Here is a 55,038-nt window from a genome sequence, read left to right as displayed (position 1 = left end):
AAAAAACCACCAGCGCCATCAGCCCCAGCCAGAAGATGGGCACCGAATAGCCCACCAGGCCGATCACGCGCACCACCTGGTCCACCAGCTTGCCGCGCCGCACTGCGGCCCATACCCCCAGCGGCACGCCCAGGCCTGCGCCTATCAGGATGCCCAGGCTGGCCAGCTCCAGCGTGGCCGGAAAGGCGCGCTTGATGTCCGTCATCACCGGGTTGGCCGTCAGCACCGAGACGCCGAAGTCGCCCTTGAGCACCTTGCCGATGTAGATGTAGAACTGCTCATACAGCGGCTTGTCCAGCCCCAGCTCCTGGCGCACCCGCTCGATCACATGCGCCGGCGCGCGATCACCCACGATGGCCAGCACCGGGTCAATGGGGATCACGCGGCCGATGAAAAACGTGACCGCGAGCAGGCCCAGGTAGGTGAGCAGAATCACCACCAGGAAGTTGCCGAAGCTCCTGGCGTGCGGCGTGAAGCGCTGGCCCGCCGTGCGCGTGGCTACCGCACTGAGCGGCGCCACACCGGCGGCTGTGGGGTCGGGAATGGCCAAAGTTGGTGGGCTATCAGCGCTTGGAGGCGTTGAACATGTAGTTGCTGTCGAAGGTGGGGCCCAGCTTCAGGCCGTCCACGTTGCTCCGGAAAGCCGCCACCTCAGTCTGCTGGTACAGCATGATGAAGGGGCTGGTTTTGCGGAACTCGGCCTGCAGGTCCTCGTACATCTTCTTGCGCTTGCCGGCGTCGCGCTCCAGCACCGCCGCGTCCGACTGCTTGGTCAACTCGGGAATCGCCCAGGCATTGCGCCAGGCCAGCGGCTTGGCCTTGGCATCGTCGGCGTTGTCAGGGTTGCGCGTGAAGGTGTCGGCGTTCGAATGCGGGTCCCAGTAGTCGGCGCCCCACTGGCCGATGTACATGTCGTGGGTGCGGGCGCGGTACTTGGTCAGTGTCTGCTTGCCGTCGCCGGGAATGATCTCGATGTCGACGCCGGCCTGCTTGGCCGTCTGCTGGAAGGCCTCGGTGATGCCCTGCACCGGCTGGATGGTGCGCATGTCGATGGTGACCTTGAAGCCGTTGGCAAGGCCCGCCTTGGCCAGGAGTGCCTTGGCCTTGGTCACGTCGAGCTTGTACGGCTTGACGGTGCTGGCGCCCAGCAGGCCCTGCGGCAAGAAGTTCTGGTTGATCACGCCGATGTTCTTGACCAGTGTGTCGCCGATGGCATCGTAGTCGACCAGGTATTTCAGGGCCTCGCGCACCTCGGGCTTGGCCAGGTTGGCGTTCTTCTGGTTCAGGCTGATGTAGTAGACCGTGCCTTTGGGCGTGGAGGTCATCTTCACGTCCTTGTTGGCCGAGAGCGCGGCGATGTCCTGCGGGCTCAGGTTGCGGGCGATGTCGATGTCGCCTTTTTCGAGCAGCAGGCGCTGCGTGGCCGATTCCTTGACGTGGCGGTAGATCACGCGGGCCAGCTTGGGCTTGGCGCCGTAGTAGTTGTCGTTGCGTTCCAGCGCCACGATTTCATTGGCACGCCATTCGCGCAGCTTGAGCGGGCCGGAGCCGGCGTAATTGGTTTTTAGCCAGGCGTAACCCCAGTCACCGTTGACCTCTTTCGATTGCACCAGCTTCATGTCGACAATGCCGGCCACGTTGGCCGTCAGGCAGTTGAAGACAAAGGTGGGGGCATAGGCCTTGTCGGTTTCCAGGGTCACCACGGTCGGGCTGGTGGCCTTGATCTTGTCCTTGACGTTGGTCTTGGAGAAACCGAACTGGGTCAGGATGAAGGCCGGGGATTTGTCCAGCATCACGGCGCGCTGCAGCGAATACGCCACTTCTTCGGCCGTGAGTGGATTGCCCGAGGCGAACTTGATCCCGGGCTTGAGCTCGAAGGTATAGGTCTTGCCGTCGGCAGAGACGGTCCAGGATTTGGCCACGTCGCCCACCAGTTTGGACGGGTCGTTCACATCCAGGCGCAGCAGGCGGTCGTAGGTGTTGCCCATGATCTCGCCGGCGGACAGCTCAAAGGCCTCGGCCGGGTCCATGGTGATGATGTCATCGAAACCGAAGGCCAGCACCAGGGTGTCCTTGGGCGTGGCGGCCAGCACGGCGCCGGCGCTGCAGGCCAGCATGGCGGCTGCGGCAGTGGCGCAAAGAACGCGGCGGCTGAGGTGGGGAAGCATGTGGTTCAAGATGATTTCCTTCGGTTGGACAGTCAAACAAACATTGCGCCTGACCGCTTGTGGCGGCCACGCCCGGGGGGTCTCAGGGGTGAGCAGGAATCGTGCCCATACCGCTGGTGGTTGCCGCCGGTAACTTGTACATACAAGTCAGGAACCTGTTCACGGTCCAGGGCGACTGATGCATTCTGCGCCGCCGACCGCGCGCGTCAAGACCCGGGTTTTCCGCGATTGCCGATTTCATGAAAACCGGCGGTCCGGCGGCGGCCCGCCTGGCCGCCGCCCATGTACGCCAACACCGTTGCCCCAAAAATGTGTCCAGAAGCCGCCTTCCAGGGTGGCGCGGTACTTTTTGAGAGGTGGAAGTGGCTAGAGGCCAATTAAATCGGGCGCGACAAGCTATGAAATCGATAGCGATCATTCAGTGCGTCCGGACCCGGCAGAGGACACCCGCCCTCAAATCACGGTCTTTACCCCGCTCCGTGACATTTCTTGTATTTCTTCCCGCTACCGCAATAACACAGGTCGTTGCGCCCGGGCGTGGCCTCCACCCGCACCGTCTCGACCTTGGGTCCCATGGTCTTCCACAGCTCACGCAAGTCATACACTGCCCAGATGGCCTCGCCAAACGCATTGAGCCTGGCAATGCTGGTGCTGGGCGTGCCGTCTTCGCTGAGGGGGGACACCTCGGGCGGGGCGCTGTCGTCTTCGGTCATGGCGACCACGGCCTGCAGGGCACCATCGAGCCACCTGGCGGCGTCTTTGTCACGCGGCGCCATCCACTCGTCGGGCCAGCTTTCCACCGCAAACATGAAGCCCAGCGCCCAGACCTGCGCGAATGCGGGCAGGTCTTCGCCCTTGAAAGCGGCACGTTCGTCGGGCGGCATGTCGGCCACGGCGCCGCGTATGTCCATGACCTCGGGGTGGTAGCAGCTGTCGTCTTCGAGCGAGTCCACTTCGGCGTCCAGCGCCGTTTCGACTTCCTGCCAGCGCTGGCTCCAGAGCATGAGGAAGCGCTCACGCTGCGCCTCGCTGGCGAACGAACCGCCTTCCGGATCCGGTGCCTCGCCCTCAGCGGGCACGGCGAGCAGCACGGGCAGGTATTCGGCTGCCTCGATGGGCCGGCGCGAGCAGATCACGGCGGCCATGAAGCCTTCGCAGAATTCCCACTGCGGTGTTTCGTCGTAACGGGTGCGCAGGTCGTCGAGGATGGCATCGAGCTCGTCGAATGCCTCGACTTCCAGGAAAACCGGCTCCGGCGAGGGCTTTGAGGGGATGACGGATTTGGGGGTGGGCTTCATGAAAAAACAGTTCTGAGCGTCACGTGAGGCTCTTATGATGCAAAGTGTATCTGGCGCATCGCGGCGGCATGCCTGTGTTTTGTGCCCTTTTGTGATCCCCTCCCACGGAAGCCCTGTCATGTTTCTTCAGCGCCTTGATGCCTGGTTCCCCGTCCGTTACACCTTTATGGCACTGTGCGGGCTTGCTGCGCTGCTGGGGCTGCTCGGCCTGATGATTTTTGGCGTCGGGAAGCTGGCTCTGGTGTCCCTGGTGGCCGGTGTGGTGCTGGTGTGTGTCGGTGTGCGCGACTTGCGGCAAACGCGCCATGCCGTGCTGCGCAACTACCCGGTCATCGGCCACCTGCGTTTCCTGTTTGAGTACATCCGGCCCGAAATGCGCCAGTACTTCATCGAAAGCGACAGCGAGGCCACGCCGTTTTCACGCGCCCAACGCTCGCTGGTGTACCAGCGCGCCAAGGGCGAACCCGACAACCGGCCTTTCGGCACGCAGCTTGACGTCGGCGCGCAGGGGTATGAGTGGGTCAACCATTCGATGTCGCCGACCAAACTGCCAACCCACGATTTTCGCGTCTGGATAGGCGGCACGCCCGATCATCCGTCGCCCTCGGTGGAGCCCTGCACACAGCCTTACCACGCCAGCGTGTTCAACATCTCGGCGCTGAGCTTCGGATCGCTTTCGGCCAATGCCATCATGGCGCTGAACAAGGGCGCCAAACTCGGCGGCTTCGCGCACGACACGGGCGAGGGCTCGATCTCGCAGCACCACCGGCTGCATGGCGGTGACCTGATCTGGGAAATCGGCTCAGGTTACTTTGGTTGCCGCAACGAGGACGGCACGTTCAGCGAGGAACGTTTCGCCGCCAACGCATGCGACCCGCAGGTCAAGCTGATCGAGCTCAAGATGAGCCAGGGCGCCAAGCCCGGCCACGGCGGCATCCTGCCCGGCCCCAAGGTGACGGAGGAAATCTCGGCGGCGCGCGGTGTACCGCAGGGCAAGGACTGCATTTCGCCCTCCAGCCACAGTGCGTTTTCCACGCCGGTCGAGATGATGCATTTCATCGCCAAACTGCGAAAGCTGTCGGGCGGCAAGCCGACCGGCTTCAAGTTCTGCATCGGCCACCCCTGGGAGTGGTTTGCGATTGTGAAAGCCATGCTGGAGACCGGCATCACGCCGGACTTCATCGTGGTGGACGGCGCCGAGGGCGGCACGGGCGCTGCGCCCGTCGAGTTCACCGACCACGTGGGCGCACCGCTGCAGGAGGGCCTGCTGCTGGTGCACAACACGCTGATCGGCGTGAACCTGCGCAGCCGCGTTTCCATCGGTGCCGCCGGCAAGGTGGTGAGCGCGTTTGACATGGTGCGGCTGATGGCGCTGGGCGCCGACTGGTGCAATGCCGGGCGCGGTTTCATGATGGCGCTGGGCTGCATCCAGGCGCAAAGCTGCCACACCGGTAAATGCCCGACGGGCGTCACCACACAAGACCCGGTTCGCCAGCAGGCACTGGTGGTGCCCGACAAGGCCGAGCGCGTGCGCAACTTTCACCGCAGCACGCTGCATGCGCTGCAGGAGCTGGTGCAAGCCGCGGGCCTGTGCCACCCGCGCGAAGTCAACGCCCACCACATCGTGCGGCGCCTGACGGACACCGAAGTGCGGCTGCTGAGCAACCTCATCATGCAGGTCGAGCCCGGCGCGCTGCTGGGCTCGCTGGAAAAACAGAACACGGTGTTCAGCTACTACTGGCCGCTGGCCAGCGCGCACAGTTTTCGCGCCAACGGCGTAGGGCCCGGGGGGCACATGCCTGCGCAGGCCAATGGCATCCGTGTGCCGGTGACGGGTGATGCCTCGGCGGTATCGGGGGCAGTTCCCTCCGGCGCCTCCGCAGAGCGCGCTGCGGGTTAAACGCCTCTCACGGCGTTCCGGGGCCATGAACGGTTTGCTATCAATTAAATAGCTGGTTGCGCTCGTACACCCTGGGCCAGGAGCCTTTTTTTCATTGAAAGCACGTGCTGGTCCTTGCTGAGCAGCAAGGCCTTGCCGGCCACCGCCAGGTCGATGAACTTCTGGTCGTCGGCATCGCTGCAGGTGACACCTGCCTTGGCGGCCACCTCTGTCAGGCGAGCATGCCGGTCAAAGGCGGCGAGCACGTCACCGGCGCTTAATCCGTAAAACGCCAGGCGGGGAATGATTTGCGGATAGGCCAGCACGCGCTCAAGTTCGTCGCGCATGGCCTGCGTGGCCAGCCAGTCGAGCTCGCCGGCCTCCAGCGCATTTTTCAGTGGCTGCGCTGCCACGTCATTGAAGACAAACACGTCGAGGACGATGTTGGTGTCCAGCACGACAGGCTGGCGCACTGAGGCCGTCACGCCGCCGGCTCGTTCGGTGGGGTGGGGGTGGCTGCGCCGGGCTTGCCGCGCGCGGAGCCCGCCACCATGTCAAAGCGGAACAGGCGGCATTCGATGGGGCCGTTCCACATCGGCACGCGCCGCGATTCTTTCAGGCGCATCTTGCCCGGCAGTTTGAGGTCGGGCGTGAGCACATGGGCCGTCCAGCCGGCGTAGTTTTTCTTCCAGTGCGCGGCCAGTTGCGGGAAAAAATCGGTCGCTTCTTCGCCCCAGGCGTTTTGCGCCTGCTCGCGGCCGGGGTTGGCCGAGCGGTCGCGCGATGTCTCGAAGGCGGGTTCTTCACGCGTGTCGCCCTGATCACCGCTGTCCCGGTTCAGCGGCTGGCCAAATTCATCGATGGGCTGGTTGCGGTGGTCTTGCCGGCCACGTCCTTCGGCATGTCCTTGCTGGCGGCGCTGGTCGCGCCCCTGCAGGCCGGTGATGCCGGCCACACCTGCCACATCGATCCGTTCGCCGTAAGGCGGGTTCACCAGCATCACGCCCGAAGGCGCAGGCGGCATGCGCTGCAAGGCATCGCCGCCGCGAAATTCCACCGCATTGGCCACGCCCGCGCGCTCGGCATTGCGTTCGGCAAAGTCGACCATGCGGAAAGACACGTCGCTGCCGAACACCTTGGCCGTGGGTTCGGTGATGGCGGCCTCGGCCTGGTCGAGCAGACCGTCCCACACATGGCCCTGGAAAGGCAAGTACTTCTGGAAGGCAAAGCGGCGATTGATGCCGGGCGCGATATTGCAGGCGATCTGCGCCGCTTCAATCGCAATGGTGCCGGAGCCGCAGCAGGGGTCATAAAGCGGCACGCCTTCTTTACAGAGCTGGTCCCAGCCGCTGGCGGCAATCATGGCCGCGGCCAGGGTTTCTTTCAGCGGCGCATCACCCTTGTCTTCACGCCAGCCGCGCTTGAAGAGCGGCTCGCCCGAGGTGTCGATATAAACCGTGACGGTGTCGGTCGTCAGGTGCACGTAGATGCGCACGTCGGGCCAGCGCGTGTCGACGCTGGGCCGCACGTCATCGAACTTGGCGCGAAAACGGTCGGCAATCGCGTCCTTGATCTTCAGCGCCGCGAAGTTCAGGCTTTGCAGCGGGCTGTGCTGGGCGGTGATCTCGACCTTGAAGGTCTGCTTGGGCGTGAACCAGATTTCCCAGGCCACGTTGGCAGCAGCGTTGTAGAGGTCTTGCTCACTGCGGTACTGGTTGTGCTGCAGCTCGATCAGCACGCGCTGCGCCAGCCGGCTGTGCAGGTTGAGCTGCAACGCGTCGCGCCAGGAAGCCTGAAGCTGCACGCCGGCACGCCAGGCTTTGCCGTCAATACCAGTGACACGCTTGACCTCGGTGGCCAGCAGGGTTTCGACGCCTGCGGCGCACGGTAAAAAGAGTTGGAGTTGATTCATGACTGACTTTGAAGGGCGGGGCTGCGCGGCCTGATCGGGCGGCTAGAGTGATTTGCGCAAATTGGCTGGGGCGATGCGCAAGGCTTCGCGGTATTTGGCCACGGTGCGGCGCGCGCATTCAATGCCCTGTTCCTTCAGCATCTCGGAAATCTGGTTGTCGCTGAGCGGCTTCTTGAGGCTTTCGGACGAGACGAATTGTTTGATGAGCGCGCGCACCGCCGTGCTGGAGGCATTGCCGCCGGTTTCGGTGCCGAGCGCGGAGCCAAAGAAATACTTGAGCTCGAAGGTGCCGAAGGGCGTACCCATGTACTTGGCCGTGGTCACGCGCGAGATGGTGGACTCATGCAGCCCCAGCTCGTCGGCGATTTCGCGCAGCACCAGCGGGCGCATGGCGAGCTCGCCGTGCGTGAAGAAGTTTTTCTGCCGCTCCACAATCGCGCTGCTCACGCGCAGGATGGTGTCAAAGCGCTGCTGGATGTTCTTGATGAACCAGCGGGCCTCTTGCAGGCGCTGCTGCAGCGCCTGGCCGCCCTGGCCCTTGTGCTGCTTGAGGGCATTGGCGTAAATGTCGTGCACGCGCAGGCGCGGCATCACGTCGCCATTGAGCGAAACCTTGAAGCCGCGGCCCGATTTGATGACGATGACGTCGGGCACGATCAGGTTGCGCTCCACGTTCACAAAGCGGCGCCCGGGCTTGGGGTCGAGCCGGCCAATCACCGTGATGGCGCCCTTGATGGCGGCTTCGGTGAACCCACACAGGTGCGACAGGCGCTTGACGTCGCGCTTGGCCAGCAGCTCCATCGGTTGCTTGCACATGGCAATGGCTGCGCGGGTTTCTTCGCAGTCCTTGCAGTCCAGCAGCTGCAGGCTCAGGCATTCCGCCAGGTTGCGCGCACCGACTCCGGCAGGCTCCATGTGGTGCAGCAGCTTGAGCGCCATCGCAAAACGCTGCTCCAGCTCTTCCGCCTGCGCCATGTCATCTTTTGCTAGACCGGCCGCGAGCGACGCCAGGCTGTCTTCAAGGTAGCCGTCGTCGTTGAGCGATTCAATGAGGAAGTGCAGCGCGGCACGGTCCTCCTCCGACAGGCGCAAGCTCAGCGATTGCCGGTGCAGGTGGTCCTGCAGCGACTCATGGCTGCCCGTGAGGTCGGAGGCCTCGGCTTCGCTCTCTTCATTGTTGTTCTTGCGCGGCGGTGCGTCGCTTCCCCACTCGCTGTCGTCAGGTGTGGTTTCTACCGAGCCATCGCCTTCCCAGCTTTCCTCGAGCTTGGGCTCCGCGCTGACTTCTGCGTCGTTGGGGGTTGCGGCGCTTGTCTCGTCTGCGCCGCCAGCTATCGAATCCGTAGCAGATTCAAACTCGCGGCTGTCCTGGCTGACCGGCGTGTTGATGTGCTCCAGTCCAAATTCTTCGCGCACCGCCGTCTCTTCCGACACTTCCAGAAACGGGTTTTCGTCGAGCATCTGCTCGACCTCCTGGCTCAGCTCGAGCGTCGACAGCTGCAACAGCCGGATCGACTGCTGCAGCTGGGGCGTCAGCGCAAGATGCTGCGAGACGCGGAGTGACAGACCTTGTTTCACTGGAGGTTTAACTTGGCTCGTTGATAAAAGAGCGGAAAGAATTTTTCAAGCCGGGGCCGCGGATCTGGCTTTGCCAGGCCGCAGGCGTCGCCCCCTCGAGGGGGGCGGGAGCTACACGAAGTGAGCGACAACAGGGGGGAACCATGTTCTACATCTTGAAGTGCTCGCCCAGGTAGACGCGGCGCACATCGGCGTTGTTCACGATCTCGGACGGTGTGCCTTGCGCCAGCACATGGCCGTCGCTGATGATGTAGGCGTGGTCGCAAATACCCAGTGTTTCACGCACGTTGTGGTCCGTGATCAGCACGCCGATGCCACGCGATTTGAGGAAGCCGATGATGCGCTGGATTTCGATCACGGCAATCGGGTCGATACCGGCAAAGGGCTCATCCAGCAGGATGAAGCGCGGCTGGGTTGCCAGCGCCCGCGCGATTTCGACCCGGCGGCGTTCACCGCCCGAGAGCGCCGGTGCCGGTGAGTTGCGCAAATGATCTACCCGCAAATCCTGCAGCAGGGCGTCGAGCCGCGACTCGATGTCTGCGCGCCCCAGCGGTTTTCCGGTTTTGCCGAGTTGCAACTCCAGTACGGCACGCACGTTTTCTTCCACCGTGAGCTTGCGGAAAATCGACGCTTCCTGCGGCAGGTAGCTCAGGCCCAGGCGGGCACGCAGGTGAATCGGCATGTGCTCGACCGATTCGCCGTCGATGGAAATTTCGCCTGCATCGGCGCGCACCAGGCCCACGATCATGTAGAACGAGGTCGTTTTGCCCGCGCCGTTGGGGCCCAGCAGGCCCACGACTTCGCCTTTTTGCACGGACAGCGAAACGTCCTGCACCACCTTGCGGCTGCCGTACGATTTTTGCAGACCTTGCGCAACAAGGCGGCTGGGGGTCAGGGCAGGAGCGGCGGGGGCCGCTGAAGTGTCAGTCACCACATCCATCTGTGCAGTTCTTTCTAGTTCTTTTCATTGCCCAGCGTCGTGCTGGGGCGCAGAACCGGGGCGGGGCCTGCGGGCGGCGCCGCGACGGGTGCCGAGGCTGTCGCGCGGGGTGACAGCATGGCGCGAACCCGCCCCGTGGGGTTGCTGGCCGTACGGTTTTGCGCGCCCCCATCCACGGTGAAGACATCGGTGTTGTTGTCGTAAACAATCAGGCTGCCAGTGGTTTCGTCCACCAGGGTGGCGCCGTTGTAGCGGCGCACCACCGCCCGCTTGATGAACTTCACCAGGTCGGCACGGCTGTCATATTCAATGCGTTCGCCTTCGCCTTCGATGTATTCGTCTACGCCGTCACGCTTTTTCCGGTAAAACGCCAGTTTGCCGGGCGCCGCGATGGACACCGCCTGCTGGTAGCCTTCGGGATCCTGCATGACGTCAACGCGCTCGCCGCGCACGATGGTCGTGCCCTTGGTGATCACCACATTGCCGGTAAAAACGCTGGTTTGCTTCAGGTCGTCATAACGCAGGGCATCTGCTTCCGCGTTCATGGGCTTGTCCCGATCAGCTTTTTCGGCAGCGGCCGGGAAAGCCGACCCCAGCGCCAGGATGACCGGCAGGATGAGGGAAAAAATGGGGTGTTTCATAAGGCACGAATCTTGCTGCTTGGTGTTGGGTCATTGTAGCCATGCCAGCTGCGGGAATGGCTTACTCCGAAAAAGTAGGGGCATAAAAGCCATAAAAAAACCCGCCGTGCAAAGGGCGGGTTTTCGAAAGGCAGGCGCCGGCCTGGCTTTGCCGGGCCTTACTTTTTGGCGTTACGGGTCTGTCCAACCAGGTAATCGGTGACCTGCAGCGCCCGTGCCATGGTCTGGGTCAGGGAGCCTGTGGTGTAGTAACGCCCTGCGATACCCAGTGCGGGAACGCCGTCAACCTTGTACAGGTCCTGAAGTTGCGTCGCTTTGCGTGCTTTGGTCGTCACCGAAAAGGAGTTGTACATCTCCGCAAACTTGGCCTTGTTGAGGCCCTGTTTTTCAGCCCAGGCAATCACCGCATCGGCGGTATTGAGCGGCTGTTTTTCTACGTGAATGGCGTTAAACACCTTTTTATGCAGTTCTTCGACCTTGCCCATGGCTTCGAGCACGTAATAAAGGCGCTGCTGGGGTTCAAAGTCCGGACGGAAGGACACGGGTACGCGCCTGAGCGTGACGTCTTTCGGCAACTGCTTGGCCCAGGCTTCGAGCTGGGGCTCAAAGGCGTGGCAGTGCGGGCAGCTGTACCAGAAGAACTCCACGACTTCAATCCGGCCTGCGGGTGCCTCGGTCGGAACGGGCTTGTCCAGCGTCAGGTAATCAACCCCTTCCTTGAAGGCATTGGCCTGGGCGTGTGCCGCGGTAGACAGCGTCGTGCCGCCCAAGGTAGCAGCAGCCATGGAGGCGGCGGAAAGCGAAAACTCACGGCGTTGCATCAAATTTTTCTCCTGAATGACGGTAATACTCGTACGGGTTGGTACAGCGGCCGCTGAAAAAGTTCAGTCGTCCGGCAAAGTGTCAGCGCTGGACCCTGACCAGGGCCGTTTCTATCGAGTTGTTGTCCAGACGCTCCTTGGCTTTGTCGGCGTCTTCCTTTTTGTCGAAAGGCCCGAGGCGCACGCGGTAGACGGTGCGGCCGGCCTGCTCACGTTCCGTTACTTTGGCCTGCATGCCCAGCAGCAATAGCTTGGCGCGTTGCTGTTCGGCGTCTTCCGGCGTGCGAAAGGCACCGGCCTGAATGAAATAGCTGAAGGGATCCGCTCCCGGACCGGACGACAGGCCTTCGACCTTGGCCTTTGCCAGATCGCCCAGCGGATCGACAGGCGCTGCTGGCTTGGCCACTTTGGCCGGCGCCGAAGCGGCGGCCTTGGGTGCGGGCCCGGCGGAGGGGTCAGGTACCGGAGCACCAGGCACTTCAACCGCAGCCGGAGGCGGCGGCTTGGGCTGGTTCTTGCCGGCCAGCGGGGCGTTCGGGTTCCAGTCCTTGTTTTTCTTGGCTTCCGCAGCGTCGCTGTCGGGGTTGCGTGCCTGGCTCTTGTTCATGAATGGAACCGGCACCTTGGTGATGTAAACCGCCACCGCCAGCGCCGCGCCCAATCCGATCAGCGCGCCAATGATCAACCCCAGCAGGGTTCCGCCTCGTTGTGTATTCATACCTTGCCCACGTTCATTGCCTTGTCCTGAAATTCGCATGGTTTACATCTTGCGCGGGGCGCTCACGCCCAGCACTGCGAGGCCATTGTGCAACACCTGCGCAGTCGCGGCGACGAGTGCCAGACGTGCCTGCTTGACGGCCTCGTCGTCCACCAGGATGCGCTCGGCATCGTAATAGCTGTGATAACTGGCCGCCAGCTCGCGCAGGTAAAAAGCTACATCGTGCGGTGCCAGGCCGTCGGCCGCATTCGCAAGCATGTCAGGGTACTTGGCGAGCAGCAGCATGAGTGCCTGGGCCTGCGGGCTGTCGAGTGCCGACAGGTCCACGGATTTCAGCTTCGCTTCGTCGCCGCCCTGGCCGGCCCAGATGGTGAGAATGGAGCAGATGCGCGCGTGCGCCATCTGCACGTAATACACCGGATTGTCATTGCTCTGTGCTAGCGCCAGGTCAATATCGAACAGGAACTCCGTGTCCGGCTTGCGGCTGAGCAAAAAGAAGCGCACGGCGTCCGCGCTGGTCCATTCGATCAGGTCGCGCAGCGTGACGTAGCTGCCGGCGCGCTTGGAAATCTTGACCTCTTCGCCATTGCGCACCACGCGCACCATGGTGTGCAGGACGTAGTCGGGGTAGCCCTGCGGAATGCCTTCGCTGGCGGCCTGCAGCCCGGCGCGCACGCGGGCGATGGTGCCGTGGTGGTCCATGCCCTGGATGTTGATGGCCTTGCCGAAGCCCCGCTCCCATTTGGCGAGGTGATAGGCCACGTCCGGCACAAAGTAGGTATAGCTGCCGTCGCTCTTTTTCATCACGCGGTCTTTGTCATCACCGTAATCAGTCGACTTCAGCCACAGCGCGCCGTCCTGCTCGTAGGTCTTGCCGGCTTCTTTCAGTTTGGCCACCGCGCTATCGACGCGGCCCGAACTGTACAGGCTGGACTCAAGGTAATAGTTGTCGAACCTGACCGAGAAAGCCTTGAGGTCCAGGTCCTGCTCATGGCGCAGGTAAGCCACGGCGAACTGGCGGATCGAGTCGATGTCTTCCACATCGCCGGAAGCGGTGTATTCGCGGTCGTCTGATTTGACGGTCTTTTTGGCCAGGAAGTCAGCCGCGATGTCGGCGATGTAGTCGCCGTTGTAGGCCGATTCGGGCCAGCCGGCATCGCCGGGCTTGATGCCTTTGGCGCGCGCCTGCGTGCTGGTAGCCAGGGTCTGGATCTGCACGCCTGCGTCGTTGTAATAGAACTCGCGCCAGACCTTGGCTCCTTGCGTGGCAAAAAGGTTGCAGATGGCATCGCCGAGCGCGGCCTGCCGGCCGTGGCCCACATGCAGAGGGCCGGTCGGGTTGGCCGAGACGAACTCGACGATCATCTTGCGCGCCGGATCGGCCGGCTGCACGCCGAACTGCGCGCCGGCGGCCAGCACTTCGCGCACGGTCTCCTGCTTGGCGGCGGGCTTGAGGCGGATGTTGATGAAACCGGGGCCAGCGATTTCGATGGCGTCTACCCAGCGTTCAAACGCGGGCTTGGTGAGCAGGTTGGCGCGCAGGTTCTCCGCCACCTGGCGTGGGTTGAGTTTGAGCGGCTTGGCCAGCTGCATGGCAGCCGTGCAGGCGAAGTCGCCATGGGCCGCCACTTTGGGGGATTCAAAGGCAGCTTTGTCGCCTGCGCCGGGGGAAAGTTCTTCCAGCCCCGCGGCCAGGGCCGCGAGCAGGTCTTTTTTAATCGAGAGCATGGGCTGATTTTACGGTTAAGCCATCTGCCGTTCGGACCCCTCAGATACCCGGTCATCGAATTTGCCCGGCGCGGCGTTATGTGTTGGAATTCCAGCCGGAACTCAAACCTGATTCCCCAACCCAATGGAGCCACCATGAAAAAGCTGTTATCCCTGATCGCCGCCGTTTTTGCCGTCTCGATGGCCTTGTCTCCGGTGGCGCACGCCGCGGACGCTCCAGCCAAAACCGCACAGCAAACCAAAATGGGTACCTGCAACAAGGACGCAGAAGGCAAGAAGGGCGATGAGCGCAAGGCATTCATGAAAGAGTGCCTGAGCGCCAAGAAAGAAGCGCCAACGCAGCAAACCAAAATGAAAACCTGCAACGTCGACGCCAAGGGCAAAAAAGGCGACGAACGCAAAGCCTTCATGAAAGAGTGCCTGAGCAAGTAAGCCAGTCGTATCAAGCCGAACCAGCCCGCCATGGAGGTCATGGCGGGCTTTTTTGTGTCAGTGATTTCTTGATGGGTGCTATTGATTTGATAGCTGTTTGCGCCCATCCGCAAAGCGCAAACGGCACTTTTTGCTTATAAATACACCGTCATATCTGTAGCAACTCCCCCTGCGCCGCCTGCTTGACCGCCTGCGTCAATCGCTGCGCCGCAACAGGCTCACGTGCCCAATGCTGCCAGTACAGCCGCACGTCGACCGTGCTGCCCGGCAGCACCTCCTGTAGCGGCAGCTTGCGGGTGCGCGCGGCCAGCAACAGGTCGGGCACCATGCCCCAGCCCATGCCAAGCTCCAGCGCAAGCTCAAACGCATCCACCGCCGGCACGAAGTGGCGCGGGTACAGCGCGTCGCGCAGCCCGAAATGCTGTTCGAGAAAAGTGTCCTGCAGCGCGTCCTTGCGGTTGAAGATCACGGCAGGGCTGGCCAGCAGGCGATGGGCCAGCCGGTTCGGTGCGGCCTTGCCACCCGCTGCGGGCTCGCCCCACTGCGCCACCAGCGCGGGCGAGGCCATGCAGCGGTAACGCATCACGCCCAGTGGTTCAGCCACGCAGCCCCGCATGGCCTGCGCCAATGCAGTCACGCAGCCCGTGACATCTCCGCTTTTCAGGGCTTCGTGGGTGTGGTCCTGGTCGTCCACCACGGCATCGAGCAGCAGGCCGTGAGCGTGCAAGGCAGAGGCCACGCCCGGCAAGAACCACGTGCTCAGGGAGTCGGCGTTCACCGCCACGCTGAGGCTTTGCAGGGGCGCGGGCTTTCCCCCGCCCTGCAGCCCGGCCAGCAAGTCGCCTTCCATGAGGCGAACCTGCCGGGTGTGCCCGAGCAAAGCCTGGCCGGCCGGCGTGGCGCGTACCTGTTTGCCGCGCAGCAGGAGCCGCTGCCCCAGCGTGTTTTCAAGTGATTTGATGCGCAGGGACACGGCAGCCAGCGTCAGGCTCAGGGCCTTGGCGGCTTCGCCGAAACTGCCGTGCTCGATCACGGCGGCCAATGCTTCAAGTTGTCGGGCATCGAGCATATTGTTAGGCGCCTGCTAAATCAATTAATAATTGACTAAAGTTAATTTTAGTTAATCCTATTTAACTATTATGGGCCTTGGCACACACTTGCGGCCATGAACCCGCTCACCGCCCCCGCCTTCCTGACCGGCATGGTCCTCTGCCTCTCGCTCATCATGGCCATAGGCCCGCAGAACGCCCACGTGATCCGCATGGGCCTGCTGCGCCAGCATCTCTGGCTCACCGTCGCCGTCTGCGTGCTGACCGATGTGGCCCTGATCGCCGCAGGCGTTGCAGGCCTCGCGCAACTGGGCGGTCTTTCCGACAAGCTGCTGGGTGCCATGACCGGCGCGGGCGCGCTGGTGCTGCTGGTGTATGGCGCCCAGGCGATGCGGCGCTTTCTGCAGCCTGCGCACGCGTCTGCCCAGAGCCCCGATATGGCCGGCGCAGAGGCCATGCCGCGCCGCAAGGCCATCGGGCTGGCACTGGCGCTGTCGTGGCTCAACCCCCATGCCTGGCTGGACACGGCCGTGGTCATCGGCACCGCATCACTGGCTTACGCCCGGCCGGACAACGCCGTGTTCGGCCTGGGCGCCATCACGGGTTCATTGCTGTGGTTTACCGGCCTGGGGGTGGCGCTGTGGTGCGTGGGGCGAAGGCTCAACACGCCGGCCATATGGCGCGCCATGGACCTATTGGTGGCGCTGATGATGTGGGGCACCACCTTCTGGCTGGTGCGCGGCCTGTTTTCAGCCTGACGCCAGCTGCAGCACGGGCGTGCGCCTAACCAAAGCCACGGGCCAGAAAGACGGCGGCCAGCGGAATGAACGGGAGTATGTGCGCCTGCACCATCACCAGCCGCCGCGCTTGTTTGACTTCCAGCGCATCGGGCAGGGCGCCGTTGGCGCGCAGCTCGCGGCGCCAGCGCAAAAACATCATGGTCGGCTTGATGGAAATCAGCCCGATCGCCAGGAACATGACGAGCTTGACGTACAGCAAGGGGTTGTGGGCGTACCAGGCCGCGCCCTTGCTGCCCAGAAACACGCGCGCCAGGCCGGTCAGGAACACCGCGCCGGCCGAGATGCCGTAGACCATGTCGATCTTGCCGAGCCTCTCGATCACGGCGGCGTTCAGCCACTCGGTGCGGCACAGCGCCGCCTCACTCGCCAGAAAAACCACCATGGTGAGAATCGCCAGCAGGTGGGCATAGGCCAAAAGAGATTCGAGAACCATCGTCGGGATCCTTTCCAGTCAGGGTTTTGTGGTGGTGTTGGTGGTGGCGGCTGGCGACGAGCACCAGAACTCCGGTTGGCTGTAATGGTGCTTCAGAAAATCCAGCCATAGGCGAACCCGCAGCGGCAAGTGCTTGCGCTGCGGGAACACGGCGTAAATGCCGTTGGGCGGCGCGGCAAAATCCTCCAGCACCGCCACCAGCTGGCCGGCGGCGATCTCCGCCTCGACCTCCCAGGTGCTGCGCCAGGCAATGCCGTAGCCCCCCAGGCACCAGTCATGCAGGACCTGGCCGTCCGAACAGTCGAGCGGCCCGCCCGGCTTGAGGTGGATTACTTCCCCTTCAACCCGAAACGCCCAGCCCCGCGTTTGCGAGGCGTCGCTGGACAGCGTCAGGCAGTCGAATTTCGCCAGCTCGCTGGGGTGCTGGGGCGTGCCGTGGCGGGCCAGGTAGGCCGGCGTGGCGACGCACAGGCGGCGGTTGTCGGCCATACGCACACTCACCAGCGAAGAGTCCGGCATGTCACCGACGCGCACTGCGCAATCAAAACCCTCGCCAGCCAAATCAACCACGCGATCACTCAGGTTCAGCGAGATCGTGACATCGGCGTGCACTTCGCGAAAGCGTGTGACCAGTGGCGCCACATGGCGGCGGCCAAAGCCGGCAGGCGCCGTGATGCGCAAGTGCCCGCTGGCCTTGACGCCGCCGGCCGACACGCTGGCTTCGGCGTTGGCAAAATCAATCAGCAGACGCTGGCAGTCTTCAAGAAAGGCGCTGCCTTCGTGTGTGAGCGTGATGCGCCGGGTGGTGCGCACCAGCAACTTGACGCCCAGCCGGCCTTCCAGCGCATCCAGCCGGCGCCCCATGATGGCCGGCGCCACGCCTTCGGCATTTGCAGCAGCGGTCAGGCTGCCGCGCGTCGCAACCGACACGAAGGATTCAAGCTGCTTGAGTTTGTCCATGCTGGATTATGTCCATGAACGTCTGAAATCAGACGTTTTCAGCATTGATTCCGACACTTCCCACTTCAGGGCGCACATTGCACGCGCCTTCCCGTACTTTTTTAATAACTCAGCCGTGCCACCGACCGCAATACGTCCGGTGTGGTGGTCGGCAGGCCAAAAAATTCCAGGTAGGCCGGGATCTGTTCAAACAGCATGTCGGTCCCCACCTGAACCATACAGCCGCGCGCCTTGGCCGCCGCCAGAAATGCGGTCATCTCCGACTTCATGACCACTTCGCCCACGAAACTGCTGGCGGCGATACGTGAAACGTCCATGGGCAGCGGATCGCCTTCGTTCATGCCCATGGGCGTGGCGTTGACCACCAGGTCGTAACCCGCCGGGTCGTTTGAGCCTGTGAGGAGTTCCAGCGCTGCGTAATGCTGGCGCAGCCGCCCAGCCAGGGCCTGCGCGGAGGCCGCATTGACGTCGCACAACCCCAGCGCGCGCGCGCCGGCCCTGGCCAGCGAAGCTGCGATTGCCGAGCCCACGCCGCCGCTGCCGACGACCAGGGCACGCTTGCCGCGCGGATCAAAGCCCTTGCGCTGCACGCCGCGCACAAAACCTTCCCCATCGAACATGTCGCCCACGAGCTTGCCGTTCGCGTCACGCTTGACGGCATTGCAGGCGCCGGCGATGCGTACCGTGGGTGTGGCTTCGTCCAGCAAGTCGACGGTCGTGACCTTGTGCGGCATGGTGATCAGCGCGCCGCGGAAATTCTCCAGGCAAGACACCGACCTCAGAAAGGCCGGGTAGCCTTCGGCCTTGCAACCCATGGGCACGACCACCGCGTTCACTCCCGCCTGTTCAAAGTAGGGGTTGTAGATCATCGGCGCCTTGAAAGAATGCGTCGGGTAGCCGATGTGGGCGATGAGTTCGGTATGGCCGTTGATCATGGAAGTTCCAGAAATTTGCAGTTAAACCGCTGTTGAAAATAACGCCGAATGATCAGTGCTGACGGTCATTCCCCGGCAACAAAGACGCCTTCGGCGATCAATACAGGCCAGGGGTGCCACCGCCGTCCACAGCGATGGCCGTGCCTTGAATGTGGCGGGCACTCTCCGAACACAGGAATATCGCAAGTGCGGCGACATCCTCGGGTGTACCCAGCCGGCTGAGTCCCTCGCGTGCGATTTGTGCTTGTCGTTCTTCTTCGACGGGCTTTCCACTTGCGGCTGCACGCTGCTGAAACAGCTGCGCTACACGGCCCGTTTCAGTCAACCCCGGAAGAATGGCATTGACGTTGACGCCGTCCCGCTTCCCAAGACCGGACAGGCCCTTGGTGAAGTTGTGCATCGCAGCGTTGACAGATCCACCGATCAGGAAGCCCGGATCGGGCGTACGGGCAGCGCCGCCAATGATGTTGACAACGTGCCCACCCGCAGTTTTCAACATCGGCCAAAACAGGCGGCACAGATTCACGCAGCCGAAGAACTTCAATGCAAAGCCGTCATGCCATGCGTCCTCCGGAAGGTCCAGAAACGCACCGGCGCGCGTGGCACCCGCGGAATTGACCAACACGTCACAGCGCCCAAATTTTTCGGCCACCAGGGTGAACACTGCTTTGCAACCTTCTTCGCCTCGAAGATCCGCAGCGCATATCTCAGGGCGGAGTGCCCCGGTACTGGCAATCGCGTCCGCGGCGGTCTTCAGGTTCCCAATGGACGATGCGGCCAAAACGGTTTGCGCACCGCGTGCGGCAAACGCAGCGGCGATGCCATGGCCAATGCCGCGGCTGGCACCACTTATAACGATGACTTTTCCAGCGAACTCCTGCGACATGGCCGCTCTCTTTCTGATGATTTACGAAACCCTTGCAGCGTTGATCGCCGAAACAGCCGCGCGCAATGCCAGCAGGTAGCTGTCTGCGCCAAAGCCGCAGATCTGCCCCTTGACGATTTCGGCGAACACCGACACATGGCGGAAAGGCTCGCGGGCATGGATGTTGGACATATGCAGCTCGACAACCGGCACGGTGAGGATGGCCAGCGCGTCGCGGATGCCGTAGCTGTAATGCGTCCAGGCACCGGCGTTGATCAGCACGGCGTCGACCTTGTCGGTGAATGCCTGGTGAATCCGTTCGCACATGTCACATTCGCTGTTGGTCTGGAAATGTTCCACCTCGGCGCCGAGCTCCCGGCCCAAAGCCTGCAGGCTGGTGTTGATCTCGTCCAGCGTGATGGTGCCGTACTGCGCCGGGTCGCGTTTGCCGAACATGTTGTGGTTGATGCCGTGAAGCATGAGCACTTTCATGATGATTTCTTTCCTGGTTGTTGATGTTGTTTGTCGTGGTTTGATTTGTATGTGGGAGGGCCGGGCTGCTTAACCAACGGGCAACTCGATCACCTGGCCGGTTTGGGCGGCCTGCGCGATGGCCTCGGTGATGCGCAGGTTCAGCAGGCCGTCGCGGGCACTGACCAGCGGCGGTGCTTCACCACGGATGACGGCGCCGAAGTGCTCCAGCTGGTGCTTGAGTGGATCGTCGCGCACCATGTCAGCCACGCTCTCGTCAAATGGCTTCCACCAGGAACGGTCTTCCGGCCTGGCGTAGGTTTTCAGGCGCATGGTCGGAACCGACAGGCTTCCGTTGGTGCCGGAAATGACGTAACAGTCTTCGTCGCCATAGCTTGGGTAGGCCTTGTTTTCCTGGGAGGTTTGCTCCCAGCTGCGCGCGCAGGCGGCGGTGTCCGACAACATGAAGCTGCCCAGCGCGCCGCTGGCAAAACGCAGATTGATGGTCACCGTGTCTTCCACCGGAAAACCACGCGTGGCGTGAGAGGCAAAGGCCTGCACCGCCACGATGTCGCCGCACAGCATGCGCAGGTTGTGCACCTCATGGATCATGTTCAGCAAGATGGGCCCGCCGCCGATCTCGCGGCGCCAGGGGCCATCGTCGTAGTAGCTGTCGGGCTTGAAGAAGGCGGCACTGCCCATCACCGCGACCAGCTTGCCGAGCTTGCCCGAATCGATAACTTCTTTGGCCTTGGCCATGATGGGGCTGTGCGCGCGATGGTGGCCGATCAGCACCTTGGCGCCGGTTTCAGCGACCGCCTTGACCAACTGCTCACCCTCGGCCAGCGTGGGTGCAATGGGTTTTTCCAGCAGGATGGGAACGCCCGCCTTGATGCACTGCAGGGCCTGCGGCACGTGCAGCTGGTTCGGCGTCGCAAGGATCACGCCATCGGGCCGGTCTCTGGTGAACAGCTCGTCCAGCGATTGGTAGAGGGGTACACCCGCTTTGGCGGCGATGGCCTTTGCTGCCGGCGCAGGATCGACAATGGCCGAAAGGATGCAGGTAGGGCTCTCTTGAGTCACACCCATGTGGGCCAGGCCGATGTAGCCGGCCCCTGCGACAGCGATGCGGATTTTGCTCATGAAGGAAAGATACCCGGAACCGGAATGAAAGAACAGGCCGGCCCGGCGCTCCGGTGCGCCAGGCCGGCCGGGCGTGAAATCCTATTTGCGCAGTTTGGCAAGCTCTGCCTGCAGTGCGCCGACCACATCGGCACCCACGATGGCCGAGTGCTTCTCAATCACGGGCTTCATCTTCTCGCGGAATTTGGCCATTTCTGCGGGGCTGAACTCGCTGACCTGCATGCCGTTCTTCTTCAGGTTTTCGAGCGCAGTGCCGGACTGTTCACGCGAGGCCTTGCGCTGGTACACAGCAGCTTCGGCGGCTGCATCCGAGAAGATTTTTTTCTCATCATTGCTCAGGCTGTCCCACAGTTTTTTGCTGACGATGACGGTTTGCGGGTTGTACTGGTGGTTGGTCACTGCCAGGTACTTCTGCACTTCGTACAACTTGTTTGCATTGATGACCGTGAACGGGTTTTCATGGCCGTCAATGGCCTTTTGCTCCATCGCGGCATAGACCTCGGGGAAAGCCATGGGCGTCGGGTTGGCGCCCAGCGCGGTCACCCAGTCGACGTTGATGGCGTTCGGAATCACGCGCAGCTTCAGGCCGACAATGTCGTCCACTTTGGTGATGGGTCGCTTGCTGTTGGTGATGTTGCGAAAACCGAGTTCCCAATAAGCCAGCCCGTGAATGTTTTTGGCGTCAAGCCTGGAGAGCATCATTCTCCCGAAAGGACCGTCCACCACGGCATCGGCTTCCTGCGAGCTGGCAAACATGAACGGAAAATCGAAGACGGCAAATTCCTTGGCCTGGCTGGCCAGGATGCCGGAATTCATCACCACCATTTCCAGCGTGCCGCCTTGCAGCGCGGAGATGTTCGGCGCGTCACCGCCCAGCACACCGCCGGGGAAGAGGTTGACCTTGATCTTGCCGCCCGATTTCGCTGCCACGGTTTCAGCGAATTTTTTCATGCCCATCACAATCGGATGGCCGTCCGGGTTTTGCGTAGCAAACTTGACGGTGCGTTCCTTGATGTCCTGGGCCGAGGCCATGCCGAAGGCCGCCAGGGCGACGGTGGCGAGGACGGATTTGATAAAGAGGCGTTTCATGGTTGTCTCCGATTTTTTGAGGGGATGAGGTGTCACGGTACGCTTTGACGTGGCTGCCGGCCGTGGCGTACCCAGCACGCCCGGCAGCGCGGAAAGTTGTCAGCCGCCGTAGAACCAGCGCGCCGGGATGGTGACGATTTGCGGAAAAGCCACCATCAGGAACATGATGGCGAACTGGGCCCACATAAAGGGCAACACGCCCTTGGTGACTTCGTCCATGCTCACCTTGCCCACCCCGGCCACCGTGTTCAGCACCGTGCCCACCGGCGGGGTGATCAGCCCGATGGCGTTGTTGATGATGAACAGCACGCCAAAGTACACCGGGTCAATGCCGGCGGCCTTGACGACCGGCATGAGCACCGGCGTCAGCAGCAAGATGGTGGGTGTCATGTCCAGCGCGGTTCCCACCACCATCACCAGCACCATGATGGCCAGCATCAGCAACTTCGGACTGTCCAGAAGCGGCTGCAGCAGGGCAACCACCTGGCCCGGTATCTGTGCCACCGTGATCAGCCAGGCCGACACCATGGCTGCAGCCACCAGGAACATCACGATCGCGCTGGTCTTGGCGGCGCCTACGAACAGCGGGTAGAGCTTCCTGAGCGTGAGTTCCTTGTAAACGAGCACGGAAACCAGCGTTGCGTACACCGCGGCAACCACGGCAGCCTCGGTCGGCGTGAAAATGCCGAACTTCAGGCCGAACACCACAATCAGCGGCAGCACCAGCGCCCAGGTCGACTCCTTCAACGCCACCAGGACTTCTGCACGGCTCTTGCGCGGCGGGGCTTTCACCACTTCCTTGCGCACCAGCCACCACCAGGTGAGCCACAGCGACAACCCCAGCAAGAGACCTGGAAAGATGCCGGCCAGGAATAATTTGGAAATTGACACATTGGCGGCCACACCGAAGATGACAAAGGCGATCGAAGGCGGGATGACCGGCGCGATGATGCCCGCCGATGCAATCAGCCCTGCGGAGCGCGCCTTGTCATGGCCGGCGGCCACCATCATGGGCAGTAAAAGCGACGCCAGCGCAGCCGCATCGGCCACGGCAGAGCCCGACAGTGCAGCCATGATGACTGCCGCCACAATCGTGACATAGCCCAGGCCGCCCTTGATGTGGCCGACCAGGGCCATGGCGAGGTTGACGATGCGGCGCGACAGGCCGCCCGCGTTCATGACTTCTCCGGCGAGCATGAAGAAGGGCACGGCCAGCAGCGGAAAGCTGTCGGCGCCGTTCACGACGTTCTGCGCCAGGATCTGCGCGTCGAACATGTCGAGATGCCACATCAATGCAGCACCACACAGCAGCAGGGAGAACGCGATCGGGATGCCCAGCGCCATGGCGGCCAGCAGTGATCCGAGGAATACAGCGATGGTCATGCCGGACCTCCTTCATGCGGTTGGTCTTCGGATTCCCTGATCATCATCAGCTCACCGTCCCCGGTCTTGCCGCTGAGCAGTCGGACCAGGTCGCGCAGCAGCAACAGGCCGCCGAGCACGGCGAACACCATGCCCGAGCCATAGAACCAGCTCATGGACACTTCCATCACGGCACTGGTGGTGGTCCAGTTGATCTTGACCTGCTCCCACGCACCGCGGAACATCAGCCAGCAGGCAAAAAGCATGAGCAGGTAACTGATGCCGAGGCAAATTTTCTTGCCCCTGGGCCCCAGGCGACCCACCAGCATGTCGGTGCCCAGATGCCCGCGCTCGTTGATCGCCACCACGGCCCCGAGAAAGGTCAGCCAGACGAACAGCCAGCGAGACAGCTCCTCTGACAGATTGATGCCCGAGTTGAAGCCATAGCGCAACACCACGTTGCCGAACACCAGCACCACCATCAGTGCGAGGAACAGCGCAATCACGCCGTCCAGCACCCGGCAAAACCGGTTTATCCATTTGTCCATGTTGTCTCCTTTTTTATGCGTGGCCGCGCGCGGCCGTCCAGCGCCAAGCCTGTTGAGGATTGCCTTAACCCGTAATGTACGAACTAGTTAGTTTTAAACGAATCGGTAGAAACCCGACATGCCCGCCCCCGCCCGGCGGCGATCCGGAACTTATTTGCGCACGAAGCGCACGATCATTTCGATGATGCTGTCGCGCCGCGCCGTCATGGCGCGCCCCGACTGCGTGTCGCTCTTGAAGATCAGCCCGAAGGTGTGCTGGTTGGACACATTGAAAAATGTCAGCGCAGAAATCGACGCATGGATGTCGATCGGGTCCAGGCCGGTGCGAAATATGCCCGCCGCCACGCCGCGCTCGTAAAGCTTGCGGATGGCATCGATGGCCGGCACATTGAGCTGCTGGATGATCTTGCTTTGCGCCAGATAGCTGCCGCGCTCCATGTTTTCGGACATCACCAGCCGGATATAGCCCGGGTTGCTGTGGTGATGGTCGAAGGTAAATCCCACCAGGCGGCGCAGTGCGTATTCCGGCAGTAAATCTTCCAGATGCAGTTCCGCCTCGATGCTGCGCATGCGCCGGTACGACTCCTCCAGCACGGCGAGGTACAAGCCCTCCTTGCTGCCGAAGTAGTAATAGATCATGCGCTTGCTGGTTCGGGTGGCCGCCGCGATCTCGTCGATGCGCGCGCCGCTCAGGCCCTTCTCGGCGAATTCGGCCGTTGCCACTTCGAGGATGCCGGCCATCGTGCGTGCCGGGTCGTTGGTGCGCGTGGCCGCCTGCACAGCCGGGGCCTTGCTTTTGCGCGCACGCACCTTGGCCGAAGCTGCCTGCGAATGTACTGTTTCGTCCATTCGCGCAGTATAGGGGGCAGGCTGAGGTCATGTCATACCAGCGCAACGGTGATGCGCTCAATCGCAGCGCGTGTATCGGGCCGCACGCCGCGCCACCATGCAAAGGCTTCGGCTGCCTGCTCCACCAGCATGCCCACACCATCGGCCAGCCGCCGGGTGCCCGCGTTTTGCGCCAGGCGCAAAAACGGTGTGAGCCCTTTGCCGTATGCCAGTTCGTAGGCCAGGCACCCAGGGGCGAACACGCTTGCCGGCACCGGCGGCAGTTCGGCGCGCAGGCTTGCCGAGGTGGCATTGAACACCACGTCAAAGGTCTGCCCCGCCAGATCCGGATAGCCGCAGCCGCGGACGTTGGCCTGGGCCGCGCCCATGGCCTGCAGTTCAAGTGCCCTGGCAACCGTGCGGTTGGCAATCACCAGTTCGGCCGGGGCCTGCGCCAGAAAAGGCAGCAACGCGCCCCGGGCCGCTCCGCCGGCGCCCAGCAGCAGCACCCGTTTGCCTTGCAGCTGGCAGCCCAGGTTGTGCGTGACGTCGCGCATCAGGCCAACGCCGTCGAAGTTTTCGGCAATCACGCGTGTGCCGTCAAACCTCATGGCATTGGCCGCCCCCGCAAGCTGCGCCCGCTCCGAGCGTTCGGTGGCATAGGCAAAGGCGTCGAGCTTGAATGGCGCGGTAATGTTGATGCCTTTGCCGCCCAGGGCGCGGAAGGCATCAACAGCGCCGGTGAACCCGCCCGGCGGCCCTTCGATGGCCGTGTATTCCATGTCCTGTCCGCAAGCCTGCGCGAACATGCCGTGGATCAGCGGCGATTTGCTGAACCCTATCGGGTTGCCGATGACGGCATAGCGGTCGGTCATGGCTGCACCTCTGCATACAGCACGCCGTCGCGCTCCATCGCCTCAATGTCGACAGCGCTATAACCAACGCTCGCGGCGATCTCGCGGTTGTGTTGGCCCATGCCGGGTGCAACGCAGGCAGGCGAGGTGTCGCACTCCGAAAACCTGAAAGGCAGGTTGGGCAGGCGGATCTTGCCCAGCACCGGGTGGTCCTGCTCAATCACCATGTTGCGCGCCTGAATTTGCGGATCGTTCAGCACTTCCTCGATGTTCTGCACCTTGGCGCAGGGCACGTCAATCGCATCCAGCGCAGCCAGGCACTCGGCCACGGTACGGCCCGCTACCCAGGCTTTCGCCAGGGCCAGTATTTCGGTGCGGTTTTCGTTGCGGCCTGCGGCGCTGTGAAAGCGCGCGTCAAGCGCCAGCGCTTCGCCGCCTATGAGCTGGGCAAAACGCTTCCAGGCGTCGTCGACCTGCGCGGCAATCACGAGGTAACCGTTGCTGGCGGCAAACACGCCGTACAGCGTGCTTTGAGGCATGTCGTGGCCGGTTTGCTGCGGAATTTCCTTGCCGCCCGAGAGGGTGTAACACTGCACCGCATAGTCGTGCATGGACACCAGGCAGTCGTACAGGGACAAGTCAATATGCTGGCCCCTGCCCGACTTGATGCGGCCAAGCAGCGCGGCACATACCGCCGCCACGCCATGGATGCCGGTGTACATGTCGCCCAGTGAAACGCGTAGCAGCGGCGGCACGCCGCCGGGCTCGCCGACCATGGCCATGATGCCGCTCTTGGCCTCGGCAATCAGGCCGAAGCCGGCACGGTGCGCGTCGGGGCCGGTATGGCCATAAGCGGAAATCGAGCAGTACACCAGGCCAGGGTTGCGCCGGGACAGCTCTTCGTAGCCCAGGCCGAGTTTTTTCAATGCGCCGGGGCGGTAGTTCTCGACGAACACGTCAGCTGTGTCGGTGAGCTTGTGCATCATTTCCAGGCCGCGCGGGTCCTTGAGGTTGATGCACAGGCCTTTTTTACCCATGTTCTGCTGCAAAAAATAGCCGCTCTGCCCCTTGATGAAATAAGCGTGGGCGCGTCCCGCATCCCCGTCCTTGGGCCGCTCGACCTTGATGACGTCTGCGCCCATCGCTGCCAGGCAGCGCGACAAATAGGGCCCGGCCAGGAAATGGCTGTAATCGATGACGCGGATGCCCGCCAGCGGCAGCGCCTGTGTAGTTTTATCCATAAAAACCTGAGTTCGTCCTTGTATATTGGGCGCAAGCAGCTATGCTTTTAATAGCAAATCATTTTTCAGACGATGGCCGGCGCGGCACCATCAGGCGGTGCTCGCCCTTTTGCACCACCTGCCCGGCCTGGTTGATCAGCTCGGCCGGCAGCACCACGATGCCCCAGCCCGGTTTGCTTTTGGAGGGCCGCATGCTGGCCACACGAAATTTCACATGCAGCGTGTCGTTGATCTTGATGGGTAGCAGGAAGTCCCAGGTCCAGCCCAGCGACATGCCGGGCAGGAAGCGGTATTCGCTCTGGGTTTTCAGGCCGTCGGCAACCGACAGCCCCATCAGGCCGTGCGCAACGCGGCAGCCGAAGTGCGAGGCCTTGGCGTAGGCCTCATCCACATGCACCGGCGTGAAGTCGCCCGTGAGTTCGGCGTAGGCATCAAGGCGCGCGGCGGTGAAGGTGTACGACGGGCTGGTGCACTCGTCGCCGACCTGTGCGTCGTCCCAGTATTTTTCCGGCGTGGCGAACTGGATGTTGGGGTTGGGCATGAGGCGCCTTTCAGACTGTGGTGGCTCTGGGATTGACGGCCAATACAGCAGACACGCTGCCGGTGCTGGCCTGGATCAGCTCGACGGCCAGGCCATCGGGCAGTTGCAGCCAGTTGCGGCCCTGGGGCAGTTGCTTTACGCCCCATGCCTTCGCCCCGGCCAGTGCGGCCTCCAGGTCGTCGACCATGATGCCCAGATGCGCCAGCCAGCCAGCGTCGTTGGATGGCGCCGCCACAAAGCCGGGCGTACTCATGAGCTGCAGGCCACCGATCGTCCAGTACTGGTGCGGTGCATCGGCGGGTCCGTCGACCTCGCGCGCATCCATGCCCAGCACCTCCAGGAAGAAGTTGATATGCCACTGGATGTCTTTGACGCGTACCGCAACGTGTTCTACATAGGATTTTTGTTTGTGAGGGGCCATGGTGTGCTCTTTTGAATCGCGTTGACGAGGCTGTGCGCGCTCAATACCCTTGATGCAGGCCACCAGGGCCTGGTTGACGGGCGTGGGTACGCCGCATTTCGCGCCCTGACGCACCACCGCACCGTTCACAAAGTCGATCTCGGTGATGGAGCCCTTCTCCAGGCTTTGCAGCATCGAGGTCTTGAAGGCGTAGGGCAGGCCTTCGCCCGCCTTCACCCACGGCTGGCGCGGGTCGGTGGTGGCAAGCGTGATGCCGCTGGCTTTCGCCACCGCCATTGCTTCGGCCACGGCCGCAATGCCGCAGGCCTCAAGCTCGGGCACCTGGTACATATCGCCATAGGGCAGGCGCGTGGCGGCGCTGACGGCGCCGGTGGCCACATTGACCAGCAGCTTGTCCCAGATGGTGCCGATGATGTTGCGGCTGACGGTGGTGTCGAGCCCGGCGGCGTTGAAGGCGGCGGCAATGCGCTGCACGCGCTCCGTGATGCGGCCGTCCAGTTCGCCCAGGTGGGTGTCCTTGCCGCGCGTTCCAATCAGCACATGCCCGGCGCCAAGCTGCGTGCCGCCTGTATAGGTTTTGCCGGCCAGCACACGTTCGCGGCCCACGATGCTGCCCAGGATGTCTTCGTGTCCCAGCCCGTTTTGCAGTGACAGCACGACCGTGTCCGGCCCCAGCAGCGACAGGGCTGCCTCCATGGCCGGACGGGTATCGAAGGACTTGACCAGCACGATCACCAGGTCCACCGCACCGGTGTCCATGGCCACGCCTGCGGCGGAGGTCGCTGCATGCACCTGCACGCAACGGTCTACACCGCCGTCGCGCAGGATCAGCCCGCGGCTGTTCAGGGCCTCGACCTGGGCGGCATTGCGGTTGATGAGCCAGACCTCGTGGCCAGCCTCCGTCAGCACGCCGCCTAGTGCGCAGCCCAGCGCGCCGGCGCCCAGAACACAAATCTTCACTGCACAACTCCTTAGTGATTCAGGGCGAATTCTGGGCGGGCCCAACCATGTCGTCCATGCAATGAAGGCAATATCTATCATTGCGTATCACAATAGAGGTATGGAAAAAGACCTTGATCTGCTGGACATCAAGTTGCTGCGGCTGCTGGACCAGCTCTACACCACCCGCAGCGTCACCCGGTCGGCAGAAGCCCTGGGGCAAAGCCAGCCTACGGTCAGCATCTGGCTGGCGCGCCTGCGCAAGCAGCTTGGCGACCCGTTGTTTGTGCGCACGGCCGAGGGGATGCTGCCCACGCCGCGCACCGATATGCTGATTGCCACGGTGCGCGAAGTGCTGGGCGGGTTGCAGCGGCTGGCCCAGTCAGAGGCTGCCTTTGAACCGTCTACGGCGCAGCGGCGCTTTCGCATCTGCATGACCGACGCCAGCCACGTCACGCTGTTGCCCCGGCTGCTGTCCCACGTGCGGGCGGTGGCGCCGGGCGTGGCGCTGGAAGCCGCGCGTATCGATGCCGGCCTGGCGCATGCCCTGCAGGCAGGCGAGGCCGATCTGGCTGTCGGCTTTCTGCCCTGGCTCGACACCGGCTTCTACCAGCAGACGCTGTACGGCCAGGACTGGATTTGCCTGGCCAATGCCCGGCATCCGCGGGTGGGCAGCGAATTGGGCGCCGACTGGAGCCTGGCTGTCTACCAGGCTGAGGCGCATATCGGCATCAGTTCCGGCACCGGCTACCAGCTGCTGGACAGCGCCCTGGCGTCACAAAACATCTCACGTCGGGTGCTGCTGGAGCTGCCGGGCTTTCTGGGCCTCTCGGCCATCTTGTCCACCACCGACCTGATCGCCACGCTGCCGCGCCACATCGGCGAAACCCTGGCCCGCGCCGCCGGCCTCCAGGTGCTGCCCTGCCCACTGGCGATTCCCGGATTTACCGTGAAGCAGCACTGGCATGCCCGCTACCACCACGACCCGGCCTCCCGCTGGCTGCGCAGCGTGTGTGCCGAGTTGTTTATGAAAAGTGCTTCCAGCCCTTTGTAGTCGTGCGCAAGCAGCTATATTGTTTATAGCAACAAAACTCAGCGCGTCACCCGGCTGGCCTGAAGAGCCTGGATGGCGTCCTCGTCATAACCGAGTTCCTGCAGCAGTTCGCGGGTGTGCTCGCCCAGCCTGGGCGGGTTCAGGCGCACCCCGGGGCGTTTGCCGCCCAGGGTCAGCGGCAGCAGTACGGTGGCGCTTGTTTGCCCGGTGCGGGCGCCGTCGGTCAAGGTGATGGGCGCCAGCCCGCCCGTGGCCTTGAGATGCGGGTCGTCAAACAAATCCTGCGGCCGGGTGATGGGCGCAAACGGCAGCGCATGCTTTTCAAACACGGCGCCCAGTTCAGCGGCGCTATGCCCCGCCAGGTGGGAGCGCAGCAAGGGCATCAGCCACTCCCGCGCGAGCACGCGGTCGTTGTTGGTCACAAGCTTCGGGTCAGCCCGCAACTCCTGCAGGCCGAAAGCCTCGCAGAAAATCGCCCACTGCGTGTCGCTGACCACCGCCAGGAAGATCTGCTCACCGTCTTTGACCGTGAACACGTCGTAGATCGCCCAGGCCGAAATGCGACTGGGCATGGGTGCGGCAGGCTGGCCGGTCACGGCAAACTGCATCATGTGCTGGGCCACCAGAAAGACATTGTTTTCAAACAGTGCGGCCTGCACCTCCTGGCCCTTGCCCGTCTTCTCGCGTGCGGCCAGCGCGGCCATGGCGCCGATGGCGCCGAACATGCCGCCCATGATGTCGTTGACGCTGCTGCCGGCGCGCAGCGGGTCGCCTGCGCGGCCTGTCATGTAAGCCAGGCCGCCCATCATCTGCACCACTTCGTCGAGTGCGGTGCGGTGGTCGTAGGGACCCGGCAGAAAACCCTTGTGGCTGACATAGATCAGCCGCTCGTTGAGCTGCGAAAGGCTGGCGTAATCCAGGCCGAGCTTTTTCATGGTGCCGGGCTTGAAGTTTTCGCTGACGATGTCGGCGGTGGCAACCAGCTTGAGCACCAGCTCACGTCCCTCGGGTGTCTGCAGGTCAACGGCGATGCTTTTTTTGTTGCGGTTGAACAGGGGGAAAAATCCCGCACCCGAGCCGAGCAGCTTGCGGGTGTTGTCCCCCGCGATTGGCTCGACCTTGATGACCTCGGCCCCCAGGTCGGCCAGCAGCATGCCGCAGGTCGGCCCCATGACCATATGGGTGAATTCGACGACACGCAGGCCTGCATAGGGCAGGCTTTGTTCACCGGATGCGCTGGCTTCAGGCATGCAGACTTCCTTGTACAAAATTTTTGGGGAGACCCGCCTCGGGCGTCATGCCATAAAGCGGTTCGCCCGGCAATCCGGCCTTGAGCGGCTCGCGCGCAGCCATCAGCTTTGCAAGGTCCACCCCCGTGGAAATGCCCATGGCTTCAAACATGAAGACCAGGTCTTCGGTGACCACATTGCCCGAGGCCCCCGGTGCATAGGGGCAGCCGCCGAGACCACCCAGCGAAGCATCGAAGGTGCGCACGCCTTCTTCATACGCAGCCAGGCAATTGGCCAGGCCCAGTCCGCGCGTGTTGTGCATGTGCGCGGCGCCTGCCTTGTTGCCAAGCTCGGCGCGCAAACGCCTGAAGAGACGGCGCACCTGCGCGGGGTTGGCATAGCCGACCGTGTCCGACAAACCCGACTCATCCGCGCCGGCGGCAACACATTGCGCGGCCAGCCGGATCACATCGTCCTCAGGCACCACGCCCTGCAACGTGCAGCCGAACGCCGTCGAGACGGCGGCCTCGAGTTTTACCTGTGGTGCAAGCTCACGGCGCAGCCCGGCAATGGCCCGCACTTCTTCGACCATCTCTTCGCGCGTCTTGCGCACATTGGCCAGCGAATGCGCTGCGCTGGCCGACACCGGCATCGTCAGCTTGTGCACGCCGGCCTGCAGTGCTGCTTCAGCGCCGCGGCGATTAGGCACCAGGGCCATCACGGTGAGGCCGGGCAAGGTGAGCGCATGCCGCACCACCTCGGCCACGTCGGCCATTTGCGGCAACAGTCTGGCGGGAACAAACGAACCCACCTCGATTTCGCGAAGGCCGGCCGCGTGCAGGGCGGTGATCCAGCGCAATTTGTCGGCGGTCGCCATCGTGCGGGAAACACTTTGAAGGCCATCGCGTGGGCCAACTTCACTGATCAGCACCTGGCTGGGCTGGGGGATTTGCATCATCTTCAGTATTCTGTAAGATAGAACTATATTCTTTCTAATGAAATGATGAAGCAGGTTGCCGGCACTGTCAAGCAGGCAATCGACACGAAAGCCCAGGAGATCGAACCATGCCGCGCAAAGCCCAGACCGAATCCGTTGCAGACGCCCATGCCGCTCCCGGCGGTGCCGCGGCGGTGGACCGTGCCCTGTCGCTGCTGTCGGCCTTCAGGGCGGGCGACATCTCACTGGGCCTGGGCGAGTTGGCGGAGCGCACGCAGCTTTACAAGAGCACGGTGCTTCGGCTGCTGGCTTCGCTGGAGCATGCGCGGCTGATCCAGAAACTCGGCGACGGCCGCTACGCACTGGGCGCCGAGGTGGCGCGCCTGCATGGTGTTTACGCCGCCTCGTTTTCGCTGGACCGCGTGGTGCTGCCGGTGCTGCGTGAGCTGGTGGCGGCCACCGGCGAGAGCGCGGCCTACCATGTGCGCCAGGGCGAGGCCCGTCTGTGCCTGTATCGCGTGGACTCGCCGCACCCGATCCGCGACCACATCAAGGCCGGCGATCTGCTGCCCGCCGACCGCGGCACGGGTGCTCGCATTTTGATAGCGTTCGGCGCAGGACGGCTAAGGGCTGGAGGCCAAAAAGATCGTCAGCTATACGCCAAAATCCGCGAACAGGGTTACTACACGGCTGTGGGCGACCGGCTGGCCGAGGTGGCCGGCATTTCGGCCCCGGTGTTTGGGGCCGACGGTGCACTGGCAGGTGCGCTGACGCTGACCATGCCCGGCAACCGTTACAGCGAACGCCATGTCAAGCCGGTACTGGAGGCAGCCCGTCGCCTGACGGGCCAGATTTAAGAACCCGCTCACGGTCTAAGCCGGTATCGCTGTTCAGTCTTGCGCGGCGACGGGCTCGATGCGCCACTGGATGCTGAGCGAAAACTGTTCCCCGGGCCCCAGCACACGCAAGCCAGGCTGCCCTGGCAGGTGGAAGGCGTCGATGGGCTGCGTGATGGGCTCAAAACAAAACGCGGACCCCTGCGGCGGCCGGTAGACCAGGCAAAAGTGCTGCGCAGCACCGCCGTCGCGCGCAAAGTCCGGCATGCTGGCCGTGACCTGCAGGCCCAGCTCGGGCCAGGCAACGCAGGCCTTGCCGCCCCAGCCGGTGTAGCCGTTGTCGATGAGTGGGCCGTTGGCCGGCGCGCCTTCATTCAGGTCCCAGCCCGCCGGAAAGTCGGTCGTGTGCGCAACCGGCAGCGGATCGTCACCGCAGAGCCAAAGGCCCGCTACCTGCGCGGTAATCCGTGTTTGCGGGGTGCGGGGAAACCAGGGATGCACGCCCAAGCCATATGGCAGCGGCTTGACGCCCAGGTGGCGCACCTGTACCTTCTGGTCCAGCCCACCATCAACCAGTCGGAAGGTTTGCACGGCTTCGTAGTCGTACGGGTTGCCGTCGAAGCCGTGCGACACCAGCGTCATCACCAGGGTGTCGGCAGCCGGCTGCGAAACCTGCCACGGCTGCAGCCAGCCGTCGCCATGAATGGGATAGGGTTCGCCCGCGCGATTCGGACGCATGGCGTGGAATTGCCCCTCATGCGTGAAGCCTCCGCTGCTGATACGGTTGGACCACGGCACCATGGCAAATGAAGCGGTCTGGTAGAGATCGTCCGTTTTGCCGTCCCAGGGCCGCCAGAGGTCCAGCGGCCCTTGCGCGCGGTCGAGTTGCCAGGCAGCGACGCTGCCGCCGAGCGAGGGCGCCAGCCCCAGGCGCTGGCCGGCATGGTGCAGCCAGACAACAGGATGTGCGGAATCGGTCATGGGAGAACTTTCATGGCGAGGTGTTAAAGGAAACGCTTTGCGCGGGCGTCATCCGCCAAACAAGCCGGCTGTCACACCCGGACTGTCAATCGCCACCGCGAACAGGCCACCGGCCAGCGGCTGGTCTGCGAGCTGCCCGGGCGTGAGCCCGGTGCGTGCCGTGCTGATAAAAAGCGTGCGCATGTCCGGCCCGCCAAAGGCGCAGTTGGTCACATGGCTTGTCGGCAGCGGCACGCGGCACAGCTCCTGTGCGGTGACCGGGTCATGGCAGCTGACGCAGGCACCGCCCCAGTGGGCAATCCACAGGCGGCCGTCGGCGTCGGTGGTCATGCCGTCGGGAACACCGTCGCCGGCCGCAAAAGCCAGCCACAGCCGCTTGCCTGACAAGGTTCCCGCCGCGCCGTCGAAGTCATACGCATGAATGCGGCCGTTGACGGTATCGTTGAAATACAGTGTGCGTCCGTCGGCGGACCAGGTGGGGCCGTTGGTCACCGCAAAACCTTCTTCATGGCGCGTGCAGCGGCCATCAGGGTCATAGCGATACAGCCCGCCGGTGGTGGCCACGCAGTCAAAGTCCATCGTCCCCGCCCAAAAGCGGCCTTGCGCATCGCACTTGCCATCGTTGAAGCGATTGCCCGGCAACGCAGCCTCGGGTTGGTGCAGGTAATGTGGTTCGCCGCCCTCAGCGGGGTCAAACAGCGCGAAGCCGCGCCGCAGCGCCACGATCAGACCGGTCGCATGCGCCCGCTCGGCCAGCGCGGAAATTTCCTCGTCAAAGGCCCAGCTGCTGCGCGCGCCGGTGGCGGGGTGAAAGCGGTGCAGGCGGCAGCCAAGAATGTCCACCCAATACAGGGATTGCTCCCGCGGCGACCACAAGGTACCCTCACCCAGCAGGGCCCCCGCCGGATGGACGCAATGCACCTTGCCAGGGACCGGCATGGCCAGCCGCTGCTGATGCATGCCCGCGGGCGTGTCTGGAATCAATGTCACTAATGTCTCCGTATTGCAGGGCTGTGCGGTGGCCTCTTGACGCGGTGGATGATATCAATGCATAGTGATGTTGGAAACTTATTCTTTTTATATTAATCGATACATAACTTGCAATGTCAAACATTCCCAGCTCTGCCCCCATGCGTGCCGCTCCCGCAAGCGAGGCCCTCTCCGTCTTTCCCAGCCTGAACAAGCGGTCGGTGTTTGTCACCGGCGGAGGCAGCGGCATAGGCGCCGCCATCGTGACAGCCTTTGCGCAGCAGGGCGCGCGCGTTGCCTTCATTGATGTCGCGAAGGAAGCCAGTGAAGCGCTTGCGCAGGAGCTGGCGGATGCGGGGCACGCCCGCCCATGGTGGCGTGCCTGCGATGTGCGGGACGTGGCCGCGCTGCAGTCGGCCATCACAGACGCAGCAAGCGCGCTGGGCGACTTCTCGGTGCTGGTCAACAATGTTGCCAGCGATGACCGCCACAGCCTGGAGTCTGTGACACCCGCCTACTACGACGACCGCATCGCGATCAATGAACGCCCCGCTTTTTTTGCAATCCAGTCGGTGGTGCCCGGTATGCAACGCCTTGGTGCCGGCTCCATCATCAACCTGGGCTCCACCGGCTGGCAAGGCAAGGGCGCAGGCTACCCTTGTTATGCCATCGCCAAATCGTCGGTGAACGGCCTGACGCGCGGCCTCGCGAAAACGCTGGGCCGGGACCGCATCCGCATCAACACCGTGTCGCCGGGCTGGGTCATGACCGAGCGGCAGATCAAGCTCTGGCTGGATGCCGAAGGCGAAAAGGAACTCCAGCGAAACCAGTGCCTGCCCGACAAGCTGCTGCCCCACGACATCGCGCGCATGGTGCTGTTCCTGGCATCCGATGACGCCGCCATGTGCACTGCGCAGGAGTTCACGGTGGATGCCGGCTGGGTCTAGGTGCCCCCCCGAAGCGCCTTTGGCGCTTCCCCCTCAAGGGGGCGGCACCAGCGGCCCGGCAGAGCCGGTTCCGCGGTGTCCCTGGCCTGAGCCCCGCGATTTTGTCAGTCTGCCTCCAACCTGCGACCGTAGAGTGTCAGGCTTGCTGTCTTCAGTGCTTTCATCATGACCTTGGCGGCTGGCGATGGCAGCCGGTCGGTGCGCGTGATGATGCCGAAGGCGTCCATGTGGCAGGGCATGTCCAGCGGCAGCACCGAGACGATACCGTGCGCGGCGTAATACCGCGCCACATCGGCCGCGACCACGGCCACCATGTCGCTTTGCTGCAGCATGCGCGTGATGAAAAGCAGGGCTGAAGACTCCACCACGTTGATCGGCGGTGCAAGCCCATCCTCGCGGAACATCAGCTCGAACCGGTGCCGCAGGACGCTGCCCGCGGGCGGCACAATCCAGGCGGCCGCCACGACGTCGCGCAGGGTGAGGCCTGACACGCCCAGCAGAGGATGCCCCGGCCTCGCCATGGCGCACACCGGCTCCTCGACCAGGGGCTCATAGCGCAAATTGGTCTTGTCATGTTCGGCAAAGAGGCGTGCCACCAGGATGTCGAGCTTGCCCTGCTCCAGACGCTCGAGCAGTACCGGGCTGGTTTCGATGTCCAGCGAAATGCGCAGGCTCGGGTGCTCCTGTTTGACCACGGCCACCGCAGACGGCAACAAGGCCAGCCCCGGGGATGTGATGGCGCCGATGCCGACCTGGCCGAAGTGGCCGGTTTTGAGGGCGGTGAGCTCGTCATGCGCCTGGTTCAGGCTGGCCAGTGCCATGCGCGCGTGCCGGATCATGGTTTCGCCATACCAGGTTGGCCGCATGCCGCGGGGCAAGCGTTCGAAAAGCTGTACCTCCAGGACATCTTCCAGATCCTTGAGCAGCTTGGACGCCGCCGGCTGGGTCATGCTGAGAACCTGCGCTGCGCGATGAATATTGCCTTCTTCGGCCAGTGCAACCAGCAACAACAATTGCCGTGTTTTGAGCCGCGCGCGTATGAACCAGTGGTTGTAGGTGCTCATCGGGTTTTCCAGAATGCGTAGAACGATATCTATTTTGTCAAAAAAACGATTGGATTGATATCAAAATTAATTCTAGACTGCAGCGCTTGAAGACGAAGCTCTCACTCTCATGAAATTTGGCGAACTGCAACAAAACGCCCGGCACTACATCAACGGGCGCTGGGAAACAGGCACCACCACGGGCACCAGCACCAACCCCTCGGATACCCGGGAGGTGGTCAGCGAGTACGCACGTGCCGACCGCAACCAGACCGAACTCGCGATCCGGGCTGCGGCCGAGGCATTGCCGCACTGGAGCCACAGCACCCCGCAACGCCGGGCTGATGTACTTGACCAGATCGGCAGCGAGATCCTGGCGCGCAAGGATGAGCTGGGCATGCTGCTGGCCCGTGAAGAAGGAAAAACCTTGCCTGAAGGTGTGGGCGAAGCGGCACGGGCCGGCCAGATATTCAAGTTTTTCGCAGGCGAAGCATTGCGTGTTCAGGGGGAGACCATGGCGTCGGTCAGGCCCGGCATCCAGGTCGACGTGACGCGTGAACCTGTCGGCGTGGTGGGAATCATCGCGCCGTGGAATTTCCCGCTGGCGATTCCGGCCTGGAAAATCGCGCCGGCACTGGCCTATGGAAACACGGTGATTTTCAAACCGGCCGAACTGGTGCCCACCTGCGGTTGGGCTCTGGCCGAAATCATCAGCCGCTGCGGGCTGCCTGCGGGCGTCTTCAACCTTGTCATGGGCAGCGGCCGGGAGGTCGGGCAAACGCTGGTCGACCATCCCCTGGTCAATGCACTGAGCTTCACGGGCTCGGTGACAACCGGCGAACGGATCCTTCAGTCGGCGTCCGCGCGCCGCGCCAAAGTGCAGCTTGAAATGGGGGGCAAAAATCCGCTGGTGATACTGGCTGATGCCGACCTTGACCAGGCCGTCGAATGCGCCGTGCAAGGCTCGTACTTTTCGACCGGTCAGCGCTGCACCGCGTCAAGCCGGCTCATCGTGGAAGCGCCTGTGCACGATGCATTCGTTGCGCGCCTGCGCCACCGCATTGCCGGGCTCAAGGTGGGTCACGCGCTGGAGCGTGGCATCGAAATGGGCCCGGTGGTTGACCGCAGCCAGCTCGAACAGAACCAGTCGTATCTGGACATAGGGCGCAACGAAGGTGCCGAGCATGTCTGGGGCGGCGAATTGCTGGAACGCCCGACACCGGGGCATTACATGAATCCGGCGCTCTTCCTGGCCCGGCCGGAACACCGCATCGCACGCGAAGAGATTTTTGGGCCCATAGCATGTGTGTTGCAGGCCGATGACTTTGAACACGCGCTGGCCCTGGCCAACGACACGCCCTTCGGCCTCTGTGCAGGCATCTGCACAACTTCCCTCAAGCACGCCATGCACTTCAAGCGTCACGCAGAAGTCGGCATGACCATGGTGAACCTGCCTACTGCGGGTGTCGACTTCCACGTGCCGTTCGGCGGGCGCAAGGGGTCGAGTTACGGCTCACGCGAACAAGGCCGCTACGCCGCCGAGTTTTACACCACCGTCAAGACCGGTTACGTGCTAGCCTGAGCCATTGAAGATCACCAGAGAGCTGTCAGTTCCATTTCAACCAAGGAGACAAAATGAAGATCCATCGCCGCACCCTCGCCGTCGCGCTCGCGTGCGCCCCCCTTGCCGGCCTGTTGCCGGTTTCAGCATGGGCACAAAAGCCCATCGTGCTGGGCTTTAGCCAGGTCGGCGCGGAGAGCGAATGGCGCACCGCCAATACCGAATCCATCAAATCGGCCGCCAAGGACGCGGGCATCGAACTCAAATTCTCAGATGCCCAGCAGAAGCAGGAAAACCAGATCAAGGCGATCCGCTCCTTCATTGCCCAAAAGGTGGATGTGATCGCGTTTTCGCCCGTGGTCGAGTCGGGCTGGGAAACCGTTTTGCGAGAAGCCAAGGCCGCCAAAATTCCGGTGGTGCTGACTGACCGCTCCGTGAACGTCAAAGACACCTCGCTGTATGTTTCCTTCATGGGCTCGGACTTTGTGGAGGAAGGCCGCAAGGCAGGCCGCTGGCTGGTCGAAAAAATGAAGGGCACAAGCGGCCAGGTCAACATCGTTGAGCTCCAGGGAACCGTGGGCTCCGCACCGGCGATTGATCGCAAAAAAGGGTTTGAAGAAATCATCAAGGCCGACCCGAAGTTCAAGATCATCCGCTCGCAGACGGGTGATTTCACCCGGGCCAAGGGCAAGGAAGTGATGGAAGCCTTTCTCAAGGCCGAAGGCAAGAAGATCAATGTGCTTTTCGCGCACAACGACGACATGGCTATCGGTGCGATCCAGGCGATTGAAGAGGCTGGCATGAAGCCGGCCAAGGACATCACCATCATCTCGATCGATGCCGTCAAGGGCGCTTTCGAAGCCATGATGGCCGGCAAGCTCAACGTCTCCGTGGAGTGCAGCCCCTTGCTGGGCCCGCAACTGATGGCGGCAGTCAAGGACATCAAGGCCGGCAAGCCCGTTCAGAAACGTATCGTTACCGAAGAGGGCATTTTTCCGATGGAAGTAGCCGCCAAGGAATTCCCCAAGCGTAAATACTGATCAGCATCCGGACCGGCGCCCCGATACTGAGGCGCTCTTTCAAACCTCCAGAAGGAAACTATTTCATGAAGCGTACATTTCTCCAGACTCTGCTTGCCGGCCTCGTGCTGGGAACCCTCGGCATTGCGCCGTCAGTCCAGGCGCAGGACAAAGGCAGCATCGGCATTTCGATGCCCACCAAGTCCTCTGCCCGCTGGATCGCCGACGGCGACAACATGGTCAAGGTGCTCAAGGAGCGCGGCTACAAAACCGACCTGCAGTATGCCGATGACGACATCCCGAACCAGCTCGCCCAGATCGAGAACATGATCACCAAGGGCGCGAAGGTGCTGGTGATCGCCTCCATCGACGGCACCACACTGTCCAAGGCGTTGCAGAACGCAGCTGACAAGGGTGTCAAGGTCATCGCCTATGACCGCCTGATCAAGGGTTCGAAGAACGTGGATTACTACGCCACCTTCGACAACTTCCAGGTTGGCGTGCTTCAGGCCACTTCCATCGTCGACAAGCTGGGTCTGAAGCAGGGCAAGGGCCCTTTCAACATCGAACTCTTCGGTGGCTCCCCGGATGACAACAATGCATTTTTCTTCTACGACGGCGCCATGAGCGTGCTCAAGCCCTACATCGACAGCGGCAAGCTGGTGGTGCGCAGCAAGCAAATGGGCATGAACAAGGTCGGCACGCTGCGCTGGGACGGTGCGGTGGCACAGGCACGCATGGACAACCTTCTTTCGGCCTACTACGGCAAGGAAAAGGTCCACGCGGTCCTCTCTCCATATGACGGCCTGTCCATCGGCATTCTGTCATCGCTCAAAGGCGTCGGCTACTGCACGGCGCAGCAGCCTTGCCCGGTAGTCAGTGGGCAGGACGCCGAAATTCCTTCGGTGAAGTCCATCCTGAAAGGCGAGCAGTACTCCACGGTGTTCAAGGACACGCGTGAGCTGGCCAAGGTGACGGCCAACATGGTGGATGCCACCCTCTCCGGCAAGCAGCCCGAGATCAATGACACCAAGACCTACAACAACGGCGTGAAAGTGGTGCCCTCCTATCTGCTCAAGCCGGTGGCTGTGGATGCCTCTAACTGGAACCAGGTTCTGATTGGCAGCGGTTACTACAAAGAGTCACAAATCAAGTAACCCGGCTGCAGGTTGAAAGCACGACGGTCCCGTGCCGGGGAGGCGCGGGACTGTTTGCGCCCATGGGTGGCAATCACCTGCGGAGCGATTTTTGTACCAAAGGACAGGCATTGGAAACGATTCTCGAGATGCGCGACATCCGCAAAACCTTCCCAGGGGTGGTCGCGCTGAACAAGGTCAACCTGCGCGTGCGCGCGGGTGAGATTCATGCCATCGTCGGTGAAAACGGCGCCGGAAAATCGACCTTGATGAAAGTGCTCTCGGGGGTCTATCCGCATGGCTCTTACAGCGGGGACATCGTCTACGAAGGCCAGGAGCGCCAGTTCCTCGGCATTCATGACAGCGAGCAGCTGGGCGTCATCATCATCCACCAGGAACTGGCGCTGGTGCCGCTGCTATCCATTGCCGAGAACATTTTCCTCGGCAACGAGACTGCACAGCGCGGCGTGATCGACTGGATGGCTGCGCACAGCAAGACGCAGGCCCTGCTGAAAAAAGTGGGCCTCAAGGAATCGCCCGCCACGCTGATCACGGACATCGGCGTGGGCAAGCAGCAACTGGTGGAAATTGCCAAGGCCCTGTCCAGGCAGGTCAAGTTGCTGATCCTCGACGAGCCGACGGCGAGCCTCAACGAAAACGACAGCCAGGCCTTGCTGGACCTGTTGCTGGAACTCAAGGGGCAGGGCATTACCTGCATCCTTATTTCACACAAGCTCAACGAAATTTCACGCGTGGCGGACGCCATCACCATCCTGCGCGACGGCAGCACCGTCGAAACACTGGACTGCCGTGCCGAAGCCATCAGCGAAGACCGCGTCATTCGCGGCATGGTGGGCCGCGAGATGGCTGACCGATATCCGCCGCGCCAGCCGAAAATTGGCGAGACCGTGTTTGAAGTGCGCGACTGGAACGTCTACCACCCGCTGCACACGGACAGGAAATTCATCAAAGGCGTCAGCCTGCAGGTGCGGCGCGGTGAAATCGTCGGCATTGCCGGGCTGATGGGGGCGGGGCGCACGGAACTTGCCATGAGCATCTTCGGCCGCTCCTGGGGGCGCCGCATCAGCGGCCAGGTCCTTCTGAACGGCCAGCCTGTTGATGTCGGCACGGTAGAGAAAGCCGTTCGCCATGGTCTGGCCTATGTGACCGAAGACCGCAAGGGCAACGGGCTGGTACTGAACGAAGACATCCAGTTCAACGTCTCGCTGGCCAACCTCAAGGGCGTTTCAAGTGCCTCCGTCATCGACAGCGGCCGCGAATACCAGGTCGCGCAGAGCTACCGCGAAAAACTCCGCATCCGGTGCTCAAGCGTCGGCCAGAAAGTCCTCAACCTCTCGGGCGGGAACCAGCAGAAAGTGGTGCTCGGGAAATGGCTGTTCACCAGTCCCGAAGTGCTCATCCTCGACGAGCCCACGCGCGGCATCGACGTGGGCGCCAAGTACGAGATTTACACCCTGATGGCCCAGCTCGCGGCAGAAGGGAAATGCATCATCATGATCTCCTCGGAAATGCCGGAATTGCTGGGCATGACGGACCGGATCTACGTCATGAACGAAGGCCGCTTCATCGCCGAGATGCCGACGGCCGAAGCCTCCCAGGAAAAGATCATGCGCGCGATCATGAAAGCAAGCTGAAATGAACAACGAGTCCTCCAACGCCACCGCGATTGCGGCAAAAACCGCCGCTGCCAGCGGCAAATCGCCGCTCGACTACCTGAAGCACAACTTCCGCGAGTACGGCATGCTGATCACGCTGGTGGCCATCATGGGCTTCTTCCAGTACATGACCGAGGGCACGCTCATGCAGCCCCTCAACCTCACCAACCTGGTCCTGCAGAACAGCTACATCGTCATCATGGCGCTGGGCATGCTGATGGTGATCGTAGCCGGGCATATCGACCTGTCGGTCGGTTCGGTGTGCGGCTTCATCGGCGCGCTGGCGGCCGTGCTGATGGTGGAGTACGGCTGGCATTTCGTGCCGGCCTCGCTGGTGTGCCTGCTCTGCGGCGCGCTGATAGGCGGGGTTCAGGGCTGGTTTGTCGCGTTCTTCCGCATCCCTTCTTTTATCGTCACGCTGGCCGGCATGCTGGTGTTCAAGGGGCTGGCGCTGGCACTGCTGCAAGGCCAGTCGGTCGGCCCCTTCCCCGATTCATTCCAGATGCTCAGCTCGGGGTTCATGCCCGACCTGCTGAGCAGCGAAGGCCTGCGCATGACTTCGCTGCTGCTGGGCGTGGCGCTGGCCGCCGTGCTTGCCGTGGCCGGCATACGCGCGCGGGCCAAGCAGCTCAAGCACGGCATCCAGGCCGAGCCCGCCGCCATTTTCTTCGTCAAAACGGCGATGTTCTCGGCGCTGCTGATCTATTTCAGCTACCTGCTGGCTTCCTACAGGGGGCTGCCGAATGTGCTGATCGTGATGGCCGCGCTGATTTTCCTGTTCCACTTCATCACGGGTCGCACCACCATCGGGCGGCGCGTCTATGCGCTGGGCGGCAACGAAAAGGCAGCCAAGCTGTCGGGCATCAAGACCGAGCGCCTGGCCTTCTACACCTTCGTGAACATGGGCGTGCTGGCGGCGCTGGCGGGCCTGGTGTTTGCCGCGCGCCTGAACACTGCTACACCCAAGGCCGGCCTGGGCTTTGAACTCGATGTCATCGCCGCCTGCTTTATCGGCGGGGCCTCGGCTTCGGGCGGTGTCGGCAAGGTCATGGGCGCGGTGATCGGCGCATTTGTGATGGGCGTGATGAACAACGGCATGTCCATCCTGGGCATCGGCATCGACTACCAGCAGGTCATCAAAGGTGTGGTGCTGCTGGCCGCCGTGTTTGTCGACGTCTACAACAAGAACAAGGCATGAACCTCCTGGCCGTTCTGAAGGCGAATATCGTGGCGCGTGGCGCGAAGGCCGCTCCATGACCGTGGCCGACGCCGCCCCTGTGCTGGAGCTCGCGGGCATCCACAAACAGTTCGCGGGGATTCCGGCCTTGCAGGATGTGCGCTTGCGCCTGTATCCCGGTGAAATCCATGCCTTGATGGGGCAAAACGGCGCGGGCAAGTCCACCCTGATCAAGGTGTTGACCGGGGTGCTTGAAGCCAGCGGCGGCCAGATGCAGCTGGCCGGAAAACCGGTATGGCCGGACTCTCCCCTGGCCGCGCAGCGGCTGGGCATCAGCACGGTCTACCAGGAAGTCAATCTCTGCCCCAACCTGTCGGTGGCGGAAAACATCTTTGCGGGCCGCTATCCGCGGTACGGCTTTGCGCAGGGGTCTCGCATCGATTGGACCACCGTGAACCGCCGTGCGCGCGAACTGGTCGCGCGCATGGGTCTGGACATCGACGTCACGCGCCTGTTGTCCAGCTACCCGGTCGCCGTGCAGCAACTGGTGGCCATCGCGCGCGCCATCGGCATTGAATCCAAAGTGCTGATCCTCGACGAGCCGACCTCCAGCCTCGACGATGACGAGGTGCAAAAACTCTTTGAGGTGCTGCGTCGCTTGCGTGGCGAGGGGTTGGCCATTGTTTTTGTCACTCATTTCCTCAACCAGGTGTATGCGGTGTCGGATCGCATCACCGTTCTGCGCAACGGCAGTTGGGTCGGCGAGTGGCTTGCCAGTGAACTGGGGCCGCAGGCACTGATCGCGGCCATGCTGGGCAGGGAACTGGCCGCGCAATCCGCCACCGCTGCCGTGCCTCCGGAATTTGACGATGCTGCGCCGGCGCTTTTGCAAGCTGAAGGCTTGGGCCAGGCCGGTCAGTTGCAGCCTGTGGACCTGCGCGTGCGTGCCGGCGAGGTCGTGGGCCTGGCCGGGCTGCTGGGCTCGGGCCGCACTGAACTGGCGCGCCTGCTGTTCGGCCTGGAGACGCCGGACCGCGGCATGCTCAGAATTGACGGCGAGGTGGTCACGTTTTCCAATCCCGCCGAGGCGATCCGGCAGGGCCTCGCCCTATGTCCCGAGGAGCGCAAAACCGATGGCATCGTGGCCGAGCTCTCAGTCCGGGAAAACATCGTACTGGCGCTGCAGGCCCGCATGGGTATGCGCCGTTTTTTATCGCGTGCCGAACAAACCGCATTGGCCGAACGCTTTGTTCAGACGATGGGCATTAAGACCGCGAGTGTGGACACCCCCATAGGCCTGCTGTCGGGCGGCAACCAGCAAAAGGCCATGATCGCGCGCTGGCTCGCGACCGAGCCGCGCCTGCTGATCCTGGATGAACCCACGCGCGGCGTCGATGTGGCCGCGAAGCAGGAAATCATGGAGCAGATCCTGCGCCTGGCAGAGGCCGGTATGGCCGTGATTTTCATCTCTTCCGAAATGAGCGAAGTGGTTCGCGTGGCGCATCGCATTGTGGTGCTGCGTGACCGCCGCAAGGTGGGTGAGTTGCCGGCAGGCAGCAGCGAAGACACGGTCTATGAACTGATTGCGGCTGAACATGTCTGAAGAATTGCGCGACCCAATCGAGGGACACCGTGGAACCGGCTTCGCCGGGCCGCTGGTGTCGCCCCCTGAGGGCGGGGCGGCCGCAGGCCGCTTCGGGGGGGGGCTTCATTTCATGCGGCACCGCCTGGCCTGGCCGCTCATCACGCTGTTCCTGCTGCTGGCTGTGAACACAGTGTTTAACGCCAGTTTCCTGCACGTCGAGTGGCGTGACGGTCATTTGTACGGCAGCCTGATCGACATTCTCAACCGTGCCGCGCCGCTGGTGCTGGTGTCGCTCGGCATGACGTTGGTGATCGCCACCCGCGGCATCGACATTTCCGTGGGCGCTGTGGTGGCCATTGCTGCCGCAGTGGCCGCCTGGATGATTGGCGGGTCGGTGGCAGGGAGCGTGAGCCGTTTCCCGATGCCGCTGGCAATTCTGGCTGCATTGGCCATCGCGCTGCTGTGCGGACTGTGGAACGGGCTGCTGGTCGCCAGGGTAGGCATGCAACCCATCATCGCCACACTGATCCTCATGGTGGCGGGTCGCGGCATCGCGCAGCTGATCACCGGCGGGCAGATCATCACCATCTACTACGCGCCATTTTTCTTCCTGGGCAGCGGTTACCTGCTGGGCCTGCCGTTCTCGCTCTCCATCGTGGCCGTGGTCTTTGCGCTGCTGTACCTGGCGGTGACGCGCACGGCCCTCGGGCTGTTCATCCAGGCTGTGGGCATTAATCCAACCGCAGCACGCGTCGCGGGCGTGCAGGCCAGGCGCCTGATGGTTGCCGCCTACGCCTTCTGTGGCTTGTGCGCGGGCATTGCGGGCTTGCTGATCAGCTCCAACGTCAAAAGCGCCGATGGCAACAACGCGGGTCAGTTGCTCGAGCTGGATGCCATCCTGGCCGTGACGCTGGGCGGCACCGCGCTCACCGGTGGGCGCTTCAGCCTCGTCGGCAGTGTCATCGGCGCGCTGATCATCCAGACGCTGACTTATGCCATTTACTCGCTGGGTGTGCCGCCCGAGATCAATCTGGTGGTCAAGGCTGTTGTGGTGTTTTTGGTGATGCTGCTGCAATCGGCTGAATTCCGGGCCGAGATCGGTATCTGGATGCGGCGGCCGGCTGCGCGGGGGATGCGGCCATGAGCACAACCGTCACCCGGCCCCCCGTAGAGGCCGCCTCCAGCCAACGGCCATCTGCCGCGCCGGCTTCCGGTTTTAACCCAAAATACCTGCCGCTGGCGGCCACCATATCGCTCTTCGTCGCCATGGCGACCATGGGTTCGGTGCTCTACAGCGGGTTCTTTTCGGCTCAGGTGTTCCTCAACCTGCTGATTGACAACGCCTTTCTGGTCATCATCGCCGTGGGCATGACGTTTGTCATCCTGTCGGGCGGCATTGACCTGTCCGTAGGCTCCGTGGTGGCGCTGACCACCATGGTGTCGGCCGCGCTGGTGGAGCACCACGGCTGGAGCCCGGCCGCGGTGATTCCGCTCGTGCTCCTCATGGGCACGGCGTTCGGCGCCTTCATGGGGTTTCTGATTGAGCGTTTTCGCCTGCAGCCTTTCATCGTGACGCTGGCCGGCATGTTTCTGGCGCGCGGCCTGTGCTACCTGATCAGCGTTGACTCCATCAGCATCACCAACGAGTTTTACTCGGAGGTTTCGCAGCTGCGCATTCCCTTGTGGGAAGACGCCTCGCTATCGATCAGTGCCGTGATCGCCATCGCGGTGCTGCTGGCGGCAGTGTTCATTGCACACTGCACCCCCTTTGGCCGCGCGGTGTATGCCGTCGGCGGCAACGAGCAATCGGCGCTGCTGATGGGCTTGCCGGTGCGCCGCACGCTGGTGGGGGTTTACACGCTGTCGGGCTTTTGCTCGGCGCTGGCCGGTGTGGTCTTCACTTTCTACATGCTTTCGGGCTACGGCTTGCACGCTACCGGCATGGAGCTTGACGCCATTGCCGCCGTGGTCATTGGCGGCACCTTGCTCAGCGGCGGTGTGGGTTATGTGGCCGGCACCCTGTTCGGGGTGCTGATGCTCGGAATCATCCAGACCCTGATCTCTTTTGACGGCACTTTGAGCTCCTGGTGGACGCGCATTGTCGTCGGCGTGTTGCTGTTTGTTTTTTGCCTTTTGCAACGGCTGCTGGCAAACCGCACACCCAAATCTTCCTGAACCTTATTGGCCAGACCATCATGACAAGCACCAAACGAAAACTACGTTCCACAGAGTGGTTCGGCACGGCCGACAAAAACGGTTTCATGTACCGCAGCTGGATGAAGAACCAGGGCATTCCCGACCATGAGTTCGACGGCCGCCCCATCATCGGTATCTGCAATACCTGGTCGGAGCTCACCCCCTGCAATGCCCACTTCCGCAAGATCGCCGAGCATGTGAAGCGCGGCATTTCCGAGGCCGGTGGCTTTCCGGTTGAGTTTCCGGTGTTCTCGAACGGCGAGTCGAACCTGCGGCCCACCGCCATGCTCACACGCAACCTTGCCAGCATGGACGTGGAAGAAGCGATTCGCGGAAACCCCATTGATGCCGTGGTGCTGCTCACCGGTTGCGACAAGACCACGCCCGCATTGCTGATGGGTGCCGCGAGCTGCGACATTCCGGCCATCGTGGTGACCGGCGGGCCCATGCTCAACGGCAAGCTTGAAGGCAAAAACATCGGCTCGGGCACGGCCGTGTGGCAATTGCATGAGTCGTTGAAGGCCGGCGAAATCCAGCTGCACCAGTTCCTGGCGGCCGAGGGCGGCATGTCGCGTTCGGCCGGCACCTGCAACACCATGGGCACGGCCTCCACCATGGCCTGCATGGCCGAAGCGCTGGGTACTTCGCTGCCGCACAACGCCGCCATTCCCGCGGTGGATGCACGCCGCTATGTGCTGGCGCAGATGTCGGGCGCGCGGGCCGTCGAGATGGCGCGCGAGGGCCTCACGCTGTCGAAAATCCTCACACGCGAAGCCTTCGAAAATGCGATCCGCGTCAATGCCGCCATTGGCGGTTCCACCAATGCAGTGATTCACCTCAAGGCGATCGCGGGCCGCATTGGTGTGCAGCTGGACCTGGAAGACTGGACACGGATTGGCCGCAATACGCCCACCCTCGTTGACCTGCAGCCTTCCGGCCGTTTCCTGATGGAAGAGTTTTACTACGCCGGCGGCCTGCCCGCCGTGTTGCGCCGCCTGGGTGAAAACAGCCTGCTGCCGCATCCCAATGCGCTCACCGTCAATGGCAAATCGATATGGGACAACGTGCGCGAGGCGCCGCAGTACAACGACGAGGTGATCCGCCCTCTCGACAACCCCTTGATCGCCGACGGCGGTATCTGCATCCTGCGCGGCAACCTGGCGCCGCGCGGCGCCGTGCTCAAGCCCTCCGCGGCCTCGCCCGAACTGCTCAAGCACCGCGGCCGCGCGGTCGTATTCGAGAACCTGGAGCACTACAAGGAACGCATCGTCGACGAGAACCTCGACATCGATGCCAGCTGCGTGATGGTGATGAAGAACTGCGGCCCCAAGGGCTACCCCGGCATGGCCGAAGTCGGCAACATGGGCCTGCCGCCCAAGCTGCTGCGCCAGGGCGTCAAGGACATGGTGCGCATCTCGGACGCACGCATGAGCGGCACCGCTTACGGCACCGTGGTGCTGCATGTGGCGCCAGAAGCAGCGGCCGGCGGGCCGCTGGCCGCGGTACGCGACGGCGACTGGATCGAGCTCGACTGCGATGCGGGCCGCCTGCACCTGGACATCAGCGATGCCGAACTGGCTGAACGCCTCGCCGCCCTGGAGAAGGCTCCGGCAGGCATGCGTGGCGGCTACCAGCGCCTGTATGTCGACCACGTGCTGCAAGCCGACGAGGGCTGTGATTTCGATTTTCTGGTCGGCTGCCGCGGCTCCGAAGTTCCCCGGCACTCCCATTAAACCGCTCAAGCAGTGAACTACTGAACTTTATCCAACCTGATCCAGTCCCCATGAATACGCTCCGCCAGCCGCGTTACCGCGGCATCTTCCCCGTTGCCCCCACCACGTTCACCGAAACCGGCGAGCTTGACCTTGAAAGCCAGAAGCGCTGCGTCGACTTCATGATCGACGCCGGCTCAGACGGCATCTGCATCCTGGCCAACTTCTCCGAGCAATTCGTGCTTTCGGACGAAGAGCGTGAAACCCTGACCCGTACCGTCCTCGAACATGTGGCCGGCCGCGTTCCGGTGATCGTGACCACCACCCACTACGGCACGAAGGTTTGCGCCGAGCGCAGTCGCCGGGCGCAGGACATGGGCGCCGCCATGCTGATGGTCATGCCGCCGTATCACGGGGCCACCTTTCGGGTGAGCGAGCCGCAGATTTACGAGTTTTATGCGCGGCTGTCGGATGCGGTCAACATTCCCATCATGATCCAGGATGCGCCCGCCAGCGGCACCGTGTTGTCGGCCTGCTTCCTCGCGCGTATGGCCCGTGAGATTGAACACATCGCCTATTTCAAGATCGAAACCGCCGGTGCGGCATCCAAACTGCGCGAACTGATCCGTTTGGGAGGCGACGCGGTGGAAGGGCCCTGGGACGGCGAAGAGGCCATCACGCTGCTGCCCGACCTCGATGCCGGCGCCACCGGTTCCATGACCGGCGGCGGCTACCCCGATGGCATTCGTCCGATCATCGAGGCGCATCGCGCCGGTGATCACGACAAGGCCTATGCCCTTTACCAGCAGTGGCTGCCGCTGATCAATTACGAAAACCGCCAGGCGGGGCTGCTGGCCGCCAAGACCTTGATGAAGGAAGGCGGCGTGATCGCCTGCGAGGCACCGCGTCATCCTTTTCCAGCCATGCACCCGGACACGCGCGCCGGGCTGCTGGCGACCGCCAGGCGGCTTGATCCGCTTGTGCTGCGCTGGGCGCGGTAAGCAAGGCGTGCCGCGGGGGCGCTCCGCACATTGCTCCTTTTTTGATAGCTTCTCGCGCCCGCCGGTTAATGGTTCCAGGCATTTTTATGCCTTGGTCGGTATTCCGGAGCCGATCTGGCGCGCGAGATGCACCTGGTGCAGCGTTATTTTCCGCACCTCGGCCTGGCTGGTTTCTATGTGCGCGCGCAGCAGCATGGCAGCCTGGTCGCCACGCTTGGCGCGCACCGCCTTGAGAATCTTGGCATGCTCTTCATAGGTCGCGTCAATGCGCGGCTGCTTGATGAAGTCAAGCCGGCGAATAATGCGGATGCGGTCGGTCACGTCGCGGTGTACCCGGGCCATTTCGGCATTGCCGGCGGCCGCCACCAGCGCGCAATGAAACCCCTCGTCCCACTGTGCAACCTGCACCATGTCGGTACTGCGTTGAGCTAGCGGCGCCAGCCAGATGGCCGCCAGTTCATCCAGTAGCGCCGTGTCCACCGCCTGGCTGCCGCTGCACAGGCGCTGCACGGCCGTGGTTTCCAGCACCATGCGCAGATCGTAGAGCTGCTCGAACTTGTCGAAATCAAAGGGCAGCACGCGCCAGCCGCTGCGAAACAGCACCTCGACGAATCCCTCCTGCTGCAGGCGAAACAGGGCCTGGCGCACTGGCGTGCGCGAGACGCCCAGGCGCTCGCTGATTTCGGTTTCGGTAAAGCGGTCGCCCGGCACCAGTTTGAACTCGGCAATGTCGCGCTTGAGTTCGGCATAGGCCTCGTCGGCGCGCGAATGAAAGGCGCTGCCGGCAACAGGCGGGGCGGCGGCCGTGCGGCTCATGCCAGCAGGCTCACGTGAGCGGCCACCACACGCCAGCCATCCAGCGTACGCAACCAGGTCTGGCTTTGGCGCCCGGTCCTGTCGCTGCCTACACGTGCAAACTCTGTGTTGGCCGTGGCGAAGTCGCGTCCGTATGTTGTGATGACTGTGGCGCGCAAGGTACGCGCGAGCCCTTGCGGGGAGCGGCCCGCGCGAAAAGCACGGATGGCGTCATAGCCGTGGAGGTTCTCGGTGACGCCGTAGCGCAGGGTGTGCTCGCTGTTCCAGAACAGCTCGTCGAGCACTTCCACGTTGTTGTTGATCAGTGCGTCTTCGTAGCGAAAAAATGCGGCAGCCACTTCGGCATGAACGTCGGGCAGGTTGATGGCATGGATCATGATTTACCGATTGTCAGCGAAGCCAGCGGAGCGCGGGCGATGCCGGCTGCCTCCAGTATGGCTGCCACGCGCAGCGCGTGGTCTTCACGCCAGGGTGCGGTGACGAGTTGCACACCCACGGGCAGGCCTTCATCTGGCCACACCGGCACCGCACAGACGGGCAGGCCTATGCACGAAAAAGGCTGGGTCAACAAACCCATGCTTGGGCGCAGCGGCAGTCGTTTGCCGTTCAATTCCAGCCACTCGGTTCCTATGGTCGTGGCGGCGCAGGGGGTGGCGGCGGCGAGCAGCACATCAAAGTGTTCAAACAGCCCGGCCACGGCCTGGGCATAAAGGCGGCGCACGCGCTGGGCGCGGTCTATCCAGGCAGCCGGAAGCAGGCTGCCCGCCAGAAAGCGGTCACGCGACAGGGGCTCAAAATCGCCGGCGCGGCGCCGCAGGTCGTCCAGGTGCAGGGCGCCGCCCTCGGCGTTGGTGATCAGGAAGGCAGCGGCGCGGCCCGCCTCAACCATCGGCAGCGCCACCGTTTCACGGGCGCCCAGCGCCTGGGCCACACGTTGCACGGCGGCCCAGGCCTGGGGCTGGGCATGGTCCTGGAAGTAGCCGCCCAGCACACCCACGCGCAGTCCGCCCATGCCTTGCATCAGCAATGGCAATGCCGGCTCCACGGTGCGCTGTGCGCAGCCGGGGTCGCGGAGGGTTGATGGCCCAGCGGCCTCCGGGCCTTGCATGAGGTCATAAGACAGGGCCAGGTCGCGCACAGAACGCGCAAACGGCCCCAGGTGATCCAGTCCGGAAATAAAGGGGTAGCTGCCGGTACGCGGCAGCCGGCCAAAAGTGGGCTTGAGCCCGAACACGCCGCACAGCGAGGCCGGCACACGGATGGAGCCGTTGGTGTCCGACCCCAGCGTCAGCGGTACCTGGCCCGCGGCCACTGCAGCGCCTGAGCCACCGGATGAGCCGCCGGCAATGCACGTGAGGTCGTGCGGGTTGCGGGCCGGGCCGGCATGGCTGTTTTCGGTGGTGAAGCCGTAGGCGTATTCGTCCATGTTGAGCGCGCCCACCAGCACGGCACCCGCTGCTTCGAGCCGCTGCACCAGCAGTGCGTCGGCGCGGGCGGGCGCCCGCTCGCGCTCGATGGCCGAGCCCGCCAGGGTGGGCAGCCCTTCGATGTCGAACAAATTCTTCACGGCGAACGGCACGCCCAGCAACGGCTGCGCCGCAAGGCCGGGCACGCCGGCCTCCAGTTGCTGATCCAGCAGGGCCGCGCGTTGCCGCGCGCGTGCCGCCGTCACTTCGGTAAACGCATTGACGCTGGGATTGGTGGCGGCAATGCGCGTTAGGCTGGCCTCGACCAGCGCGCCGGCGCTGACCTCGCGCGAGCGCACCGCCTGCGCCATGGCCGTGGCGTCCTCACGCAGGCACTTGTCGGCGCGGCTCATTCGGCGGTCCTTGCAGCGGCAGGCGATGAAGCGGGCTCCACCGGCACGAACACCGGCGCCGGGTCGTCATGGGCGCTCAGGGTGACAGCGTCCAGTTGCGCGGCAAAGTCGGCCGCCAGCGCGAAGAACTGCAGCACACCGGGCCGGTGCTCGGGGCTCAGCGGCAAATCCAGCGCCGCGGCTGCTGCGTCCACATAGCGTTCTATCTGCTCAGGCGTCATGCCGTTTAGCGCCTGACTTCGCGCTGGAAAATTTCCAGGCTGAGTTTTTTAGTGCTGATGAAGCTGGCGTCCGACAGTGTCTCGACCGTGCGCGGACGCGCATCGCCGTAAGGCAGGATCTCGGCCACGCGCGTCGGGCGTTTGGTCAGCAGCAGAACCTGATCGGCCAGGTAGACAGCTTCTTCCAGGTCGTGCGAGACCAACAGCATGGTGGTGCCTGTCTGCATGAACACCTCCTGCAGCTTCTCACGGATGAACAGCGTCATCTCAAAGTCCAGCGCCGAAAACGGCTCGTCCAGAAACAACACCTCAGGATTGGGCGCCAGTGCCCGCATGATGGAAGCCGTCTGCTGCTGCCCGCCCGAAAGTTCATAGGGGTAGCGGTTCAGGTCGAACTTCACGTCGAAGGAGGCCACGAGTTCGGCCATACGCCTGTCGACATCGGCCTTGGATTTGCCTTCGAGCTTGAGCGGGTAGGCGATGTTGTCGATGGTGCGCATCCAGGGGAACATGGCTTCGCGGTAGTTCTGGAAGACGTAGCCGATCTTGGTGTCCTTGAGCGACTTACCGTCAAACAGGATTTCGCCGGCGTCGATGGGAATCAGGCCTGCGATCATGTTGATCAGCGTGGATTTGCCGCAGCCGTTGGGCCCGAACACCGAGACGATCTTGTGCTTGGGGATGTCCAGGTTGAAATCCTCATACAGCGGCCAGCCGGCGAAGTACTTGGTCAGGCCGCGTATGGTGATGTGCGTACCGGCCGGGCCGGGCTGGAATTCACGCACGGGGACGTCGGCATACACGCCGCCGGGGATGGTGAGAACTTCAGTCATCTTCCACTCCAATGCACGATGCGGCGCTCGGCGATGAGAAATAAAATATTGAGCGCATACCCCAGCGCACCAGCGGCCAGGATGGACGCGTACATGTCCTTCACATTCATGACCTGCTGCGAGTTGATGATGCGGTTGCCCAGGCCGGTGTCGGCGCCGATGAACATCTCGGCGACGATCACGATGACGAGCGCCATGGACACCGCCGAGCGCAGGCCGACAAAACTCGGCTGCAGGCTTTCCCAGATCAGAACGTCCTTGAACACCTGCCAGCGCGAGGCGCCCATGACTTTGGCTGCCATCACGCGCTGCTTGCGCGCGTTGATCACGCCGTAGGCGCTGTTGAAGACTACGATCAGCAGCGCGCCGAAGGCGGCGATTGCCACCTTGTTGATGTCCGACACGCCGAAGATCATCAGGAACAGCGGAATCAGCGCCGAGGACGGTGTGGAACGGAAGAAGTCGATCAGGAACTCCACGCTGCGGTAGGCTTTTTCATTGCTGCCCAGCAGCACGCCCAGCGGCATGCCTACCGCGGCGGCGATCAGGAAAGCCTGCACGGTGCGCCACACCGTAACGGCGAAGTCCTTGAGCAGCGGCCCGCCGGCCAGGCCGCTGAGCAACGCGCCCAGCGCATCGATGGGCGGCGGCAGCAGGATGGCCTTGATGAAGCCCAGGCGTACAGCCAGGTCCCAGATGATGAAGAGCACCACCGGGCCGATAAAGGGCAGGGCCTTGTCCAGCGCCGGCTTGCGCTGCACGGCGGCCGCCGGCGCGGCAGGGGGTGTCCAGGGTTTGGCGGGCGTCGCCGTTGCTGAGGAGGCGGTGTCCATGATGTTCAACCCTTGTAGAGCATGGTGTCCACGATCAGGCGCGAACTGAAGATGCCTTTTTCGGAGAACAGGTCGAAGAATTTCTGGAAATGCGCCACGTCGGCCGGGGTGAACTCGTTGTACATGGTGTAGGCGGCCAGCGGCACTTCGCCGGTGAGCGGGCCTTCGATGGCGGTATAGCCTTTCAGATACTGGCGCGCCTCGACCGATTTGCTGCGCACGTAAGCCACGCCCTTGCCATAGGCAGCGACGAATTTTTTCGCCGCGTCGGGGTTCTTCTTGATGAAGTCCGAGGACAGCGAGGCCGAGCCGCCGAACCACGGCGCCATCGGGTCACCCAGCACATAGCGCGCGATGACACCGGCCTCGAGCACGCGGGTGGTGCCGTTCATGCGGCCTATGGTGCCGGTGGGCTCCAGCGTGTAGGCGCCGTCGATCTGGCCGGCGGCGAGCGCCGCCACATGCTGGCCTATCGGCAACTCGACCACCGTCGCGCCGGTGGCACCACCGCGCTCCAGCACGGTTTTGGCCAGCGTCACGTTCTGGATCCCGGGGCCGGAGCCGACGCGCTTGCCTTTGAGGTCGGCCATGACCTTGGCCGGGCTGGCCGCCGGCACGATCACCTCGTCGAGCACGTTCTTCACGTTGCTCGGGTTGGAGCAGAAGATCTTGAAGGTGCCGGGCTGGGCGATCTCGCCGATGGCGATGTTGGCCGAACCGGTGCCGTTGGCGGTGCCGTCGGCGCGGCCCGAGAGCACCGCCTCCATCACCTGCTGCGCACCGGCGAACTTCAGAGGCTCCACGTCCAGGCCGGCCTCCTTGAAGTAGCCCAGCTCAAGGGCCGAATAGAACGGCAGGCCGGC

54 protein-coding genes and 1 pseudogene (2 of these 55 only partly in view) are annotated in these 55,038 nt (G+C 63.0%); 16 read left to right on the top strand and 39 right to left on the bottom strand.

Features of this window, described 5'->3' with window-relative positions:
- The 3 genes from AC1D11_RS17725 to AC1D11_RS17715 form a co-directional block, all read right to left on the bottom strand.
- Positions 1-550, bottom strand: partial view of an ABC transporter permease gene (locus AC1D11_RS17725; protein WP_457282384.1) — the 5' portion only. The gene continues 545 nt to the left of window position 1, outside the view; 550 of the gene's 1,095 nt are visible here — the first part of the coding sequence; the start codon lies at positions 548-550; the stop codon falls past the left edge of the window.
- 13 nt (positions 551-563) lie between these two features.
- Entirely contained in the window at positions 564-2,168 is a 1,605-nt protein-coding gene (locus AC1D11_RS17720; RefSeq protein ID WP_477647232.1) for an ABC transporter substrate-binding protein, read from the bottom strand.
- A gap of 467 nt (positions 2,169-2,635) precedes the next feature.
- A complete protein-coding gene (locus tag AC1D11_RS17715) occupies positions 2,636-3,466 on the bottom strand; it encodes a YecA/YgfB family protein (protein WP_477647195.1) in 831 nt (276 codons plus the stop codon).
- A gap of 118 nt (positions 3,467-3,584) precedes the next feature.
- On the opposite strand from AC1D11_RS17715, the gene AC1D11_RS17710 reads away from it, so the two are divergent.
- Positions 3,585-5,366: an FMN-binding glutamate synthase family protein gene (locus AC1D11_RS17710; RefSeq protein WP_477647194.1), complete on the top strand. Its 1,782-nt coding sequence runs from the start codon at positions 3,585-3,587 to the stop codon at positions 5,364-5,366.
- A gap of 44 nt (positions 5,367-5,410) precedes the next feature.
- On the opposite strand, the gene AC1D11_RS17705 is transcribed toward AC1D11_RS17710, so the two are convergent.
- From AC1D11_RS17705 to argS, 8 genes are all read right to left on the bottom strand, one after another.
- Entirely contained in the window at positions 5,411-5,830 is a 420-nt protein-coding gene (locus AC1D11_RS17705; protein WP_477647193.1) for a putative toxin-antitoxin system toxin component, PIN family, read from the bottom strand.
- Positions 5,827-7,257 (bottom strand): THUMP domain-containing class I SAM-dependent RNA methyltransferase, encoded by a 1,431-nt coding sequence (locus tag AC1D11_RS17700; RefSeq protein ID WP_477647192.1) that lies wholly within the window; start codon positions 7,255-7,257, stop codon positions 5,827-5,829. Before AC1D11_RS17700 ends, AC1D11_RS17705 begins: the two co-directional genes overlap by 4 nt.
- Before the next feature lie 42 nt (positions 7,258-7,299).
- Positions 7,300-8,835: an RNA polymerase factor sigma-54 gene (locus tag AC1D11_RS17695; RefSeq protein ID WP_477647191.1), complete on the bottom strand. Its 1,536-nt coding sequence runs from the start codon at positions 8,833-8,835 to the stop codon at positions 7,300-7,302.
- Positions 8,836-8,983: 148 nt separating this feature from the next.
- Positions 8,984-9,775 carry an LPS export ABC transporter ATP-binding protein gene (gene lptB / locus AC1D11_RS17690; protein WP_477647190.1) on the bottom strand — a complete coding sequence of 264 codons (792 nt, stop codon included), beginning with the start codon at positions 9,773-9,775 and terminating at the stop codon, positions 8,984-8,986.
- A 14-nt stretch (positions 9,776-9,789) separates the two neighbouring features.
- Positions 9,790-10,416 (bottom strand): lipopolysaccharide transport periplasmic protein LptA, encoded by a 627-nt coding sequence (gene lptA, locus AC1D11_RS17685; protein ID WP_477647189.1) that lies wholly within the window; start codon positions 10,414-10,416, stop codon positions 9,790-9,792.
- 158 nt (positions 10,417-10,574) lie between these two features.
- Positions 10,575-11,237: a thiol:disulfide interchange protein DsbA/DsbL gene (locus AC1D11_RS17680; protein WP_477647188.1), complete on the bottom strand. Its 663-nt coding sequence runs from the start codon at positions 11,235-11,237 to the stop codon at positions 10,575-10,577.
- Positions 11,238-11,319: 82 nt separating this feature from the next.
- Positions 11,320-11,955 (bottom strand): SPOR domain-containing protein, encoded by a 636-nt coding sequence (locus tag AC1D11_RS17675; protein WP_477647187.1) that lies wholly within the window; start codon positions 11,953-11,955, stop codon positions 11,320-11,322.
- A gap of 42 nt (positions 11,956-11,997) precedes the next feature.
- Positions 11,998-13,683 (bottom strand): arginine--tRNA ligase, encoded by a 1,686-nt coding sequence (argS, locus tag AC1D11_RS17670; RefSeq protein WP_477647186.1) that lies wholly within the window; start codon positions 13,681-13,683, stop codon positions 11,998-12,000.
- A 135-nt stretch (positions 13,684-13,818) separates the two neighbouring features.
- Here argS and AC1D11_RS17665 point away from each other — a divergent pair, with 135 nt between their 5' ends.
- Complete coding sequence (locus AC1D11_RS17665) at positions 13,819-14,115, top strand: PsiF family protein (RefSeq protein ID WP_348047291.1); 297 nt, start codon at positions 13,819-13,821, stop codon at positions 14,113-14,115.
- Between the two features lie 148 nt (positions 14,116-14,263).
- On the opposite strand, the gene AC1D11_RS17660 is transcribed toward AC1D11_RS17665, so the two are convergent.
- The gene (locus AC1D11_RS17660; protein ID WP_477647185.1) at positions 14,264-15,184 is read right to left on the bottom strand and encodes an HTH-type transcriptional regulator ArgP; all 921 of its coding nucleotides are present in this window, start codon (positions 15,182-15,184) and stop codon (positions 14,264-14,266) included.
- Between the two features lie 96 nt (positions 15,185-15,280).
- Here AC1D11_RS17660 and AC1D11_RS17655 point away from each other — a divergent pair, with 96 nt between their 5' ends.
- A complete protein-coding gene (locus tag AC1D11_RS17655) occupies positions 15,281-15,922 on the top strand; it encodes a LysE/ArgO family amino acid transporter (protein ID WP_477647184.1) in 642 nt (213 codons plus the stop codon).
- A gap of 25 nt (positions 15,923-15,947) precedes the next feature.
- Here the strand turns inward: AC1D11_RS17655 and AC1D11_RS17650 are convergent, their stop codons facing one another.
- From AC1D11_RS17650 to AC1D11_RS17580, 15 genes and pseudogenes are all read right to left on the bottom strand, one after another.
- A complete protein-coding gene (locus tag AC1D11_RS17650) occupies positions 15,948-16,397 on the bottom strand; it encodes a DUF2214 family protein (RefSeq protein WP_477647183.1) in 450 nt (149 codons plus the stop codon).
- An 18-nt stretch (positions 16,398-16,415) separates the two neighbouring features.
- Positions 16,416-17,357 (bottom strand): LysR family transcriptional regulator, encoded by a 942-nt coding sequence (locus AC1D11_RS17645; protein WP_477647182.1) that lies wholly within the window; start codon positions 17,355-17,357, stop codon positions 16,416-16,418.
- Positions 17,358-17,458: 101 nt separating this feature from the next.
- Complete coding sequence (locus tag AC1D11_RS17640) at positions 17,459-18,292, bottom strand: shikimate dehydrogenase family protein (RefSeq protein ID WP_477647181.1); 834 nt, start codon at positions 18,290-18,292, stop codon at positions 17,459-17,461.
- 97 nt (positions 18,293-18,389) lie between these two features.
- Positions 18,390-19,178, bottom strand: coding sequence for an SDR family oxidoreductase (locus AC1D11_RS17635; RefSeq protein ID WP_477647180.1), 789 nt, complete (start codon positions 19,176-19,178; stop codon positions 18,390-18,392).
- A gap of 21 nt (positions 19,179-19,199) precedes the next feature.
- A complete protein-coding gene (aroQ, locus tag AC1D11_RS17630; RefSeq protein ID WP_477647179.1) occupies positions 19,200-19,649 on the bottom strand; it encodes a type II 3-dehydroquinate dehydratase in 450 nt (149 codons plus the stop codon).
- Between the two features lie 69 nt (positions 19,650-19,718).
- A complete protein-coding gene (locus AC1D11_RS17625; protein WP_477647178.1) occupies positions 19,719-20,771 on the bottom strand; it encodes a Gfo/Idh/MocA family protein in 1,053 nt (350 codons plus the stop codon).
- Positions 20,772-20,852: 81 nt separating this feature from the next.
- Positions 20,853-21,860: a TRAP transporter substrate-binding protein gene (locus tag AC1D11_RS17620; protein WP_477647177.1), complete on the bottom strand. Its 1,008-nt coding sequence runs from the start codon at positions 21,858-21,860 to the stop codon at positions 20,853-20,855.
- A 99-nt stretch (positions 21,861-21,959) separates the two neighbouring features.
- Positions 21,960-23,243 (bottom strand): TRAP transporter large permease subunit, encoded by a 1,284-nt coding sequence (locus AC1D11_RS17615; protein WP_477647176.1) that lies wholly within the window; start codon positions 23,241-23,243, stop codon positions 21,960-21,962.
- Positions 23,240-23,770 carry a TRAP transporter small permease gene (locus AC1D11_RS17610; RefSeq protein WP_477647175.1) on the bottom strand — a complete coding sequence of 177 codons (531 nt, stop codon included), beginning with the start codon at positions 23,768-23,770 and terminating at the stop codon, positions 23,240-23,242. The genes AC1D11_RS17615 and AC1D11_RS17610 overlap by 4 nt, the downstream gene beginning before the upstream one ends.
- A 150-nt stretch (positions 23,771-23,920) precedes the next feature.
- Positions 23,921-24,619: a TetR/AcrR family transcriptional regulator gene (locus AC1D11_RS17605; RefSeq protein ID WP_477647174.1), complete on the bottom strand. Its 699-nt coding sequence runs from the start codon at positions 24,617-24,619 to the stop codon at positions 23,921-23,923.
- Positions 24,620-24,651: 32 nt separating this feature from the next.
- Positions 24,652-25,473, bottom strand: a complete 822-nt coding sequence (aroE, locus tag AC1D11_RS17600; protein WP_477647173.1) for a shikimate dehydrogenase — start codon at positions 25,471-25,473, stop codon at positions 24,652-24,654.
- Positions 25,470-26,693: a CaiB/BaiF CoA transferase family protein gene (locus AC1D11_RS17595; RefSeq protein ID WP_477647172.1), complete on the bottom strand. Its 1,224-nt coding sequence runs from the start codon at positions 26,691-26,693 to the stop codon at positions 25,470-25,472. The genes aroE and AC1D11_RS17595 overlap by 4 nt, the downstream gene beginning before the upstream one ends.
- Positions 26,694-26,751: 58 nt before the next feature.
- Positions 26,752-27,234, bottom strand: coding sequence for a MaoC family dehydratase (locus tag AC1D11_RS17590; protein WP_477647171.1), 483 nt, complete (start codon positions 27,232-27,234; stop codon positions 26,752-26,754).
- 10 nt (positions 27,235-27,244) lie between these two features.
- Positions 27,245-27,655 (bottom strand): VOC family protein, encoded by a 411-nt coding sequence (locus tag AC1D11_RS17585; protein ID WP_477647231.1) that lies wholly within the window; start codon positions 27,653-27,655, stop codon positions 27,245-27,247.
- 18 nt (positions 27,656-27,673) lie between these two features.
- A pseudogene (locus tag AC1D11_RS17580) lies at positions 27,674-28,615 on the bottom strand (ketopantoate reductase family protein); the annotation flags it as partial.
- Positions 28,616-28,715: 100 nt separating this feature from the next.
- Between AC1D11_RS17580 and AC1D11_RS17575 the strand changes: the two are divergent.
- The gene (locus tag AC1D11_RS17575; RefSeq protein WP_477647170.1) at positions 28,716-29,648 is read left to right on the top strand and encodes a LysR family transcriptional regulator; all 933 of its coding nucleotides are present in this window, start codon (positions 28,716-28,718) and stop codon (positions 29,646-29,648) included.
- 38 nt (positions 29,649-29,686) lie between these two features.
- On the opposite strand, the gene AC1D11_RS17570 is transcribed toward AC1D11_RS17575, so the two are convergent.
- Both AC1D11_RS17570 and AC1D11_RS17565 read right to left on the bottom strand, forming a co-directional pair.
- Positions 29,687-30,898, bottom strand: a complete 1,212-nt coding sequence (locus AC1D11_RS17570) for a CaiB/BaiF CoA transferase family protein (RefSeq protein ID WP_477647169.1) — start codon at positions 30,896-30,898, stop codon at positions 29,687-29,689.
- The gene (locus AC1D11_RS17565; RefSeq protein WP_477647168.1) at positions 30,891-31,835 is read right to left on the bottom strand and encodes a hydroxymethylglutaryl-CoA lyase; all 945 of its coding nucleotides are present in this window, start codon (positions 31,833-31,835) and stop codon (positions 30,891-30,893) included. Before AC1D11_RS17565 ends, AC1D11_RS17570 begins: the two co-directional genes overlap by 8 nt.
- Positions 31,836-31,942: 107 nt before the next feature.
- On the opposite strand from AC1D11_RS17565, the gene AC1D11_RS17560 reads away from it, so the two are divergent.
- Entirely contained in the window at positions 31,943-32,671 is a 729-nt protein-coding gene (locus tag AC1D11_RS17560; RefSeq protein ID WP_477647167.1) for an IclR family transcriptional regulator, read from the top strand.
- 33 nt (positions 32,672-32,704) lie between these two features.
- Here the strand turns inward: AC1D11_RS17560 and AC1D11_RS17555 are convergent, their stop codons facing one another.
- On the bottom strand, positions 32,705-33,631 hold the full coding sequence (locus AC1D11_RS17555; RefSeq protein WP_477647166.1) for an aldose 1-epimerase: 927 nt from the start codon (positions 33,629-33,631) through the stop codon (positions 32,705-32,707).
- Between the two features lie 48 nt (positions 33,632-33,679).
- Positions 33,680-34,591, bottom strand: a complete 912-nt coding sequence (locus tag AC1D11_RS17550; RefSeq protein ID WP_477647230.1) for an SMP-30/gluconolactonase/LRE family protein — start codon at positions 34,589-34,591, stop codon at positions 33,680-33,682.
- Positions 34,592-34,734: 143 nt separating this feature from the next.
- Between AC1D11_RS17550 and AC1D11_RS17545 the strand changes: the two genes are divergently transcribed.
- The gene (locus AC1D11_RS17545; protein WP_477651289.1) at positions 34,735-35,547 is read left to right on the top strand and encodes an SDR family NAD(P)-dependent oxidoreductase; all 813 of its coding nucleotides are present in this window, start codon (positions 34,735-34,737) and stop codon (positions 35,545-35,547) included.
- Between the two features lie 104 nt (positions 35,548-35,651).
- Here the strand turns inward: AC1D11_RS17545 and AC1D11_RS17540 are convergent, their stop codons facing one another.
- Positions 35,652-36,611, bottom strand: a complete 960-nt coding sequence (locus AC1D11_RS17540) for a LysR family transcriptional regulator (RefSeq protein ID WP_477647164.1) — start codon at positions 36,609-36,611, stop codon at positions 35,652-35,654.
- 109 nt (positions 36,612-36,720) lie between these two features.
- Between AC1D11_RS17540 and AC1D11_RS17535 the strand changes: the two genes are divergently transcribed.
- The 10 genes from AC1D11_RS17535 (at position 36,721) to AC1D11_RS17490 (ending at position 49,653) form a co-directional block, all read left to right on the top strand.
- Positions 36,721-38,172, top strand: coding sequence for an aldehyde dehydrogenase family protein (locus AC1D11_RS17535; protein WP_477647163.1), 1,452 nt, complete (start codon positions 36,721-36,723; stop codon positions 38,170-38,172).
- 53 nt (positions 38,173-38,225) lie between these two features.
- Positions 38,226-39,191: an ABC transporter substrate-binding protein gene (locus AC1D11_RS17530; protein ID WP_477647162.1), complete on the top strand. Its 966-nt coding sequence runs from the start codon at positions 38,226-38,228 to the stop codon at positions 39,189-39,191.
- Between the two features lie 65 nt (positions 39,192-39,256).
- Entirely contained in the window at positions 39,257-40,327 is a 1,071-nt protein-coding gene (gene chvE / locus AC1D11_RS17525) for a multiple monosaccharide ABC transporter substrate-binding protein (RefSeq protein WP_457282346.1), read from the top strand.
- 128 nt (positions 40,328-40,455) lie between these two features.
- Positions 40,456-41,961 carry a multiple monosaccharide ABC transporter ATP-binding protein gene (gene mmsA, locus AC1D11_RS17520; RefSeq protein ID WP_477647229.1) on the top strand — a complete coding sequence of 502 codons (1,506 nt, stop codon included), beginning with the start codon at positions 40,456-40,458 and terminating at the stop codon, positions 41,959-41,961.
- Between the two features lies 1 nt (position 41,962).
- Complete coding sequence (gene mmsB, locus AC1D11_RS17515) at positions 41,963-43,180, top strand: multiple monosaccharide ABC transporter permease (RefSeq protein WP_457282345.1); 1,218 nt, start codon at positions 41,963-41,965, stop codon at positions 43,178-43,180.
- Positions 43,181-43,235: 55 nt separating this feature from the next.
- Positions 43,236-44,762 (top strand): sugar ABC transporter ATP-binding protein, encoded by a 1,527-nt coding sequence (locus AC1D11_RS17510; RefSeq protein ID WP_477647161.1) that lies wholly within the window; start codon positions 43,236-43,238, stop codon positions 44,760-44,762.
- A 112-nt stretch (positions 44,763-44,874) separates the two neighbouring features.
- Positions 44,875-45,888, top strand: coding sequence for an ABC transporter permease (locus tag AC1D11_RS17505; RefSeq protein WP_477647228.1), 1,014 nt, complete (start codon positions 44,875-44,877; stop codon positions 45,886-45,888).
- Complete coding sequence (yjfF, locus tag AC1D11_RS17500) at positions 45,885-46,919, top strand: galactofuranose ABC transporter, permease protein YjfF (RefSeq protein ID WP_477647160.1); 1,035 nt, start codon at positions 45,885-45,887, stop codon at positions 46,917-46,919. The genes AC1D11_RS17505 and yjfF overlap by 4 nt, the downstream gene beginning before the upstream one ends.
- Positions 46,920-46,939: 20 nt before the next feature.
- The gene (locus AC1D11_RS17495; RefSeq protein WP_477647159.1) at positions 46,940-48,673 is read left to right on the top strand and encodes an IlvD/Edd family dehydratase; all 1,734 of its coding nucleotides are present in this window, start codon (positions 46,940-46,942) and stop codon (positions 48,671-48,673) included.
- A gap of 50 nt (positions 48,674-48,723) precedes the next feature.
- Entirely contained in the window at positions 48,724-49,653 is a 930-nt protein-coding gene (locus tag AC1D11_RS17490; RefSeq protein ID WP_477647158.1) for a dihydrodipicolinate synthase family protein, read from the top strand.
- 84 nt (positions 49,654-49,737) lie between these two features.
- On the opposite strand, the gene AC1D11_RS17485 is transcribed toward AC1D11_RS17490, so the two are convergent.
- The 7 genes in view from AC1D11_RS17485 to AC1D11_RS17455 are tightly spaced (at most 5 nt apart) and all read right to left on the bottom strand, a layout consistent with a single transcriptional unit that may run on beyond the window.
- Positions 49,738-50,469 (bottom strand): GntR family transcriptional regulator, encoded by a 732-nt coding sequence (locus AC1D11_RS17485; protein WP_477647157.1) that lies wholly within the window; start codon positions 50,467-50,469, stop codon positions 49,738-49,740.
- Positions 50,466-50,846 carry an oxalurate catabolism protein HpxZ gene (gene hpxZ / locus AC1D11_RS17480; protein WP_477647156.1) on the bottom strand — a complete coding sequence of 127 codons (381 nt, stop codon included), beginning with the start codon at positions 50,844-50,846 and terminating at the stop codon, positions 50,466-50,468. The genes AC1D11_RS17485 and hpxZ overlap by 4 nt, the downstream gene beginning before the upstream one ends.
- On the bottom strand, positions 50,843-52,288 hold the full coding sequence (locus tag AC1D11_RS17475; protein ID WP_477647155.1) for an AtzE family amidohydrolase: 1,446 nt from the start codon (positions 52,286-52,288) through the stop codon (positions 50,843-50,845). Before AC1D11_RS17475 ends, hpxZ begins: the two co-directional genes overlap by 4 nt.
- Entirely contained in the window at positions 52,285-52,509 is a 225-nt protein-coding gene (locus tag AC1D11_RS17470; protein WP_477647154.1) for an AtzG-like protein, read from the bottom strand. The genes AC1D11_RS17475 and AC1D11_RS17470 overlap by 4 nt, the downstream gene beginning before the upstream one ends.
- A gap of 5 nt (positions 52,510-52,514) precedes the next feature.
- A complete protein-coding gene (locus AC1D11_RS17465; protein ID WP_477647153.1) occupies positions 52,515-53,342 on the bottom strand; it encodes an ABC transporter ATP-binding protein in 828 nt (275 codons plus the stop codon).
- Positions 53,339-54,175, bottom strand: coding sequence for an ABC transporter permease (locus tag AC1D11_RS17460; protein WP_477647152.1), 837 nt, complete (start codon positions 54,173-54,175; stop codon positions 53,339-53,341). Before AC1D11_RS17460 ends, AC1D11_RS17465 begins: the two co-directional genes overlap by 4 nt.
- A gap of 5 nt (positions 54,176-54,180) precedes the next feature.
- Positions 54,181-55,038: the 3' portion of an ABC transporter substrate-binding protein gene (locus AC1D11_RS17455; RefSeq protein WP_477647151.1), read on the bottom strand. The gene runs 162 nt beyond the window's last position; the window shows 858 of its 1,020 coding nt (coding positions 163-1,020); its start codon lies beyond the right edge, outside the window; it ends in the stop codon at positions 54,181-54,183.

It is taken from the genome of Polaromonas sp. P1_E11, from assembly GCF_056405995.1.
The sequence above is the reverse complement of the archived record's forward strand: the minus strand, read 5'-3'. Positions and strand labels throughout refer to the sequence as shown.

What these genes read in the sequence shown, in the direction of transcription:
- AC1D11_RS17720 (WP_477647232.1), bottom strand. Translation starts at nt 2,168, where the DNA reads ATGCTTCCCCACCTCAGCCGCCGCGTTCTTTGCGCCACTGCCGCAGCC.
- AC1D11_RS17715 (WP_477647195.1), bottom strand. Translation starts at nt 3,466, where the DNA reads ATGAAGCCCACCCCCAAATCCGTCATCCCCTCAAAGCCCTCGCCGGAG.
- AC1D11_RS17710 (WP_477647194.1), top strand. Translation starts at nt 3,585, where the DNA reads ATGTTTCTTCAGCGCCTTGATGCCTGGTTCCCCGTCCGTTACACCTTT.
- AC1D11_RS17700 (WP_477647192.1), bottom strand. Translation starts at nt 7,257, where the DNA reads ATGAATCAACTCCAACTCTTTTTACCGTGCGCCGCAGGCGTCGAAACC.
- lptB (WP_477647190.1), bottom strand. Translation starts at nt 9,775, where the DNA reads ATGGATGTGGTGACTGACACTTCAGCGGCCCCCGCCGCTCCTGCCCTG.
- lptA (WP_477647189.1), bottom strand. Translation starts at nt 10,416, where the DNA reads ATGAAACACCCCATTTTTTCCCTCATCCTGCCGGTCATCCTGGCGCTG.
- AC1D11_RS17680 (WP_477647188.1), bottom strand. Translation starts at nt 11,237, where the DNA reads ATGCAACGCCGTGAGTTTTCGCTTTCCGCCGCCTCCATGGCTGCTGCT.
- AC1D11_RS17675 (WP_477647187.1), bottom strand. Translation starts at nt 11,955, where the DNA reads ATGAATACACAACGAGGCGGAACCCTGCTGGGGTTGATCATTGGCGCG.
- argS (WP_477647186.1), bottom strand. Translation starts at nt 13,683, where the DNA reads ATGCTCTCGATTAAAAAAGACCTGCTCGCGGCCCTGGCCGCGGGGCTG.
- AC1D11_RS17665 (WP_348047291.1), top strand. Translation starts at nt 13,819, where the DNA reads ATGAAAAAGCTGTTATCCCTGATCGCCGCCGTTTTTGCCGTCTCGATG.
- AC1D11_RS17660 (WP_477647185.1), bottom strand. Translation starts at nt 15,184, where the DNA reads ATGCTCGATGCCCGACAACTTGAAGCATTGGCCGCCGTGATCGAGCAC.
- AC1D11_RS17655 (WP_477647184.1), top strand. Translation starts at nt 15,281, where the DNA reads ATGAACCCGCTCACCGCCCCCGCCTTCCTGACCGGCATGGTCCTCTGC.
- AC1D11_RS17650 (WP_477647183.1), bottom strand. Translation starts at nt 16,397, where the DNA reads ATGGTTCTCGAATCTCTTTTGGCCTATGCCCACCTGCTGGCGATTCTC.
- AC1D11_RS17645 (WP_477647182.1), bottom strand. Translation starts at nt 17,357, where the DNA reads ATGGACAAACTCAAGCAGCTTGAATCCTTCGTGTCGGTTGCGACGCGC.
- AC1D11_RS17640 (WP_477647181.1), bottom strand. Translation starts at nt 18,292, where the DNA reads ATGATCAACGGCCATACCGAACTCATCGCCCACATCGGCTACCCGACG.
- AC1D11_RS17635 (WP_477647180.1), bottom strand. Translation starts at nt 19,178, where the DNA reads ATGTCGCAGGAGTTCGCTGGAAAAGTCATCGTTATAAGTGGTGCCAGC.
- aroQ (WP_477647179.1), bottom strand. Translation starts at nt 19,649, where the DNA reads ATGAAAGTGCTCATGCTTCACGGCATCAACCACAACATGTTCGGCAAA.
- AC1D11_RS17625 (WP_477647178.1), bottom strand. Translation starts at nt 20,771, where the DNA reads ATGAGCAAAATCCGCATCGCTGTCGCAGGGGCCGGCTACATCGGCCTG.
- AC1D11_RS17620 (WP_477647177.1), bottom strand. Translation starts at nt 21,860, where the DNA reads ATGAAACGCCTCTTTATCAAATCCGTCCTCGCCACCGTCGCCCTGGCG.
- AC1D11_RS17615 (WP_477647176.1), bottom strand. Translation starts at nt 23,243, where the DNA reads ATGACCATCGCTGTATTCCTCGGATCACTGCTGGCCGCCATGGCGCTG.
- AC1D11_RS17610 (WP_477647175.1), bottom strand. Translation starts at nt 23,770, where the DNA reads ATGGACAAATGGATAAACCGGTTTTGCCGGGTGCTGGACGGCGTGATT.
- AC1D11_RS17605 (WP_477647174.1), bottom strand. Translation starts at nt 24,619, where the DNA reads ATGGACGAAACAGTACATTCGCAGGCAGCTTCGGCCAAGGTGCGTGCG.
- aroE (WP_477647173.1), bottom strand. Translation starts at nt 25,473, where the DNA reads ATGACCGACCGCTATGCCGTCATCGGCAACCCGATAGGGTTCAGCAAA.
- AC1D11_RS17595 (WP_477647172.1), bottom strand. Translation starts at nt 26,693, where the DNA reads ATGGATAAAACTACACAGGCGCTGCCGCTGGCGGGCATCCGCGTCATC.
- AC1D11_RS17590 (WP_477647171.1), bottom strand. Translation starts at nt 27,234, where the DNA reads ATGCCCAACCCCAACATCCAGTTCGCCACGCCGGAAAAATACTGGGAC.
- AC1D11_RS17585 (WP_477647231.1), bottom strand. Translation starts at nt 27,655, where the DNA reads ATGGCCCCTCACAAACAAAAATCCTATGTAGAACACGTTGCGGTACGC.
- AC1D11_RS17575 (WP_477647170.1), top strand. Translation starts at nt 28,716, where the DNA reads ATGGAAAAAGACCTTGATCTGCTGGACATCAAGTTGCTGCGGCTGCTG.
- AC1D11_RS17570 (WP_477647169.1), bottom strand. Translation starts at nt 30,898, where the DNA reads ATGCCTGAAGCCAGCGCATCCGGTGAACAAAGCCTGCCCTATGCAGGC.
- AC1D11_RS17565 (WP_477647168.1), bottom strand. Translation starts at nt 31,835, where the DNA reads ATGATGCAAATCCCCCAGCCCAGCCAGGTGCTGATCAGTGAAGTTGGC.
- AC1D11_RS17560 (WP_477647167.1), top strand. Translation starts at nt 31,943, where the DNA reads ATGCCGCGCAAAGCCCAGACCGAATCCGTTGCAGACGCCCATGCCGCT.
- AC1D11_RS17555 (WP_477647166.1), bottom strand. Translation starts at nt 33,631, where the DNA reads ATGACCGATTCCGCACATCCTGTTGTCTGGCTGCACCATGCCGGCCAG.
- AC1D11_RS17550 (WP_477647230.1), bottom strand. Translation starts at nt 34,591, where the DNA reads ATGCATCAGCAGCGGCTGGCCATGCCGGTCCCTGGCAAGGTGCATTGC.
- AC1D11_RS17545 (WP_477651289.1), top strand. Translation starts at nt 34,735, where the DNA reads ATGTCAAACATTCCCAGCTCTGCCCCCATGCGTGCCGCTCCCGCAAGC.
- AC1D11_RS17540 (WP_477647164.1), bottom strand. Translation starts at nt 36,611, where the DNA reads ATGAGCACCTACAACCACTGGTTCATACGCGCGCGGCTCAAAACACGG.
- AC1D11_RS17535 (WP_477647163.1), top strand. Translation starts at nt 36,721, where the DNA reads ATGAAATTTGGCGAACTGCAACAAAACGCCCGGCACTACATCAACGGG.
- AC1D11_RS17530 (WP_477647162.1), top strand. Translation starts at nt 38,226, where the DNA reads ATGAAGATCCATCGCCGCACCCTCGCCGTCGCGCTCGCGTGCGCCCCC.
- chvE (WP_457282346.1), top strand. Translation starts at nt 39,257, where the DNA reads ATGAAGCGTACATTTCTCCAGACTCTGCTTGCCGGCCTCGTGCTGGGA.
- mmsA (WP_477647229.1), top strand. Translation starts at nt 40,456, where the DNA reads ATGCGCGACATCCGCAAAACCTTCCCAGGGGTGGTCGCGCTGAACAAG.
- mmsB (WP_457282345.1), top strand. Translation starts at nt 41,963, where the DNA reads ATGAACAACGAGTCCTCCAACGCCACCGCGATTGCGGCAAAAACCGCC.
- AC1D11_RS17510 (WP_477647161.1), top strand. Translation starts at nt 43,236, where the DNA reads ATGACCGTGGCCGACGCCGCCCCTGTGCTGGAGCTCGCGGGCATCCAC.
- AC1D11_RS17505 (WP_477647228.1), top strand. Translation starts at nt 44,875, where the DNA reads ATGCGGCACCGCCTGGCCTGGCCGCTCATCACGCTGTTCCTGCTGCTG.
- yjfF (WP_477647160.1), top strand. Translation starts at nt 45,885, where the DNA reads ATGAGCACAACCGTCACCCGGCCCCCCGTAGAGGCCGCCTCCAGCCAA.
- AC1D11_RS17495 (WP_477647159.1), top strand. Translation starts at nt 46,940, where the DNA reads ATGACAAGCACCAAACGAAAACTACGTTCCACAGAGTGGTTCGGCACG.
- AC1D11_RS17490 (WP_477647158.1), top strand. Translation starts at nt 48,724, where the DNA reads ATGAATACGCTCCGCCAGCCGCGTTACCGCGGCATCTTCCCCGTTGCC.
- AC1D11_RS17485 (WP_477647157.1), bottom strand. Translation starts at nt 50,469, where the DNA reads ATGAGCCGCACGGCCGCCGCCCCGCCTGTTGCCGGCAGCGCCTTTCAT.
- hpxZ (WP_477647156.1), bottom strand. Translation starts at nt 50,846, where the DNA reads ATGATCCATGCCATCAACCTGCCCGACGTTCATGCCGAAGTGGCTGCC.
- AC1D11_RS17475 (WP_477647155.1), bottom strand. Translation starts at nt 52,288, where the DNA reads ATGAGCCGCGCCGACAAGTGCCTGCGTGAGGACGCCACGGCCATGGCG.
- AC1D11_RS17470 (WP_477647154.1), bottom strand. Translation starts at nt 52,509, where the DNA reads ATGACGCCTGAGCAGATAGAACGCTATGTGGACGCAGCAGCCGCGGCG.
- AC1D11_RS17465 (WP_477647153.1), bottom strand. Translation starts at nt 53,342, where the DNA reads ATGACTGAAGTTCTCACCATCCCCGGCGGCGTGTATGCCGACGTCCCC.
- AC1D11_RS17460 (WP_477647152.1), bottom strand. Translation starts at nt 54,175, where the DNA reads ATGGACACCGCCTCCTCAGCAACGGCGACGCCCGCCAAACCCTGGACA.